The following is a 55,957-nucleotide window of genomic DNA, read 5'->3' as shown; positions in this document are numbered from 1 at the left end:
CGATCCGAACGTGGCGTTCATTCTCCTGATGGTCGGCATCTACGGTCTGATCTTCGAGTTCATGTCTCCCGGAGCCGTCGCTCCCGGAGTCGTCGGCGCGATCTGCCTGCTGATCGGCCTCTATGCGCTCAATTTGCTGCCGATCAACTATGCCGGCCTCGCCCTGATGCTGGTCGGACTCGTGCTTCTCACCGTCGAAGCCTTCAATCCAACGGTGGTGATCGGTCTCGGAGGGATCATCGCTTTCGTGCTGGGTGCGCTGATGCTGTTCAGGGTCGAGGCGCCCGGCTACCAGCTGTCGTGGTGGGTGATCGGCATCACTACAGCTGTGTTCGTCGGCTTCGCTCTGGTCGTGCTTGGTTCGCTTCGGCGGGCCGCCAAGGCTCCCGAACGGGTCGGCGCGCAGGCCATGCGAGGCTTGTCCGCCGAAATTCTCGACTGGAACGGGAACGAGGGTCATGTGTTCGCCCATGGTGAACGCTGGCAGGCGCGCGGCGCCGACGCGTTCGAGCCCGGAGAGACGGTCGAAGTTACCAGCGTCGTCGACCTGACGCTGCTGATACGGCGCGCACCGGCGAGGACCGGTGAGGGAGGTACATCATGATGCTGGAATATCTGACCTATGCGGCGCTCGCGCTGCTAGTCGTCATATTTCTGTCCCAGGCCATTCGAATCCTGCGCGAATACGAGCGCGGTGTCGTCTTTACGCTCGGCCGCTTTACCGGTGTGAAGGGCCCTGGCCTCATCATCCTCATTCCGATCGTGCAGCAACTCGTCAAGGTCGACCTCCGGGTGATGGTGCAGGTCGTGCCGCCGCAGGACGTGATTTCGCGGGACAACGTGTCCGTCAAGGTCAACGCCGTTCTGTACTTCCGCATCGTCGACCCCGAGCGCGCCATCATCAAGGTCGGCGATTACATGGCGGCCACCAGCCAGCTCGCCCAGACCACGTTGCGTTCGGTGCTCGGCAAGCACGAGCTCGATGAGATGCTTGCCGAGCGCGACAGGTTGAACGCCGACATCCAGGAGATCCTCGACAAGCAGACTGACGTCTGGGGCATCAAGGTCACCGGCATAGAGATCAAGGACGTCGATATCAACGAAACCATGGTGCGTGCGATTGCCAAACAGGCCGAGGCCGAGCGCTTGCGGCGGGCCAAGGTGATCAATGCGATGGGCGAGCAGCAGGCCGCCGAAAAGCTCGTCGAAGCCGGCCGGATCCTCGCGCAGGAGCCTCAGGCCATGCAGCTGCGTTACTTCGCGGCTCTGCACGACATAGCCGGCGAACGATCGTCGACTGTCGTGTTTCCGCTGCCGACGGGCTTGCTCGACCATTTGATGCCGCGGCCTAACAACCCGTAGCCGTAAGCCGCGAAGATGACCCATCTTCGGCCCAAATGGGCGTGTCGAATGTTGATGCCTACTTAAACGGGAGCAACATTCGATGACCAAGCACGCCGTCAGCCCACCAAGCCGCCGCCAACGTCGGACATTCATGCTTGCCGTTCCGCTGGTCGCCTTCGCACTTTGTTCGTGGCCGATCGGCGGAGCGGCGCATGCCGCAGAGCCCGGTAAGGACACCCTTGCCGCCAATCTGCCCCGCATTCTCGTGCTGGCGACGGGCGGCACCATCGCGGGCCAGGCCGACCCGCGCGCGACCGGTGCGTACAAATCCGGCCAGATCACGGGCGAGCAGCTGATGCAGTCAGTGCCGGGCCTGGACAAGCTGGCGAAGCTGAACGCCGAGCAGATTTCGTCGATCGGATCCCAGGACATGAACGACAAGGTCTGGTTTGCGCTGGCCCGCCGCATCCAGGAGGCCTTCGACAAGAATGAAGCCGACGGCGTCGTCATCACCCATGGCACCGATACGCTGGAGGAGACCGCGTTCTTTCTCGACAACGTGGTGCGCGGCGACAAGCCCGTGGTGATCGTCGGCTCGATGCGGCCGGCCACGGCGGTGAGCGCGGACGGCCCCGGCAATCTCTACGAGGCGGTGCAGGTGGCCGCCGATCCGCGCTCGCGCGGGCGGGGCGTCATGGCCGTGCTGAACGACAAGATTCAGGGCGCCCGCTCGGTCACCAAGACCAACACCACGAGCATCGAGACGTTCAATACGTCCAATGACGGGCCGATCGGTTATGTCGACACCGCCGGCGGCATCCGCTTCATGACCCAGGCTGCCGGCTTCAAGCGCGCGACCTATCAGCTGCCGGCAGGCGAGCAATTGCCGCGCGTCGCGATCGTCTACTCGCACGCCAATATGGATGCCGTTCCGATCGAGGACGCCATCTCGCACGGCGCCAAGGGCATCGTGCTCGCCGGCGTCGGCGACGGCAATACGTCCAAGCCCGCCCTCGAAGCGCTCGAAGCGGCGGCGAAGAAGGGCATCATCGTGGTGCGCTCCACGCGGGTTCGATCCGGCTTCGTGACGCGAAACGTCGAGGTCGACGACGACAAGAACGGATTCGTCGTGTCCGAGGACCTCAATCCCCAGAAGGCGCGCGTTCTTACCCAATTGCTGATCGCGAGCGGTGTGACGGCGCCGGCTGAGCTGCAGCGGGCGTTCACGGCAACGTGGTAGCGGCTGGCTCGTATCTTGTAGGGTGGGTTAGCTTAGCGGGTTGCGCAAAGCGCAAATCGCTAGGCGTAACCCACCAACTTCGTTCTGCATTTGCTGAAGCATGGTGGTTACGCCAGCGGACTGCGCTTCGCGCAGCCGCCAGCTAACCCACCCTACAGACCCAACGGCCCAAACGAAAAGGCGCTCCTTTCGGAGCGCCTTTTGCTTGTCGTATTCTGTTCGAGCCGATCAGCCCGAATAGTACATGTCGAACTCGATCGGATGCGGGGTCATCTCGAAGCGCTCGACTTCGGTCATCTTCAGCTCGATATAGGCGTCGATGAAATCGTCGTCGAACACGCCGCCGGCCTTGAGGAAGGCGCGGTCCTTGTCGAGATTCTCGAGGGCTTCACGCAAGCTGCCGCACACCGTCGGGATCTGCTTCAGCTCTTCCTTCGGCAAGTCGTAGAGATCCTTGTCCATCGCCGGGCCCGGATCGATCTTGTTCTTGATGCCGTCGAGACCGGCCATCAGCATCGCAGCGAAGCCGAGATAGGGGTTGGCGAGCGGATCGGGAAAGCGCACCTCGACACGCTTGGCCTTCGGCGAAGCGGTGTAGGGGATGCGGCAGGAGGCCGAGCGGTTGCGCGCGGAGTAGGCGAGCAGCACGGGGGCCTCATAGCCCGGGACCAGGCGCTTGTAGGAGTTGGTCGAGGGATTGGTGAAGGCGTTGATCGCCTTGGCGTGCTTGATGATGCCGCCGATGTAGTGGAGGCAGGTCTCCGACAGGTCGGCGTATTTGTTGCCGGCGAACACCGGCTTGCCTTCCTTCCAGATCGACTGGTGCACGTGCATGCCCGAACCGTTGTCGCCGTAGACCGGCTTCGGCATGAAGGTGGCGGTCTTGCCGTAGATGTGCGCAACCTGGTGGATGCAGTACTTGTAGATCTGGAGGTGGTCGGCCATCAGCGTCAGCGTGTCGAACTTCATGCCGAGCTCGTGCTGGGCGGAGGCGACCTCGTGGTGATGCTTCTCGACCTTGACGCCCATCTTGGCCATGGCCCCGAGCATCTCCGAGCGCATGTCCTGCACGGAGTCCTGCGGCGGAACCGGGAAGTAGCCGCCCTTGGTGCGGACGCGGTGGCCGAGATTGCCGCCTTCATATTCGGTGTCGGAGTTGGTCGGCAGCTCCGAGGAGTCGAGGCGGAAACCGGTGTTGTAGGGGGTCGAGGAGAAGCGCACGTCGTCGAACACGAAGAACTCGGCCTCAGGTCCGACGAAGACGGTGTCGCCCACGCCCATCGACTTCACCATCGCCTCGGCCTTCTTGGCGATGCCGCGGGGGTCGCGGTTGTAGGGCTCGCCGGTGGTCGGCTCGAGCACGTCGCAGGTGATGACCATCGTGGTCTCGGCGAAGAACGGATCGATCGTCGCAGTCACCGGATCGGGCATCAGGCACATATCGGACTCGTTGATCGCCTTCCAGCCGGCGATCGAGGAGCCGTCGAACATCGTCCCTTCGGCGAAAATGTCCTCATCGATCATGCTGACGTCGAACGTCACATGTTGCCACTTGCCGCGCGGATCGGTGAAGCGCAGGTCGACGTACTTGACGTCGTTGTCCTTGATCGATTTCAGGACGTCTTTGGCGGTCTTCATGCATACCCCTTTTGGCTCTGCGGGTCGGTTTCCAGATGAGCAAGATTATTCTCGCTTGGGCGAGTTTGGCGCGACCGCACAAACGAAATCAGGCCGCCGAAGCAGCCTTATTTCCTGTCAGAGTGTCGCAAAACGCGGGATAGCACCCGGCTCAGATAGCGTCCAGCCCGGATTCGCCGGTTCGGATGCGGATCGCCTCTTCGACGTTGGAGACGAAGATCTTGCCGTCCCCGATGCGCCCGGTCTGCGCGGCGCGGCGGATCGCCTCGATGGCGCGCTCGACCAGATCGTCGCCGATCACGATCTCGATCTTCACCTTGGGCAGGAAGTCGACGATGTATTCTGCGCCGCGGTAGAGTTCGGCGTGACCCTTCTGCCGGCCAAAGCCCTTGGCCTCGGTGACGGTGATGCCCTGAAGGCCGACTTCCTGAAGCGCTTCCTTCACCTCGTCGAGCTTGAATGGCTTGATGATGGCTTCGATTTTCTTCACTGCGCGCCTCCCGGCCTCTCGATCAAATAGCAACGTCTTCGTCAGGATGCGCTTTGTCACGCACGATCTTGTCTTCGCTATGCCGGGATGCCTGACCAGCCCGGCAACGACGGCCGGCCACACCCTGATGAATGCCAGTGAGCACGACAAACCGAAGCGGCTTCCTCGAAAGCAGGGTCTATGCCAAGTTGCAAATGCCCTGATTATTGGAGCGTTATCAGCCTTTTAACGAGCACAATCTGATAGGTGGCGCCGACCGGCCCAAAATACCGAAGACTACGAAATAGGCAAACGGTTCAATATGTGTGCAGATCATTGTTCCGTGGGATGGGTCGGCACGGAACGTGCCCGTTGAACGGGCGTTTGGACCAGGGAAGTGGCATGGAAGTTCTGACCAACGCTGAAATGCAGCGCGCCGATCAGCTCAGTATCGCGGCAGGCACGCCCGGCTTCAAGCTGATGCTCAGCGCCGGCCAGGCGGTCGCCGAGGCGGCCAATGCGCTGGTCGAGGAGGGGCCGATCCTGATCGTCGCCGGCCCGGGCAACAATGGCGGCGACGGTTTTGTCGCAGCCGCCGAGCTCGCCGCCCAGGGCCGCGAGGTCTCGGTGATTCTGATGTGCGAGCGCGACCAGCTCCAGGGTGACGCCGCTTCCGCCGCACGCGGCTGGAAGCACCCGGTGCTCCCGTTCAATCCGCAGGCGATCGGAAGGCCGGCGCTGATCATCGATGCCCTGTTCGGCGCGGGCCTCAGCCGTCCCGTCGACGCCGAGGCGCGCGCCATGATCGAGGCGATCAACGCCAACGGCGCCTTGGTGCTGGCCGTCGACCTGCCGAGCGGCATCAACGGAACCAGCGCCGCCGTGATGGGCGCGGCCGTGAATGCCACCGAGACCGTGACCTTCTTCCGCAAGAAGCCGGCGCATCTGTTGCTGCCCGGCCGCATGCATTGCGGCCGCGTGCGCGTCGCCGACATCGGCATCGACGCGAGCGTACTGGACGAGATCGCCCCGCAGCTCTTCGAGAACGATCCGGATTTCTGGGGCGCCGCCTTTCCCGTGCCGCGCATCGACGGCCACAAATTCGCGCGAGGCCATGTGCTGGCCGTCTCCGGTGACGCGGCCGCGACCGGCGCTGCGCGGCTCGCCGCGCGCGGGGCGCTGCGGGCCGGCGCGGGCCTCGTGACGCTGGCGACCCCGCGCGATGCGCTCGCGATCAATGCGGGCGCGCTGACTGCGGTGATGGTTCGCCCGGTCGACACCGCAATCGAGTTCGGCGAGATCCTCGGCGACAAGCGCTATAACACCTGCATGATCGGCCCCGGCGCGGGCATTGGCGAGCGCACCTGCGATCTCGTTCATACCGCGCTGACGGCGCAGCGGCATCTGGTGCTGGACGCGGACGCGCTGACGAGCTTTGCCGCAAAGCCCGAGCGGCTGTTCGAATCGATCAAGTCCTCGCAGGACAATGCGGTGGTGCTGACCCCGCACGAGGGCGAGTTTCCGCGGCTGTTCTCGGATCTCAGCAACAAGCATCCCGGCCGGTCCAAGCTCGAGCGCGTGCGCGCCGCCGCCGAGCGCTGCGGCGCTGTCGTGCTGCTGAAGGGACCGGACACGACGGTCGCGGCCCCTGACGGCCGCGCCACCATCGCCGCCAACGCGCCGCCCTGGCTCGCTACCGCCGGTGCCGGCGACGTGCTCTCGGGCATCATCGCTGGCCTCCTGGCGCAAGGCGTGCCGGCCTTTGAGGCCGCCAGCATCGGCGTCTGGATGCACGGCGAGGCAGGAAGCGAAGCGGGGCCGGGGCTGATCGCGGAAGACCTCACCGAGACGCTGCCGGCCGTGCACCGGCGCGTCTATGATGCGCTCGGGGTGGAGTACTAGTGCTGCGGCAGTCGCGCTCGTGGACATGGATGCGGCCGCCCAGGTCCATCGGATTGCGTTCGACCAGGCGATGCCGTGGCTCGCCGGGTTGCACAGGCCGGACGAGGACCGCTGGTTCTACCGCGAGCGTGTTTTTCCGACCTGCCGCGTGTGGGGACGCTTCGACGACGCAGTGCTCAGCGGGATCATTGCGTTCCGTAAGGGCTGGATCGAGCAGCTCTACGTGCTTCCGGTTGCCCAAGGCCGTGGTGTCGGTACCGAACTCCTCGACGTTGCCAAAGAGGCCTGCGATCGCCTCGAGCTCTGGACCTCCCAGCGCAACGCGCCGGCGCGGCGCTTCTATGAGGCGCGGGACTTCGCGCTAGTCGAGCAGACCGAAGGAGCGCGGAACGAGGAACGGGAGCCCGACGCTCGGTACCTCTGGACGCGCAGGCTTGACCCACGATAATAGTAGTTTATAAACTACAGTGGTCGAGCTCAAGCAGACTGAGACGTTTCGGAAGTGGCGATCGCGTCTGCGGGATGAGCGAGCCAGAGCGTTGATTGCGTCGCGACTGGATCGGTTGGCTCAAGGGCAGGCAGGCGATGTCGGGCCGGTGGGCGGCGACAAGAGCACGCAGGCCAAAGACATTTCGGCGGCCAAGGCCTTGCCGAGATCTGGAGCGAATGAGTTGGGCGAGAAGCTGACGACTTACGATCCGGCCGAAGAGCTTCAGTCCGACGAAGCCATTGCCGTGTTCATGGAAGAGGCGTTCAAGACTGAGGACGCCGCCTACATCGCGCACGCGCTTGGCGTCGTTGCCCGTGCCAAGGGGATGACGCAGATCGCCAAGGAGACCGGTCTTTCTCGCGAGCAGCTTTATCGCTCGTTCAGCACCAACGGCAATCCGACGCTCAAAACGACGATCGCGGTGATGAAGGCCCTCGGAATCGAACTGACGGCCAAACCGCACGCTTAGCCGGAGCGCTCACTCCACCGCGTACCAGCGCACCAGCCGCGGGGCCGCCCAGTCAGTCAGAACCGATTCGATCAGCCATCGTCCGGGTGAGGTTGCGGCGAATGCGATGCGCTGGGTCTGGCCGGGCTCGATCGCGAGCGTATCAAGCCAGTAGGGCTTCCAGCCGTCGTCGAGCTTGTCGAGCAGGCGGAAATGGTGGCCGTGCAGGTGGAACACGGTCGTGATGGGGGCTGGGTTCTTCAGGGCCAGCACGATCGTGCGGCCGGCCTTGGCGCGGAAGGTCGGGGCGGAGGCGGTGGAGAAATTTGCCGGCCGGGTCCAGCCGGCGTCGGCTGCGCCGAGCGCGACATCGAACCGCAGGGCGCCTCTCAGATCGAGCTGATCGGGCAGGTCATTGGAAGGGAGCGGCTGTGGCGGCACTGGCGGCGCGCGCCGCTCCAGCCTGCCTATGACCGAGAGGCTGCCGACCTGGCGGGCCTCCTTACCGTCATGCAGCAGGAATGGGGCCGACGTGGCCGCGTCTACAAAGACATCGGCCCGCGCGCCCGGGGCCAGCACCAGCGCCCCGCTGCGCGCCGAAAACGGCTCGGCCGGTTGTCCGTCCAGGGCCATCACGCGGACTTCGTGGCTTTCCAATTTGATCGCCAGAACAGTACGTTGGGAGCCATTGATAAAGCGCAGCCGCAGCCGCTCATTGGCCGCGGCTGAGAGTTCGAATGAAGTCTGTCCGTTGATCGTATAGAGCGGCGTCGTGTCCTTGGGATCGCGCCCCGGGGGAAGCGCGGTCCCATCCGGCCGCACGCGCCATTCCTCGATCAGCAAAACCTCGTCACGATCGACAGCGACCCGATCTGTCTCCTCGGCGATGATCGGAAGCGGGCGCGCGGGTTGCTTCAGGCCGTCCTCGAAGAGGCGGAAGTCGGCCAGCAGGGTTCCTGCATTAGATATTGAAATAATTGATGTTTCAGTCGCGTCCGGGGCCGTCGGCGCGCGCCCCCGGAGCGGGTCGGAAGTGGCCGGGCCGGTCAGGCCGTACCAGACTGGTGCAAGCGGCACAGGCAGCTCGTTCCGGAACACCACCTCGCAGCGGTTGCCGCGCTTGAGACGGACGTTTCCCAAGTGGCTTACGGCGGCCAGCTCCCAGATTGGTGTCCGCGGCTGACCCGGCTTCAAGGCCAACGTGGCCGGTCGTGCCTGGAGCGCGAGCTGGGCGGTCACGAGCGGGCCTGCGCCACCGCCGAGCAGCCCGGCCGCCGAGGCGCCAAGTCCAGTCAAAAGTCCGGCCAAAACCTCACGTCGGCTCGGGTCAAAAATCCGCGTTGTCATGGCCGATCCGGACCACGCCGCGCTGGATAAGTCCAGCCGTCGTGCCTACTTGAAGCTTGCCTCCAACCGGCCATTTTTTTGCTGCGAACAGTCAGGCACATGCTATAAGCCCGGCCGCCCGCGGCATCGCGGCCGGTCTTGATGCAAATTCACGCGGGCGTGGCGGAACTGGTAGACGCGCTGGATTTAGGTTCCAGTGACGAAAGTTGTGGGGGTTCGAGTCCCTCCGCCCGCACCAAGCGCTTTCAGCGTTTGCACGGATTACGAGACCCGCTTCCGCGCGGATGTTGTCCGCTTGGAGCCGGTCCAATGAACCACCGGCGTTGAGGCGTTTGCCTCGCGTCGGATCGATTAATGACAGCGTCCCGACGCATGCGCGCCGGGACCGAACGAGAAGAAGATTGGACGCCATGCAGGTCACAGAGACCCTCTCGGAAGGTTTGAAGCACGAGTTCAAGATCAGCGTCCCTGCGTCAGATCTCGACGCCAAGGCCGATGCCAAGCTCGTCGATCTCAAGGACAAGGTCCGTCTCAACGGCTTCCGTCCCGGCAAGGTGCCGGTCGGTCACCTGAAGAAGGTCTATGGCCGCTCGGTGATGGCCGAGACCATCGACCAGACCATCCGCGACACCAACACGCAGCTGTTCTCCGAGCGCGGCTTCCGCCTCGCGACCGAGCCGAAGATCACCATGCCGACCGAGCAGGCCGAGGTCGAGGAGCTGCTGAGCGGCAAGACCGATCTGACCTACACGGTCGCGATCGAGGTGGTGCCGGCCATTGCGCTCGCCGACTTCAAGACCTTCGAGGTCGAGAAGCCCGTCGTCGACGTCACCGAATCCGACGTCGACGAGGCGATCAAGCGCATCGCCGATTCCAACCGCACCTTTGCCGCCAAAGGCGAGGGCGCCAAGGCCGCCTCCGGCGATCGTGTCACCATCAACTTCAAGGGCACCATCAACGGCGAAGCCTTCGAGGGCGGCACCGGCGAGGGCATCCAGGTCCTGATCGGGTCCAACACCTTCATCCCGGGCTTCGAGGAGCAGCTGACGGGCATCGGCGCCAACGAGTCGCGCACGCTGAAAGTGTCGTTCCCGAAGAACTACATGAACGACAAGCTTGCCGGCCAGCCGGCCGAGTTCGAGACCACCGCGACCTTGATCGAGGCGCCGCAGGATCTCGCGATCGACGACGAGTTCGCCAAGACGCTCGGCCTCGAATCGCTCGACAAGCTCAAGGAAGCCGCGCGCGAGCGGCTGGCCGCCGAATTCGCGACCGCGACGCGTCAGCGCGTCAAGCGCGCGCTGCTTGATCGCCTCGACGAAGCGCATCGCTTCGATGCGCCGCCCTCGCTGGTCGACGAGGAGTTCAATCTGATGTGGAACTCGGTCAAGGCCGAGATGGCTTCGGCCGGCAAGACCTTTGCCGACGAGAACACCACTGAAGACGCCGCCAAGGAAGAGTACCGCAAGATCGCCGACCGCCGCGTGCGCCTCGGCCTCGTGCTCTCCGAGATCGGCGAGAAGAACAAGATCACCGTGACCGACGACGAGGTCGGCCGCGCCGTGATCGAGCGGGCGCGCCAGATGCCCGGCCGTGAGAAGGAAGTGTGGGACTATTACCGCAACAACGCCCAGGCGCTGGCCCAGCTTCGTGCACCGATCTATGAGGACAAGGTCGTCGACTTCATCCTCGAACTCGCCAAGGTGACCGAGAAGAAGGTCTCGCGCGAGGAGCTCTACAAGGATGACGAGGCGGAAAAGAGCGCTGCCTGAAGGCGTTGAGAAAGCCTTCCATTAAGGATGATCAGCGAAGGGGCTCAGCTAGCCAGATGGCCGGCTGGGCCTCTTTGCGCGAATCAGCTTCAACTGCCCGACGGGTTAAGCCTTAATGCGCTCCGCACTTGTCAGGCGCGAATTGGGCTATATCTGTCGGTACACCCTGTACTCAATGTTCTACCTCTGCCAAGTTCCTGCATCACAGGACGTCCATCCGCCTTCCGGCAAATCCAGCCAAACTGGCGATGTCCGTCTCCGAAACCCTAGGTGACTCATGCGCGATCCGGTTGAAACCTACATGAACCTCGTGCCCATGGTGGTCGAGCAGACCAACCGTGGCGAGCGCGCCTACGACATTTTCTCGCGCCTGTTGAAGGAGCGCATCATCTTCGTGACCGGTCCGGTCGAGGACGGCATGTCGACGCTGATCGTCGCGCAGCTGTTGTTCCTTGAGGCGGAAAATCCGAAGAAGGAAATCTCGATGTACATCAACTCGCCGGGCGGCGTGGTGACGTCGGGCCTTGCCATCTACGACACCATGCAGTTTATCCGTCCGCCGGTCTCGACGCTGTGCACGGGGCAGGCGGCCTCGATGGGCTCGCTGCTGCTTGCCGCCGGCGAGAAGGACATGCGCTTCTCGCTGCCGAACGCGCGCATCATGGTGCACCAGCCCTCCGGCGGCTTCCAGGGCCAAGCCACCGACATCATGCTGCACGCTCAGGAAATCCTGAACCTGAAGAAGCGGCTCAACGAGATCTACGTGAAGCACACCGGCCAGACCTACAAGTCGATCGAGGACGCGCTGGAACGCGACAAGTTCCTGACTGCGAACGACGCCAAGGAGTTCGGTCTGGTCGACAAGGTCATTGACAAGCGCGCCGAGGAGCCGACGCCGGCGAAAACGCCATTGTAGCACTACCGGGGCGTTACGGCGATCCCTCGGGATCGCCGCGTAGCGTCAGGGCGGTGTTCACGTTAAGGGCGCGTGCGCGCGCCGCACAACGCGGTTTTGCGCCCTGCGACAGGCGGAAAGTTCCGCTTTCGTGCTTGTTTTTCGTGGCAATCCAGCAACGCCGGGGTGATTTCGATCACTTCGCTCGTGCCAAGACCGGAAATCACGGTATTGTCACGGGTAGCCGGCGAGCCCCGATTAGCGAATTCTTGATAGTCGGGTGACAGCATGGTTGGCTACGATTGATCGGCTATGATCGCGGAGAATCGAGCGACCGTGATTCGCACGGGATGTAACGCGTAGGGTCTTTTTTGGTACGGAATTTGCTCTACTTAAGCTTCATGCCGGCCATCGTGTCGGAGTGGAGCGATCGAGCGGAACGGGATCGAACCGCGGACGGAGACATGAATGAGTAAGGTCGGCACGAGCGACTCCAAGAACACGCTATATTGCTCGTTCTGCGGCAAGAGCCAGCACGAAGTCCGCAAACTGATCGCGGGTCCCACGGTCTTCATCTGCGACGAGTGCGTTGAGCTCTGCATGGACATCATCCGCGAGGAGAACAAATCCTCGCTGGTTAAGTCGCGCGACGGCATTCCGACGCCGAAGGAAATCTGCAAGGTGCTGGACGACTACGTGATCGGCCAGAGCCATGCGAAGAAGGTCCTGTCGGTCGCGGTGCACAACCACTACAAGCGCCTCAACCACCAGACCAAGCACAACGACGTCGAGCTCGCGAAGTCGAACATCCTGCTGATCGGTCCGACCGGTTCGGGCAAGACGCTGCTCGCGCAGACGCTCGCCCGCATCCTGGACGTGCCGTTCACGATGGCCGACGCGACGACGCTGACCGAAGCCGGCTATGTCGGCGAGGACGTCGAGAATATCATCCTGAAGCTGCTTCAGGCCGCCGACTACAATGTCGAGCGCGCCCAGCGCGGCATCGTCTACATCGACGAAATCGACAAGATCAGCCGCAAGTCCGACAATCCGTCGATCACACGCGACGTGTCGGGTGAGGGCGTGCAGCAGGCGCTGCTCAAGATCATGGAAGGCACGGTGGCTTCGGTCCCGCCGCAGGGCGGCCGCAAGCATCCGCAGCAGGAGTTCCTGCAGGTGGATACCACCAACATCCTGTTCATCTGCGGCGGCGCCTTCGCCGGCCTCGAGAAGATCATCTCGGCGCGCGGACGGTCGACCTCGATCGGCTTCGGTGCCCAGGTGCTCGCGCCGGAGGACCGCCGTACCGGCGAGATCTTCCGTCACGTCGAGCCTGAGGACCTCCTGAAGTACGGCCTCATTCCCGAGTTCGTCGGTCGTCTGCCGGTCGTGGCGACGCTCGAGGACCTGGACGAGACGTCGCTGAAGAAGATCCTCACCGAGCCGAAGAACGCGCTGGTGAAACAGTACCAGCGGTTGTTCGAGATGGAGAACATCGAGCTGACCTTCGCTGACGAGGCGCTTGGCGCGGTCGCCCGCAAGGCGATCGAGCGCAAGACCGGCGCGCGCGGCCTGCGCTCGATCCTCGAGGCGATCCTGCTCGAGACCATGTTCGACTTGCCGGGCCTGGAAGGTGTGGAAGAGGTCGTGATTTCGCGAGAAGTCGTGGAAGGCACGGCGCGTCCGCTCTACATCTACGCCGATCGGTCCGATCGCGCCGTCGAGAATGCCAGCGCCTGATTTTTTCGGCGCTGGAACGCTCCAATTGTCTGATCAAGGAGGGCTGCGGAAATGTATCTCCGCAGCCGGTGTTGCGTCGCTTACCTGCGTGCGTAAGCGCCTGATGGCGCGCGTTTTTCGATGACTTGACACCCCCCGGGTCGATAGCCACCTAATGTCGGCGGGCGAGCGAAAATTCTCTTCAAGATTCGCCTCAGTTCCGATCCGGCAAGCCGGTCCAACTCGCAAAAGGACCGACCGGTTCTGCGGATCACCTCGGCACCTCGTGGCGGTTGCGCATGCAGCGGGCTGCGTGCGAGGGGGCAAAGCAAAAGGAAAAGGCCATGACTAATCCCAAACCCCGGCCAACCATCGTTCATGGCGCAACGCACGCTTATCCCGTGCTGCCGCTGCGCGATATCGTCGTCTTCCCGCACATGATCGTGCCGCTCTTCGTCGGCCGCGAGAAATCGATCCGCGCGCTCGAAGAGGTGATGAAGAACGATGCGCTGATCATGCTGGCGACGCAGAAGAACGCGTCCGACGATGATCCGGCGCCCGATGCGATTTACGAGACCGGCACGCTTGCCAGCGTGCTCCAGCTCCTGAAGCTTCCCGACGGCACCGTGAAGGTGCTGGTCGAAGGGCTCGAGCGTGCGCGCGTGCAGAAATACACCGATCGCGCCGACTATTACGAAGCGACCGCCGTCGCGCTCGCCGACACCGACGCGAAGTCGGTCGAGGCCGAGGCGCTGGCGCGCTCGGTCGTGTCCGACTTCGAGAGCTATGTGAAGCTCAACAAGAAGATCTCGGCCGAGGTCGTCGGCGTCGTGCAGGCGATCACTGATTTCGCCAAGCTCGCCGACACGGTCGCCTCGCATCTCGCGGTCAAGATCGCGGACCGCCAGGGTATCCTGGAAACGCTGTCCGTCACCACGCGCCTGGAGAAGGTGCTGGGCCTGATGGAGAGCGAGATCTCGGTGCTCCAGGTCGAGAAGCGCATCCGCTCGCGCGTCAAGCGCCAGATGGAGAAGACCCAGCGCGAGTATTATCTCAACGAGCAGATGAAGGCGATCCAGAAGGAGCTCGGCGACGACGATGGTCGCGACGAGCTCGCCGATCTCGAAGAGAAGATCTCCAAAACCAAGCTCTCCAAGGAAGCGCGCGAGAAGGCGCAGCACGAATTGAAGAAGCTGCGCCAGATGTCGCCGATGTCCGCGGAAGCGACCGTCGTGCGCAACTATCTGGATTGGCTGCTGTCGATCCCGTGGAACAAGAAGTCCAAGGTCAAGAAGGACCTGGAAGCGGCGCAAGCCATCCTGGACTCTGATCATTACGGGCTCGAGAAGGTCAAGGAACGTATCGTCGAGTATCTCGCGGTGCAGTCGCGCGCCAACAAGCTGACGGGTCCGATCCTGTGCCTCGTCGGGCCTCCCGGCGTCGGCAAGACCTCGCTCGGCAAGTCGATCGCGAAGGCGACGGGGCGCGAATTCGTGCGCGTCTCGCTCGGCGGCGTGCGCGACGAGGCCGAGATCCGCGGTCACCGCCGCACCTATATCGGCTCGATGCCCGGCAAGATCATCCAGTCGATGCGCAAGGCGAAGTCGTCCAATCCGCTGTTCCTCTTGGACGAGATCGACAAGATGGGCGCCGATTTCCGCGGCGATCCGTCCTCGGCGCTGCTCGAGGTTCTCGATCCCGAGCAGAACGCGACCTTCAACGACCACTATCTCGAGGTCGACTACGATCTGTCCAACGTGATGTTCATCACGACCGCGAATACGCTCAATATTCCGGGGCCGTTGATGGACCGCATGGAGATCATCCGGATCGCGGGCTACACCGAGAACGAGAAGGTCGAGATCTCGCGCAAGCATCTGATCCCGAACGCGGTGTCCAAGCACGGCCTGGACTCCAAGGAGTTCTCGATCGACGACGACGCGCTGCTGCTTTTGATCCGCCGCTACACTCGCGAAGCGGGCGTGCGCAATCTGGAGCGTGAGCTCTCCACACTCGCCCGCAAGGCGGTGAAGGAGCTGATGATCTCCAAGAAGAAGTCGGTCAAGGTTACCGAGAAGACTCTGGAAGAGCTGCTCGGCGTTCCGAAATACCGCTTCGGCGAGATCGAGAGCGAGCCGCAGGTCGGCATCGTCACCGGCCTTGCCTGGACCGATGTCGGCGGCGAGCTGCTGACCATCGAAGGCGTCATGATGCCCGGCAAGGGCAAGATGACGGTCACGGGCAATCTCCGCGACGTCATGAAGGAGTCGATCTCGGCGGCGGCGTCCTACGTCCGCTCGCGTGCGATCAACTACGGCGTCGAGCCGCCGCTGTTCGACAAGCGCGACATCCACGTGCACGTGCCGGAGGGCGCGACGCCGAAGGACGGTCCGTCCGCTGGCGTCGCCATGGCCACCGCGATCATCTCGGTCATGACCGGCATTCCGGTCCGCCACGATGTCGCGATGACCGGCGAGATCACGCTACGCGGCCGCGTGCTGCCGATCGGTGGTCTGAAGGAGAAGCTGCTGGCAGCTGCCCGCGGCGGCATCAAGACGGTGCTGATCCCCGAGGACAACGCCAAGGATCTCACGGAGATTTCCGATGCGATCAAGGGCGGCATGGAGATCATCCCGGTCTCGCGCCTCGACGACGTCGTCGCCAAGGCGCTGGTGAAGAAGCCGGTGCCGATCGTCTGGGAAGAAGACACCAAGGTGACGGTGAAGCCGGATGGGGATGAGGCCGCCGGCGGCCTGACCGCTCACTAAGGCTCAGCGAAAGATGATAAGACGGCGCCCTCGGGCGCCGTTTTTGTTTTTGAAGGGACGAGGGCGATGCAGATCGATGGGCAATGCCATTGCGGGAAGATCACCTTCGAGGCCGACATCGACCCCGAGGAGGTCTCGGTCTGCCACTGCACCGACTGCCAGACGCTGACCGGCTCGCCGTTCCGGGTGACGGCCGTCTGTTCCGGAGCGGACGTCCGCCTGACCGGCGGCACGCCAAAGATCTACGGCAAGCGGGGCGAGAACGGCCGCATGCGCTTCCAGCATTTCTGCGCCGATTGTGGTTCCCCGCTGTTCACGAGCGGCGAGGGCGATGACGCCGACGATTGGGGCATCCGCTGGGGCAGCATCCGCCAGCGCAACGCTCTTAGGCCGGTCCGGCAGATCTGGTGCCAGTCGGCGGTGGTCTGGATCGATGCGGTGCCGCTGCTGCCGGGAAGGCCGAAGGATTGAGGTTGGCTTGCCGAGCCGTAGTTCGCGTCTGAGGGCCCGCCTTCGCCCGATGGGCTTCGGCGCGGCAGCCTTCGCTCACTTCGCGCTCATGACCTGCTGTGCTGGCCTGCCGAGCCGTAGCTCGCGAAGCGAGCGAAAGGCTGGTGGGCGGTCACGGATTCGAACCGCGGACCCTCTCGGTGTAAACGAGATGCTCTAACCAGCTGAGCTAACCGCCCAAGTGCGCCTTCAAGTGCGCCTCTTTAGCGCCCCGGCGGGTGCCGAAGCAAGAGCCGAGCGCGCCGCGAACTGGCTCCAATTTGCGGCCTGGTCCGGGTTTTCATGCTGGACAGGAGCAGCCCTGCAGCAGGCCCGCCGCAGGGCAACCCTCTTTCGTAGCGCGGATCTCGTCGTCCGGCCGAGGAGGCGGCGATCGTGCTCGCGGCCGCCGGGCGGCGTCTCAACTCCCGTCCGATATCAGGCGGTCTTGGTGAACATCGTCAGGACTCCGTCGGCGATGTTGATCGCGACGACTTGGGACGAGCTCAAGCCCTTGGCCTTGAGCACGGAGGCTGCCTCCGGTGTAGCGTCGATGGACTGCCGAAGCGACTGGATGTCTTTATCGCTTGTCTGCGCCACGAGTTCATCGACTTTCGCGCGCACCGCCGGCTGCAATTCCTTGACGTCCACGACCTGTATGCTCCGGATCACCGTGCTCGACTGAGTGGACGGCTGTTCCGCGCCGGGTTGCGACGATGCGCCCTGTGCCTGCACCAGAGTAGGTGTTCCGAGCGAGAGAGCTGCAACGATGACGGATGCCGTGAAGCTGCGCATGGTCTTGCCTTTCCAGTTTGAGGAACGGCGACGCTATCGAGGAAATCTGGTTGGCATCTGATTCCGATGTGGCCGTTCGGTGAAACCAATGCGGCCGCAATGCGCACAGAGGGTCCGCGGTTCGAATCCGTGACCGCCCACCAGTCTGCGCTCGCAGGTCGAGCGAGGCAGCGTCGTTCTCGTTGGGGCTAGCTTCAAGTTAAGCAGTACTGCTGGACGGTTACACCGCTGTCAGTTGCAAACTTCGACGTCGCCAGGTCCACTGCCGTAGCCACGTACCCCGGCTCTATTTGCCTCGAGCCTGCAGCCCGATCGAATTGGACGGCAACCGGCTGCATTGCAAATTATCTGTCCTGACGATTTGGCTTGCGGAGATGGTGGCGCAGCCTCCGTTTGTTTCCGCTCGCTATCCCGCCCTTTCGAATTATCGCGCGTCGCTATCGGCTTCTTCTCCTGCACCTTCTCGCACTCGTTCTCGTCATTGACGGGATAGCCCGCGCGGCAGGCGCTCTTCACGCAGGCGTCGCCGTCGGCCTTGAAGCCGTGATCGCAAACCAGCGGGCAGACGCGGCCCGGCTTGGCCTTGATCGCGTCCAGCGGTCGCCGCCGTCGCCCCGACTTCGTCGCAGCCGAGCCTGTCGCCGCAGGAAATGACGAAGCTGGTGCAGTCAGAACTCCGCCGCGTCTTCGGCGGACGGCGACTGGAACGCTTCGTCACAGCGCTCGCTGACGCTGTTCAACAAGTACGCCGGCACGAAGCTCGACGCCAGCTGGCGAGCTTCGATGCGCATTGCAGTCCCAAATCGCAATGTGATCAGAATAGTCGGAGCATGCCACCAAGGCAAAGCCTCCTATGTGACCAATGTCACAGGAGCCTCCGTCGAGGTGGGCCATATCAAGCCGCTAGCGACAACGGAGGGTTGGCCGATGCGTACTCTGCTGGATCTCATCTATCGAGATTGCTGCCGCGCCTGCCTGCGCGAAAGCCGACGCTATCGGACTGGCAAGGACGCTATCGGATTGGCAAGTCCTGGGGCATGACGTCGCCGGCGTTGGCAGCGGCGGAGGATTTGACTGCCGCGGGCTGCCATTGGCGAAGCCAGGCGAGCGGGTGGGTCAGGAAGGCCGTCAGCGGCTTGATCGTGGGGCGCTCGACAAGTGCGTAGACCAGCCAGGCTATGCCGATAAGGAAGCCCGGCAGCACGACGGCGCGAATGAGCAGGGCCGGCTTCGAGACAAGACCAATCTGGGCCCATTGCAGGATCATGGTCCCGATGTCCTGATGCAGCAGGTAGAGCGGATAGCTGATGACCCCGATGAATGCCAAGGGAACAGCTAGCGCGCGGAGCGATCGTAGCAGGATATGGTCATACCGCGCGGCAAGATAGGCCGCGGCGGTGCCGGACCACAGCAGCAGCGACCGGTACATCTCGATCGCCATCGAGGGCTGTTTGACGTTGAAATTCAGATGATAGAGTTCGAGCGAGAACGCGACGACGATTCCCATGATCGCCTCCCTGCTGCGCCCCCTGACGAGGGCCGCCACGCTCATGCCGGCAATGAAGAACGGGAAGAAATCGTTGGACGTGGCATAGTCCGTGCTGGTGGTCAGGGTCCGGAAGATGGTCACCACGCAGAGCAATGCCAACAGGCGTTGCTTGAGCCCCAGCCCCATCATCATGAAGCAGAAGAGGTAGAACTGAAACTCGATCTGCAATGACCAATAGGCGCCGTCGGGCAGATGATAGTCGACGTGAAGGACGTTGAGCGTCGGAAGAGCGATGAGCGTATAGGCGTAGTCGAACCAGCTCACCCCACGGCCCGCTTCGACCAGCTCGGGCATGAGATTCTTGAACAGCGTCGTCAGCAGGCCACAAACAATCAACGCCGGCAGCAGGCGGCCGAGCCTCTTGGCATAGAAGTGCCACGCCGATTGCGACGTCTCAGCGCTGAACGCGATGCAATAGCCGCTGATGATGAAGAACAGCAGGACACCGAACGTGCCCCGGCTGAAAGCCTGACCCGGGACGAAATGATAGAGCAGCACCCAGATGATCGAGATGGCGCGCAGGCAATCGATGCCGACTGATCGTTCCGACTTCAAGGGGTGTTCTCCTGTTCCCTGAGTTAGCGCAGGGCCGCTTGGCTGTGTCAACTTGGCTTGGCACATCAGCCTCGGCCGCCGCGTTGAAATCGGCCTTGCAGCAGGGAAGGACATGTGGATAAGCGTCTTGGGCCGGGCGCGGACGTTCGGCACTGTCGCGGAGAGGGTGATGGAACAGTCAAGCGGACACGAGCTCAACGCCGACCAGATCGCCTATTGGAACGGCCCAAGCGGACAGCGCTGGGCTGATCGTCATGCGGCGCAGGAGACGCTGCTCGGGCCAATCGCGGACGTGCTGATCGATCGCGCCAAGCCGAAGCCGGGCGAGCGCGTGATCGACGTCGGCTGCGGCTCGGGTGCAACGACGGTCGCGTTCGCGAAGGCGGTGGCGCCTGGTGGCTTTGCGCTCGGCCTCGACGTGTCCGATCCAATGCTGTCGCAGGCGCGCGCGTTGGCGCCGAAGGGGCTGCCGCTCGATTTCGTGCTGGCGGATGCGACCGTTCATCCGTTCGAGCCGGCGAGCTTTGATCTGCTCGCCTCGCGCTTTGGCGTGATGTTCTTCGCCGATCCCATCGCGTCCTTCACCAATCTCCGCCGTGCGCTGAAGCCGTCCGGGCGGCTTGCCTTCGCCTGCTGGCGCGAGCCGAAGGAAAATCCGTGGATGATGGCGCCGCTGATGGCGGTCTACAAGCACGTGCCGAAAATGCCGCCGGTCGGACCGGAGGAGCCGGGCCCGTTCGCCTTTGCCTCAGAAGAGCGCGTGATGCGCATCCTGAAGGGTGCCGGCTTCGTGGACGCGGCGATGCAGCCGCATAATCTTGCGATGGACATCGCGATCGGCGGTGGCCTCGATGCCGCCGTCGACGGTGCGCTCCAGATCGGCCCCGCCAGCCGCGCGCTGCAAGGGCATCCGCCGGAGACCTATGACGCAGCCAAGGCTTCGATCCGCGACATGCTCGCCCCGTTCCTGAAGGGGCAGTCGGTGACGTTGCAGGGCGCGATCTGGATCGTGACGGCGAAGGCGACGTAGACGCGCTGCTTCCCCATCGTCATTGCGAGCGCAGCGAAGCAATCCAGGCTGTCTCAGCAGAGACAGTCTGGATTGCTTCGTCGCAAGTGCTCCTCGCAATGACGGTGTGGATGGCCTGTGAATTCTACACCACATCATCCGGCGCAAGCGCGCAGCCATTGTCGGGATGCGTCTCGACCTGAAGCGTGGTGTGGCCGATGCGGAATGAGGTCTTGAGCAGCTGCGCGGTCTCCATCAGGAATGCGTCGCCGGCCCCAGTGGGCATCACGAGATGGCAGGTGAGCGCCGTCTCGGTGGTCGAGATCGGCCAGACGTGGAGATCGTGGATCCCGGAGACACCCGGTCGCGCCAGCAGGAATGTCCTGATCGCGGCAAGGTCGGTGCCCTTGGGTGCGGCTGCCATCGACATGTCGATGGAGCCGCGCAACAGGCTGGTCGTGCTCCAGAGGATGGTGGCGCAGATGACGAGGCTGGTTAAGGGATCGAGCCAGAGCCAACCGGTCCAGATGATCAGCGCCGCCGAGACCACCACGCCGAGCGAGACCGCGGCATCGGCGGCCATGTGCAAGTACGCGCCTTCGATGTTGATGTCGTCCTTGCGCCCGCGCGCGAACAGCATGGCGGTGAAGCCGTTGATGAGGATGCCGATGCCGGCCACCACCATCACCGTGACGCCGGCGACCGGCTCCGGCGCGCGCAGGCGCAAAATCGCCTCCCAACCAATGGCACCGGTTGCGACCAGCAGGAACACCGCATTCGCCAGCGCGGCAAGAATCGTGGAGGCGCGCAGGCCGTAGGTGAAGCGGCCGCTCGGCGCGCGCCTTGTCGCGATCGACGCGCCCCAGGCCACGACCAGGCCGAGCACGTCGGACAGGTTATGGCCGGCATCGGCGAGCAAGGCAGTGGAGTTGCCGATATAGCCATAGACCGCCTCGGCCACCACCAGCGCGGTGTTGAGCGAAATGCCGATCGCGAACGCCTTGCCAAAGCTGGCGGGCGCATGGACATGCGCGTGCCCGTGGCTGTGGCCATGAGCATGGCCGTGGTCGTGACCATGATCATGCGAATGGCCGCCATGATCATGGTGGTGATGTCCGTGATGGTCGTGGCCGGCCACCTCTAGCGCTCCGCTGACGCTGTCAAATCAGGCGCCATTGTAGGCGTTTCGGCGCCTGCGTCACGGCTGAACAGCACGTAGAGCGCCGGCAGCACCAAAAGCGTCAGCACGGTCGAGGAGATGATGCCGCCGATCACCACGGTTGCGAGCGGCCGCTGCACCTCGGCGCCGGCGCCGGTTGCAAGCGCCATCGGCACGAAGCCGAGGGAGGCGACGAGGGCCGTCATCAGCACCGGCCGCAGCCGCGTCAGGGCGCCCTCGCGGACGGCATCGACGACAGACCGTCCCTCGCGGCGCAACCGCTCGATGAACGCGATGATCACGAGCCCATTGAGCACGGCCACGCCCGACAGCGCGATGAAGCCGACGCCGGCGCTGATGGATAAAGGAATGTCGCGCAGCAGCAGTGCCGCAACGCCGCCCGTCAGCGCCAGCGGCACGCCGGAGAACACCAGCGCCGCATCGGCCGCCGATCCCATGCCCATGAACAGCAGCAGGAAAACCAGGAGCAGCGCCACCGGCACCACGATCGTCAACCGCTTGGTCGCGGAGACCAGCTGCTCGAACTGTCCACCCCAACCGATGAAGTAGCCCGGCGGCAGCTTGACCTTCTCGGCTACGGCCGCCTCGGCCTCGGCCACGAAGGAGCCGAGGTCGCGCGCGCGGACATTGGCGGTGACGACGATGCGCCGCTTGCCATTTTCGCGGCTGATCTGGTTGGGACCGGGCGTCGCATCGACGGTGGCGACCGACGACAGCGGCACATAACGCATCTGGGTGAGCGGGGAGGCGGCCAGCGCGGTCCGAATGGCCGTGCCGGAGCCGGCCTCCTCACCGGGCGGCAGCGGGATCGGGATCGCCCGGATCGCTTCGAGATTGCCACGCAGATGCTCCGGCAGGCGCACGACGATGTCGAAGCGGCGGTCGCCCTCGAACAGCTTGCCGGCCGACTTGCCGCCCACCGCGATCTCGACGATGCCCTGCACCTCACCGACGCTGAGGCCGTAGCGGGCGAGCGCCTGGCGGTCGAGCCGGACGGTGAGGATCGGCAGGCCTGCGACCTGTTCGATCTTGACGTCGCTGGCGCCGCGGATGCCGCGGATCGCGGCCTCCACCTGTTTGGCCGCGCCTTGCAGGATGTCGAGGTCATCGCCGAAGATCTTGACGCCGACGTCGCTGCGCACGCCGGAGATCAGCTCGTTGACCCGGAACTGGATCGGCTGGGAGATTTCATAGGCGCTGCCGGGAATGTCGTCCGCGGCATGGTCGATGGCCTCGATTACCTCCGATTTCGGCTTGTTTGGGTCGGGCCATTCGGCGCGCGGCTTCAGCATGATATAGCCATCGGTCTGCGCGGGCGACATCGGGTCGGTTGCGATCTCCGCGGTGCCGATGCGGGTGAAGAACTCCTTCACTTCAGGGATCTGCTTGATGCGTTTCTCCAGCGCCTTCTGAAGCTCAAGCGACTGCGTGAGACTGGTGCCGGGAATCCGGATCGAGGCCAGCGCGACGTCGCCTTCGTCGAGGCTCGGAATGAACTCGCCGCCCATGCGCGCGGCGGCGATACCGCTGGCGACCACGATGACGACGGCCATGATTGCGACGGCGAGCCGGTTGTCGATGGCAAATCGGAGCAGGGGAAGATAGGCGCGTTTCGCTGCCCGCATGAACAGGTTTTCGTGCTCCGACACCTTGCCGGTGACGAAGATCGCAATGGCAGCCGGCACGAAGGTTACTGAGAACAGCACGGCAGCGCCCAGCGCCATCAGCACGGTCAGCGCCATCGGCGTGAACATCTTGCCTTCGACGCCGGTCAGCGTCAGCACGGGCAGGTAGACCACCGCGATGATCAGCGTTCCGAACAGGCTCGGCTTGATGACGTCGCGCGAGCCGCGCAGAATCGCACGCAGGCGCTCGGACGTCGTCAACAGCCCGCCTTTGTCGCGCTGGGCCGCGGCCAGCATGCGCAGGCAATTCTCGACGATGATCACGGCGCCATCGACGATGATGCCAAAGTCGATTGCGCCGAGACTCATCAGGTTCGCGCTGACCTTGGTCTCGACCATGCCGGTGATGGTCATGGCCATGGACAGCGGAATGACGCAGGCGGTGACGAGGGCGGCACGGATGTTGCCGAGAATCAGGAACAGCACGGCCACCACCAGCGCCGCGCCTTCCAGCAGGTTATTCCGGACGGTGCGGATGGTGGCTTCGACCAGATCGGTGCGGTCGTAGACGGTCCGCGTCATGACGCCTTCGGGCAGCGACTTGGCGATGTCCTCGAGACGGGCCGCGACGCGGCGCGCCACGGTCCGGCTGTTCTCGCCGATCAGCAGCATCGCGGTGCCGAGCACGGTTTCCTCGCCGTTCCACGTCGCGGCGCCCGTGCGCAGATCGCGGCCTTCGGTCACGGTCGCGACGTCCCTGATCCTGACCGGATTGCCGCCGCGCGAGCCAATGATGATGTCCTGGATCTCGTTGACGTTGCCGACCTGGCCTGGGGAGCGAACCAGATACTGCTCGCCGTTGCGCTCGATATAGCCGGCGCCGACATTGGCGTTGTTGGCGGCAAGCGCGGTCATGACGTCGCGAAAGCCGAGCCGGTAGGCCATCAGCTTGCCGGGGTCCGGCAGCACGTGGAATTGGCGCTCGAAGCCGCCGATGGTGTTGACTTCGATCACCCCCGGCACGTTGCGAAGCTGCGGCCGGATGATCCAGTCCTGCACGGTGCGTAGATCGGTCAGCGAATAGTCGTGGCCGCCTTGCGTCTTGGCGCCCGCCTTGGCCTCGACGGTGTACATGAAGATTTCGCCGAGCCCGGTGGAGACCGGGCCCATTGCGACCTCGACGCCGGCCGGAAGCTGGTCCTTCACCTGCTGGATGCGTTCGCCGACGAGCTGGCGGGCGAAGTAGATGTCGGTGCCGTCCTTGAAAACGACCGTCACCTGGCTGAGGCCGTAGCGCGACAGCGAGCGGGTGTAGTCGAGCTTCGGCAGGCCGCCCATCGCGGTCTCGACCGGGAAGGTGATGCGCTGCTCGGTCTCGAGCGGCGAATAGCCGGGCGCACGGGTGTTGATCTGGACCTGAACGTTGGTGATGTCTGGCACGGCGTCGATCGGCAGGCGTTGGAAATTCCAGCCGCCGAAGGCGAGGGCGCCAAGCGCGAGCAGCAGGACCAGCCAGCGCTGATGCAGTGAGGCGGCGATGAGACGCTCAATCATGCTTGGCGTCTCCCTTGCCCATCTCCGCCTTGACCACAAAACTGCTCTCGGCGACGTAATGCTCGCCGGCCGCAAGGCCCGCCTTGATCTCGACATGGCGCGGATCGGAATCCCCAAGCTCCACGGGGCGCGCCTCGATCTTGTCGCCGTCCTCGCGGACGAACACGATCGTCTTGTTCTCCAGCGTCTGGATCGCGCTGCGGCGCACGGCAACCGCGACATTGCGCGCGGCAAGGATCAGCCGCGCCGTGACGAACAAGCCGGGACGCAGGCGTCCGTCCGGATTTGGCAGCACCACGCGGGCCAGCGCGGTCTGGGTCTCGCTACTGCCGATCGGCGCCATGTAGGAGATCGTGCCCTTGATCTCGCCGCGGCCATCGTCGAGATCGATCAGAACCTCGTCGTTGAGGTGGACGCGCCGCAGGTCCTGCCGGTAGATCGACAGATCGACCCAGATGGTGGAGAGGTCGGCGACGACGAAGGCCGGCTTCTGCTCGGAAGCGTATTCGCCGAGCGAGATCTGCCGCTCGATGATGGTGCCGGCGATCGGCGCCTTCAGCTCGTAGACGGTAAGGCTCTGGTTGCTCTCGATCGCGGCGAGCAGATCGTCCTTGGCGACCTTGTCGCCGATGCGCTTCAGGATCGATTTGGCGATGCCCGGAAAGCGCGGCGTCACCTGCACCACGGCTTCCTGGTTGGCGCGCAGGATGCCATTGAAGGCGAGCGTGTCGGTCAGCGTCGCGCTCGCGGCCTCCGCCAGCACCACGCCGGCCGCCGCCAGCTTCACATCGGAGATGCGGATGCGGTCGGCGCCATGCTCGTCCTGCTCGACATGGTCGTTCGGCTTCTCCGGCTTCTTGTCCGCGGCATGCTCGGCGGGCGGGACCCTGGCCGGCGCCAGCAGGGCATAGCCACAAGCGCCGAGAGCGGCGGCAACGACAGCGACGACAATGGTGGAGGACGTCTTCATCGTGCGCTCTCTCGCGCCAGCGTGAACGGATTGCCGACCAGGCCTTCGATGGTCGCCACCCCCGCATGAAAGTTCTGCAGCGCCTCCTGCTCACGCAGCCGCGCCTGGGTGACGCTTGCCTGGGCGTCGAGCACTTCGAGCAGGGTGAAGCGGCCTTGGCCGTAGCCTTGCGCGATCGCCTCGGACGCTTCGACGGCCTTCGGAATCGCGGTCTCGCGCAGGACTGCGAGTTCGCGCAGCGAGCCTTGCAGCGAGTCATAGGCCCGGCCGGCGATCACGATCAGCGCGTTGCGGTTGGCCTCGCGCTCGGCTTTGGTCTTGGCGAGGCTTTCCTGTGCCGAGAGGATGTTGCCCTGGTTCTGGTCGAACACGGGAATTGGCACCGAGAGCGTGAGGCGCACAGCATCGTCATTGGTTTCGTTGTAATGGCGCCAGCCAGCCGCGATCCGCACGTCGGGGTAGGGCTTGAGCCGTGCCAGCAACAGCTCGGCATTGCGCTGAGCATAGACCGCGGTCCAGCGCACCAGCTGCGGATTGGCATCGATCGCGGCGACGACCGATTGGAACGTCGGCGGGCGTCCCGTGATATCGAGCCGGCCGGAGACCTCGCCGAATTTCGCGGCGGGATCTCCCATCAGCACCGCCAGCTCGCGCCGGGCGCTGGCCAGCGTCGCCTTGAAGCGCTCGCGGTCCGCCTTCACCAGGGCGGAGGCGACTTCGGCGCGACCGGTCTCGGCCGGGGAGGAGGCGCCGGCCTCGACGCGGCGGCGGAGAAGCGGCGTCAGGCGGTCGATCGCGGCGATCTGTTCGTCCAGGATCTGGATGCGCCGCTGCGCGCCGAGCACGCTGAGGAAAGCGATCGCTGTCTCCGACAGCACCTCGAGCCTGACGGCCTTGCGCTGAATGGCGGCGACCTCGATGCCGGCTGCGCCCGCGGCAATCCGCGCCTCCCGTTTGCCGAACAGCTCGAAGGCCTGGCTGATCTGGAGCGTGGTCTCGGCCGATCGCGTGCCGCGATATCTGCCGGAGCCGAATGAATCGTCCTGTTCATAGGTCAGTTCCGGATTGAGCAGCGCGCCCGCCTGGATGCGCTGGCCCGTGGCGATGCCGACGTCGCGCTCCGCCGCCGTCAGGCGCGGACTCGCGGCCAGCGCGCGCGACAGCGCGCTCCGCATCGTCAAAGTCTGGGCGTGAGACGGTGCAAGCGCCAATCCGACAAGCAGACACGCCGCCGCGCACGCGAGGCGCGCGGCCATTCCCCTGCAAAACATGAAACCGACCTGTGAAGGATGAACCTAATGGGCGCGGGGGCCCGACCAATCCATTCAGGCAATAGGTTTGGGAGGCGGGGAGTCGGTATCGGGAATAATTCCGGCGAGCTGGGGTGCGCGTTGCGGGCGCGATGCAGACACGAGCGCGACCGATGTGGCGGATAGCGCCGGCTGCGCCATCGTCACCGAGAAGCAGCCATGACAATGATGGCCGCCGATCGCCTTGTGGTCGCCGTGGCCTGTGGAGCCATCGAGGATCGAAGCGATTTCCGAGCCGCCGGACGGGCTGGTCACATCGATGTCATGAGTGCCGTGGAGCGCGCCCGACAGCAGGTACATGACCGCAACAAACACAGCCATGAGCCCGCGCCAATTGCGCGTGTGTCTGAGTCTGAAGGGCCGGCGGTTCAAGACCACGAATTCACTCTTGCTGACAGTCAGGCTGGCCTAGCACGGCGACGGGAACAGTGTCGACCCGCAACAATGTTACGTGTGGGAACTTGATGTCGCGGGGGCCGGCCCTACCGTGATTGTCCGGCGCGTGCAACCGCTCTATCTTGTGAGCATGGCTGATGCATGCTGCTCACCGCCGCCGCTCAATCTCGATCGTCATCGCGACAACAAAGCGTATCGTCGCGTGCTATGGGCGGTGCTCGCCGTCAATGCCGTCATGTTCCTCGCCGAGATCGGCGCGGGCCTTGCTGCCGGATCGGCGTCGCTCCAGGCTGACGCGCTCGATTTTCTCGGAGACGCCGCGAACTACGCCATCAGCCTTCTGGTGGTCGGCATGACGCTGCGCTATCGCGCTACCGCGGCCCTGGCGAAGGGGCTGACGATGGGCGCCCTTGGCCTTTGGGTCGTCGGCACGGTCGTCTGGCACGCAGCCCATGGCACGCTGCCGAGCGCTTTCACCATGGGGGCGGTTGGTCTCGCGGCGCTTGCCGCGAACGTCGCCTCCTTCGGGCTGTTGTGGGCCCATCGCAAGGGCGACTCCAACATGCGCTCGGCCTGGATATGCACCCGCAATGACGTGCTCGGAAACATCGCCGTGCTGTTGGCCGCCCTCGGCGTGTTCGGGACCGGCACGGGCTGGCCCGATATCATCGTGGCCGCAATCATGGCCGGCCTCGCGCTTCAGGGAGCGGTTGTCGTGGTACGGCACTCCCGAATGGAGCTGAAGGTTGCTCCGGCCTAGAACGCGATGCCGCACGTCGTGCCGCCGGATAGCAACGTCTGATAGGCTCCTCGGGTTCGTTATTTCTCGTGTTGGTGGCGGTGCATCGATGCGCCACCCGTGTAGCCGCGCAACGCGGCGTATTTATCCAATTGAGACTTTTCGAGAACGGCCCGCGTGAGCAGATGGTACTTGAGATGCGCGTCTCGGAGCTCGCCCTGAATGACCGAGATTGCGGCCGTTGCCGCTCTGAGGCTTTCGGGGGTTACGCTTCCGCTGGCGAATTGCTGGTCTAACTCGGCTTCCTTGTTGATCAGCCGGGTGCCGAGAGGGATCGCTTCGGACTTCATGGCGGCAAACATCTCCTGCACCTTGCCCCGCTGCTCGGAGGTCAACCCCAATCGGTCCCCAAGCTCAAGAACGTGGGAAGGTCCCGGATAGCCGTTGATCTCGGCAGCGAGCGCCAATCCCATACCGAGCCCCGCGCGCAGGTCTGCGATCTCCTGATCCGAGAGCGCTTTTATCTGGCGGAGCTGCATCCCTGCATAAGGCGTCTGCGCCCACAGGGATGCCGAGACAAGGAAAATGACTGTCGCAGCGATGAACTTCATGGGGATGTCCTTCCAATGTTAGACAGTCTGTAGTGTGTAATTCGTGGTCGAGACCAGCCAAGACCTCAGCAGTGATCTTCTATCGTTTTGGAGATTTCGTTCGGGGCGGCGAAAATCACGTCCGCCCGGTCACCCATCATGCCGGCCGACACGATAGCGGGCGCGCCGCTCTGCGGTCCGTCTTCGCTGGAATCCGTTTTCAGACGCAGATTGCGCTCCCAGAAGGGGCGCGTCTTGCCGTCGGCCGTTGTCACCCGGTAGGTGTCCCGACAGTGGGTCATGCCGGTGACGCGCTGCGCGGGATTCAGATTCTTCAGATTGGGGGCGCGGCCGCCACCCATCATCGCTCCCATCATGCCGCCCCCATTCATGCGGTTTTCGGCCGTTCGCTCTGGCGCGGCCCCCGGCCTAGTGGCCTCCTTAAGGAATGCCAACAGATCCGCGCGAACGCGTGAGTCATCGATCCCCTCGAACGGCATCTCGTTGTGCGGCACCATGCGCGCAGGATCGGTCAACCAGGCGTCCAGCGAGCGGTCGTCCCAGATGATTCCCGAAGCTTTCAGCGCGTCGGAGTAGCGGTCGAAACTCGGCAAGCTGGCGGCCTTCCTCCCCCAGAGATTTGCAAGACTTGGCCCCGTCATGTTGCGGTCGGGCTCGAGCGAGTGACATGCCGCGCAGACGCGAAAATTGCGTTCGCCCCGAGCCACGCTGTCCTGCTGCGCGCCGGCCGGCGAGGAGACGAGGACGGCCGCAAATGCCACGAAGAGAAGGCGATCCATGCTCAATCTCCCCGATTTGAGAAGAAGAGATACTTGACCAGCGCTGCCGCCCCCAGCGCGAGCACGACAACGACCAGAACCGCGATCAGCTCCATGCCGCCCATCATTCCCGACATCATGTCCTGCATCATGGCTCACCTCATTCGGCTGGCTCCTGGATTCGCGACTTTGCAACGATCGCTTTCGATTTTCCCGGAGGTTGTGGCTTGCCCGCAGAAGGCAAATGGAAGCCCTTCACGATGCCGAAGATCGCGGGGATCACGATCAGCGTCAGCAACGTCGAGGAGATCATGCCTCCGATCATGGGCACGGCGATGCGCTGCATGATCTCCGAGCCGGTGCCGGTGCTCCACATGATCGGCAGCAGGCCGGCCATGATCGCGACCACCGTCATCATCTTCGGGCGGACGCGCTCGACGGCGCCCTCCATGATGGCAGCATAGAGATCCTCGCGGGTCAGCGGGCGGCCCACGAGCACGCAGCGCGCCTTGGTCTCGGCGAGCGCGTGGTTGAGATAGATCAGCATCACGACGCCGGTTTCGGCTGCCACGCCCGCCAGTGCGATGAACCCGACGGCGACCGCGACCGACAGGTTGAAGCCGAGCCACCACATCAGCCAGAGGCCGCCGACCAGGGCGAAGGGCAGCGAGAGCATGACGATCATGGTCTCAGTGACCGAGCGGAAGTTGAGATAGAGCAGGAGGAAGATGATCAGCAGCGTCACCGGCACCACGATCTTGAGCCGCGCGGTGGCGCGTTCGAGATATTCGTACTGCCCGCTCCAGACCAGATAGTAGCCGGGCGGGAATTCGATGCTTGCCTGCACGGCGTGCTGGGCATCGGCGACGTAGCCGCCGAGGTCGCGGTCGCGAATGTCGACATAGATGTAGGTGGCAAGCTGGCCGTTTTCGGTTCGGATCGAGGTCGGCCCGCGTGCCGGCGTCACGCTTGCGACCTCACCGAGAGGGACGGCGCCGCCTGATGGCATAGGCACCAGGATGTCGCTGCTGATCGCCTTCGGATTGTCGCGCAAGTCGCGCGGGTAGCGCATATTGACGGTGAAGCGCTGACGTCCCTCCACAGTCGTCGTCACGGTCTGGCCGCCGAGTGCGGTCGCGATCGTGTCCTGCACGTCCTGTACCATGATGCCATAGCGCGACAGTGCCTCGCGGTTCGGCGTGATCTCGAGGTAGTAACCACCGAGGCCGCGCTCGGCATAGGCCGAGGAGGTGCCTGGGACCGCCTTGAGCACCTGCTCGACCTGCTTTGCAAGCTTGTCGATTCCGGCGAGATCGGTGCCGATGACCTTGACGCCGACGGGCGTTCGGATGCCGGTCGAGAGCATGTCGATACGAGCCTTGATCGGCATGGTCCAGGCGTTGGAGACGCCAGGAAATTGCAATGCCTTGTCCATCTCGGCGATCAGGCTGTCGACGGTCACGCCGGCGCGCCACTCAGTCGTCGGCTTCAGATTGACGATGGTCTCGAACATCTCCGACGGTGCAGGGTCAGTTGCAGTCGCCGCACGGCCGGCCTTGCCGTAGACCGAGGCAACCTCCGGGAAGGAGCGGATGATGCGATCCTGGGTCTGCATCAGCTCGGCGGCCTTGGTCACGGAAATGCCGGGCAGCGTCGTCGGCATGTAGAGCAGGGTGCCTTCGTTGAGGTTGGGCATGAACTCGGTGCCGAGCCGCCCGGCCGGCCAGACCGAGGCGGCGAGCACGCCGAGCGCGAGCAGGATCACCGGGATCTTGGCGCGCAGCACGCCAGAGATCACCGGGCGGTAGATCCAGATCAGGAAGCGGTTGATCGGATTCTTGTGCTCCGGAATGATCTTGCCGCGGACGAAGATCACCATCAGCGCCGGGACCAATGTCACCGACAGCAGTGCTGCCGCCGCCATCGCAAAGGTCTTGGTGAAGGCGAGCGGGCTGAACAGCCGTCCTTCCTGAGACTCCAGCGTGAAGATCGGCATGAACGACACGGTGATGATGAGGAGGCTGAAGAACAGGGCAGGGCCGACTTCCGCGGCGGCCTCGATCAGGATCTTGACCCGCGATCGGCCGGGATCGGCGCGTTCGAGATGCTTGTGGGCGTTCTCGATCATGACGATGGCGGCGTCGATCATGGCGCCGATTGCGATCGCAATGCCGCCGAGACTCATGATGTTGGAGCCGATCCCGAGCAGCTTCATGGCGCCAAAGGCCATGAGAACGCCCACGGGAAGCATCAGGATCGCGACCAGCGCGCTGCGGACATGCAACAGGAACACGATGCAGACGAGGGCGACGACGATGCTCTCCTCGACCAGCGTATGCTTCAGCGTATCGATCGCCGCGTAGATCAGGTTCGAGCGGTCATAGACCGGAACGATCTCGACCGATTTCGGCAGGCTTGTCGCGATCTCCCTGAAGCGCTTCTTGACGTTCTCGATCACGTCGAGCGCGTTCACGCCAAAACGTTGGAGCACGATGCCGCTCGCGACCTCGCCCTCGCCATTGAGCTCGGCGATGCCGCGCCGCTCGTCGGGACCGAGCTCGATGCGGGCGACGTCGCGCAGCTTGACCGGAGTGCCGTCGCTGGTCTTCAGCACGATGTTGCCGAGATCCTCGATGCTCCTGAGATAGCCCTTGCCGCGGATGACATATTCGAACTCGGACAGCTCGACGGTGCGGCCGCCGACATCGGCATTGCTGGCGCGGATCGCCTCGCGCATCTTCTGCATGGTGATGCCGAGGTCGCGCATGCGCTGCGGGTCGAGGATGACATTGTACTGCTTGACGAAGCCGCCGACGCCGGCAACCTCCGCAACGCCTTCGGCCTTGGCCAGGGCGAATTTCAGGTTCCAGTCCTGGATCGTCCTGGTCTCCGCGAGATTCAGCTCCTTCGACATGATGGCGTATTGGTAGACCCAGCCGACGCCGGTGGCGTCCGGGCCGATCGTCGGCGTCACGCCGGCCGGCAGCCTTGATGCCGCGCCGTTGAGGGATTCGAGCACGCGCGAGCGCGCCCAGTAGATGTTGGTGCCATCCTCGAAGATGACGTAGACGAAGGAGACGCCGAAGAAGGAGAACCCGCGCACCACCTTCGATTTCGGCACCGTCAGCATCGCCGTGGTGAGGGGATAGGTGACCTGGTCCTCGATCACCTGCGGCGCCTGTCCCTGATATTCGGTGTAGACGATGACCTGGGTGTCGGAGAGATCAGGAATGGCGTCGAGCGGTAGATGGACGAGGGCGTAGAGGCCCGCGGCGGCGGCAAAGCCGGTGCCGAACAGCACCAGCAGCAGGTTGCGTGCTGACCATGCGATGAGGCGCGCGATCATGGCTTGGCTCCCATCGCCTTGTCGCCGCCTTGCACCGTGCCGGTCTCGGCAAAACCTTTCAGCGCGGCCTTCAGATTGCTCTCGGCGTCGATCAGGAAGTTGGCGGAGGTGACGACGGCGTCGCCCTCGGCAAGGCCGTCGCGGATTTCGACATAGCCGTCGCCGCGCCGTCCGGGCTTGACCTCGCGCGGCTCGAAACGCCCCTGGCCCTTGTCGACCAGCACGGCCTGCCGGCTGCCGGTGTCCAGCAGCGCGCTCTCGGCGACGCTGAGCACCGCCGCCGGCGTGCCAGTGTCGATCTCGACGTCGACATACATGTCGGGAAGCAAAGCGAGGTCGGCATTCGCCAGCTCAATTCGCACCCGCGCCGTGCGCGTTTCCTTGTTCACCTGCGGATAGATCACGCTGATCAGGCCCTTGAAGTCGCGGCCGGGATAGCTGCGGGCCCGCACCGTCACGGGCTGGCCGACAGCGACATTGCCGAGATCGCGCTCGGCCACATCCACCGTCGCCCAGACCTGCGAGATGTCGGCGATGCGGAACAACACGTCGCCGGGCTGGGCGCGCATGCCCTCGATGGCGTTGCGCTGGAGCACGATGCCGTCGCGCGGCGACGACCACTGAATGGCGATTGGCAGGGTGTGGTTCTTCTCCATTTCGGCGATGACAGGTTCGGGGACGTCGAGATTGATCAGGCGCTGCCGGGAGCCGCGGCCATAGGGCTCGATGCCCGCCGTCGTCTTCGAGGTGATCGTCGCGAGATATTCGGCGGCCGCCGACGAGACGGCGGGGCTGTAGATCTCCATCAGCGGATGGCCCCTGGTTACGCGGCTGCCGGTGGTGACGTCGGCGACCTTCTGCACAAAACTGTCGGTGCGCATCGCGACCACCGAGACCCGGCGTTCATCGAGCTGGATGGTGCCAGGCGCGCGCACCAGCGTTCTGATCCGGCGCAGCTCGGCCGGTTCGGATTTGACGCCGCTGCGCTGGATCTTGCCGGGCGACAGTTTCACCGACCCATCGTCGCTGTCCTCGCCTTCGTAGACGGGGATGTAATCCATCCCCATCGAGTCCTTCTTCGGCACGGGCGAGGTGTCCGGCAGGCCCATCGGGTTGCGGTAATACTTGATCTTGCGATCGCCCTTGGCGTCGGTTGCCATGACGGCGGGCGCTTCGTCAGCTTCCTCGAAGCTGATGTCCTCGCTCGCCCGCACGGCGCGATAGTCGCGGCCGTCGGCGGTCTTCTTCGGGGTGAGGGAGTAGAACGGCCGGCCGTCCGGATCCCGGAAATAGATCGGTGCGCCCGCGTCAGCCGCATGCGCGGCGAAAGTCAGCGAGCTTGAATCCGACTGAGGCTGCATGGCGCGGCCGCCAATCAGCGCGACACCTGCCGCCGCGAAAATCGCAGCGGCAGTGCCTGCAATGGCGAGGCGGGTCATTTCTCGGCCGTGACGACGAGCTTGTTTTCGACCGTGCCGGTCTCACCCTGCACCTTGGCGCCGAGCGAGAGTTGCCAGCGTCCGGCCATGCTGAAATTGGCCTTGAAACGATAGGTCCCGGGTTCGGTGCCCGGCATCGGCGTGACCTTGGTGACCATCTCCTGCATGCCGTCAGGCGCCATGTCGAGCCGGCTGGCGAAGATCACCGCATCGGGTATCGCCTTGCCGCTGGTCTTGTCGACCAGCCGCACGGTCACGATGCGATCGGCCCCGGTCTTGATGGTCGGTTGAGCCAGCTGGAATTCGTAGTTCTTGATTTCGGCGTGCGCGCTCCCCGTGAACGCAGCGCCGATCAGCGCGGCGATGGCGGCGCGCGCGAGCTTGGTGGTCGTCATAATTTATAGTTCCTCGATGGGTCTGATGGAGCCGCCGGAGCTGCTCGCGGCAAGCCGACATGCAGCCAAGCGGCAGGCAATGGCGCGCACGCCGATGTCGGCGCGCACGATCATCAGGCGCGTCAGCGCCGATCAGGCCCGGGTTCGAGGAGGATGGTCGGGAGGTTTTGCCGCGAGGCCGTCGCGCAGGCGGTCATTGCCCGGCGCGAGCGCGCTCTTCTGCGGCTGCCGCTCGATCACAGTGCTCGCTCCCGAAGGAGTGGAGAGCGACAGGCCCAGCATGCACACCGCGACGAGCGGACAGGAATCGCAGGTCTTGCTCTTGGTCTGATCCGGGCAGCAGGGCATGTCTTCGGACATGCCTTGCGTGTCGTCCGACATCGCCGTCATGCTGCTTCCTGCACCCGATACCGCCATGGCAGATGCCGGCGTCGCCAGCGGTGCGAGCAGGAGCCCGACCGCCACGAGCAGCATCACGACAGCCTTGGCGAACCTATTCAGGTGCATGCCTCATTGTCGCATGGCACGACGGAACCTGTAAACCGGCCCGACATCACGATTTGGCCAGAGGCGGACGCGGCGGCATCTTGCGCGTGGGGTAATATAATTCGCGTTAAGCAAATTCTGAATTTTTGGAGGAGCGTGCGATCAGGCACTGCGCTCGGGGCGTTGCGACAACAACGCTTCAGCTGCCGCATCTTGAAGGAGCCAATCTTCTTTGGCTTCGATCGTGACCGCGACTCGGCGGCTCGCCTCCATTGCCCGCTCCAGCCACTTGATGGCCTCGTCGATCCATTCGTCATGGTGCGCTGGATCGGCGATGGCCTTTTCCCGAAATGCGTCTGCCTGCTTCAGGCAAGCGGTTCTGCGGTCCACGCGGCTCTCCCGAGTTTTCCGCCCCGACCGCATCTTTGATGCATCGCGTAATGGACGTCGTTAACATAGGACATGTGACGCGCCGCAAAAACGGAAGGCATCGCGAATGTTTGTTCCCGCCGACGATGCCGGCCTTCGGCATCGCGGGCGCGGCAACTGCGGTCATTACGAACGCGGGAGGGCTCGACCTTCATACATGAACGTCATCGGCTTTGGTCCCCGCATATAGCCGACATTGAGATCTTGGACGGCGAAGCCGTTGGTGCGGATCAGGTCTGCGATGGCGCGGTTGAGATGGCAGCCGCCCGCGATGACCTTCCAGGGCGGGGTCAAACGATCCTGCCACCATTGCACGCTGGGCTCGGGCGCGCGGCCATGCTCGACGAACAGAAGCTGTCCGCCCGGCTTCAGGATACGTCGAGCCTCCGAGAGCGCGCGATTGACGTTGGGGATGCTGCACATCGTCCACGTCGTCACGACGGTGTCCACGCTCGAACTCTCCAGCGGAATGGCTTCCGCGGAGCCTTCGATCAGATCGAGCCGGCTCGCATGCTGCCGACCGGCGTTGCGCGCGACCTCCAGCAGCTTGGGTGATGGATCAATGCCGATGATTTGCGTCACGCTCGGCCCGTAGAATCCGAGATTGAGCCCCGGACCAATGCCGAGCTCAAGGACGCGCCCCGTTGCGGCGGATGCGACCCGGGTACGATAAGGCACGAGCTGGGCCTGGCGCATGGCGAGCTGCGTCAGCCAAGGCAAGATCCTGTCCTGATAGAAGCTCATGCGACTCCTCGGACATCGTATCTGTCTCGCGGGGCCGTGCTGGCCCCGCGTCCTGTCGCGGTGGCCTTACGCCCGCTCTTCCCAGATCATCGCCAGATGCACGATGGTCTGCACTGCCTTTTCCATGTCCTGCCGGCTGACCCATTCCAGCCGCGAATGAAACGCGTGCTCGCCGGCGAAGATGTTGGGGCAGGGCAGTCCCATGAAGGACAGGCGCGAGCCGTCGGTGCCGCCGCGGATCGCGGTGCGCATCGGGCGCAGGCCGGCGCGGCGGATTGCCTCGATGGCGTATTCGAGCACGTGCGGGTGACGGTCGATCACCTGCTTCATGTTGCGGTACTGCTCGCGCACCTCGAACGTGTAGGTCGAGCGCGGATAATCCTTCATCACGTCCTTGACGATGGTCTCGAGCAGGACCTCCTTCTCCTTCAGCCCTTCCTCGGTGAAGTCGCGGACGATGAAGGAGAGCGTCGCCTGTTCCAGCGCGCCCTCGATGCCGACCGGGTGCAGAAAGCCCTGCTTGCCCGAGGTCGTCTCCGGCGAGCAACCTTCCTTGGGCAGGCGCTCGACGATGGCGGCTGCGATCTTGATCGCGTGCTCCATCTTCCCCTTGGCATAGCCGGGATGGGCGCTGACGCCGTTGATGGTGATGGTGGCCCCATCGGCCGAGAACGTCTCGTCCTCGACGCAGCCGGCGCTCTCGCCGTCCATGGTGTAAGCGAAATCGGCGCCGAGCTTCTTCAAATCGACATTGTCGACGCCGCGGCCGATCTCTTCATCCGGCGTGAACAGGATCTTGATGGTGCCGTGCTTCACATCGGGATTGTTGATGAAGAAATGCGCGGCATCCATGATCTCGGCGACGCCGGCCTTGTTGTCGGCCCCCAGCAGCGTGGTGCCGTCGGTCGTGATGATGTCGTTGCCGATCTGGCTCTTCAGCGCAGGGTGCTCGGCGAATCGGATCACCTGGCTGGTGTCGCCAGGCAGCACGATGTCGCCGCCGCGATAGTTCGTCACCACCTGCGGCTTGACGTCCTTGCCGGTGACGTCAGGCGAGGTGTCCATGTGCGAGCAGAAGCAGATCACCGGCACCTTCTTAGGTGTATTGGCCGGGATCGTTCCATAGACATAGCCGTAGTCGTCGAGATGCGCATCCTCAACGCCCATGGCCTTCAGCTCGGCGGCGAGCACGCGGCCGAGATCCTTCTGCTTCTCGGTCGAGGGCGAGGCCGGGGAGTCCGGATCGGACTGGGTGTCGATGGTGACGTAGCGCAGGAAGCGCTCGGTCACGGTATGCGAAAAGGTGAGGGAGGACATTTCTGGTCAAACCGCCGGGTCAGATGAGCAAGGCGATATACCAGAAAAGCGGGCCGCGTTGCGGCCGGAACGAGGCCGGATCAGGCTTAACGAAACGTAATTGCTAGATCGCCTCTTTCAGTTCCTTGACCGGGCGGAATGCGACCTTCCAGCTGGCCTTGATGTGGATCGGCTCGCCGGTGGCGGGATTGCGGCCGGTTCGGGCGGCGCGCTTGCGGACCTGCAGGATGCCGAGACCGACGATCCGGACGCGGTCGCCCTTCTTCAGGTGCTTGGTGATCAGGTCGACCATGTCGGTCAGGACGGCTTCGGCGCGCTTTTTCGAGAGGTCCTGGCTCTCCGCGATGTCAGCGGCGAGGTGCTTGAGTGTGATGGTGGCGGGAGCGGCTGCTTTCTTCGCCATGTCTGCCTCCTCGATTCTGGCCGGAGTCCTCTAGGAAGATGGTCTGGGAACTCCGGAGGTTCCGCGAGGCGTAGACGATTCGGGAATGGACTGACTACGCGTCTGCGCGGCCCCTTAAGTATTGTCTGCATGCAATGCGGGCGTTGCGGCTAACGACGCAACGTCCTTGACTTCACCAAGTCCGGCCTTTAAGTCCCCCCTCGTTCCGCAGACATTTGCGTGTCACGCGGGAGTAGCTCAGTTGGTTAGAGCGCCGGCCTGTCACGCCGGAGGTCGCGGGTTCGAGCCCCGTCTCTCGCGCCATTTCATGGCGGAATACACCCCTCGATCTCATAAAATCAATGGTTTGGCGGCTTGTCTTTACCTGTCGCTGGACATCAAAAAGGCCGCCCGAGGGCGGCCGTTTGGCATCAAATCGGACCTTTCGTCTCAGCGAATCTCCGACGTGCCCGCGCTGGTCACCACCACTGGCTTGCCGGCCTTCATCACGTGGGTGGACTGGGCGGTCTGGGCGTAATCGGCATGGGTGCGGGCCGCGATCCCGAAGCCGGCCACCGCAATGCCGGCCACCAGCGCCACCACCACGATCTTGAGGTGGGTCGCACGATCAGCAGAGTGAATTGAGTGGTTCATCTGAGCCTCCCGACGGGCTTTGCCGCCGTCTATGGGCTCTTCTTCTAGGCACTCTCTGTTTCCGGATGGTTTCGCCGGTTCCGCAAAATGGTTTCATCTCGCCATCAGGCAGGTTTCTGCGGGCGGGCCGGGGAGGGCCGATCTCAAGCGGCGGCCCGGCCGATATCAGCGGGACGCCGTGGTGGTGAGCGCGGCCGAGAGCAGGAGTAGCGCACAACGTCCGCGCCATAGCTGCCCTTGAGCGCGTCGTTGAACACGTCGACTGTCAGTGGGCGCATCCGAATGCCTCTTGGACGGATCAAGTCGGGGAGGTCGCCGTGACCCGGGCTTGGCACGCCCCGGCTTTCTTGGCAGAGGTGGAATATCATGAGCGAGACGGAGAGCAGAGGCGGGTCGACGTCGTCCGAAACGGACGAGAGCGCGCCGGCGGCGCCGGTCACCGCGATGCTGTCGTCGCGGCTGATGGTGCTCGCCAACCTGCTCAAGCGCGGCGCCATCCTGCGCTACAAGCGTCTCACAGGACTGAACTCGGTCGAGTTCGGTCTTGTCGCCTCGCTTGGGCGGCGGCCGCCCATGAGCGTGGCGCGGCTCGCCGAGGCCGTCGGCCAGGACAAGGGACAGATCAGCCGTGCGCTGGCAAACCTGTTGTCGCGCAAGCTGATCGCGAAAACGGCAAACCCGAAGGACAGCCGCGAGGTGCTGATCTCGCTGACTGCGACGGGCCTCGCCGCGCATGATGCGATCGTCGATGGCGCGCAGGAACGCAATCGGCGCCTGCTGCAACATTTGAGCGAAGCCGAGTTCCACACGCTGCTGCGGCAGGTCGATCAGCTCACGGCGATCGCCGCCGAGATGCTCGAGAGCGAGAAGAATTCGCGCTGATGTCTCGGCAATCTCTGGAAATGTTGGAGTGCTTCTAAGAATTCTTCTAAGAAGTTTTCAATTAGGCAATTCGCGCGCCCTCACATAAGCGTCGCCGCAGCGCATGTCGCCGCGGGGACTGGCGGCATGACGCATCAAAACATGCAGCTTGGGGTGGCGCGTTGAACAGTCTTGGAATGCTGCGGTCGGCCGTGTTGGCGACCGCATCCGCTTGGGTCTTGATGCCGCAGGCATCGCTCGCACAATCGTCCGCGCAGGGTGGCGCGCAGAACATTCCGTCGGTGACGGTCACGGCGCCGGAAGCGCGCCGCCGCACTGCTGCGACCCCTCAGCGTCGTGCGCCGCGGTCGTCGGAGCAGACCGCCAACAGGAACAAGCCGCAGCCGCAGCGCAATGTCGGCTTCGTCGAGACGCCGCGCGGTCCGGTGAACGGCTACGTCGCCGGCCGCAGCTCGTCCGGCACCAAGACCGACACGCCGATCATGGAGACGCCGCAGTCGGTGTCGGTGATCGGTGCCGAGCAGATCCGCGACCAGAAGCCGAACAAGCTCGACGAGGTGCTGCGCTACACCGCCGGCGTGCGCGCCGGAACGTTTGGCACAGATACCCGCAACGACTGGTGGCTGATCCGCGGCTTCAAGTCCGAGGACATCGGACTGTTCCTCGACGGCATGCAGCTGTTCTACACGTCCTATGCGAGCTGGAAGCTGCAGACGCCCAACATGGAGCGCGTCGAGGTGCTGCGCGGTCCGTCGGCGGTGCTGTACGGTGGATCGAGCCCGAGCGGCATCGTCAACGTCATCAGCAAGATGCCGCCGGTCGAGCCGATCCGTTACGTCGAGACCGGGGTCAACAATTTCGGCAATGCCTATGTCGGCTTCGATTTTGGCGGACCGGTCGCGACGAGCCCCGAAAACGGCAAGCTGTTCGCACGCGTGGTTGGCCAGGTCCAGAACGGCCCCACGCAGGTCAACTTCACGCCCGACAACAACTACTTCATCGCACCGTCAGTCACCTGGAAGCCGGATGCCGACACGACCTTGACACTGCTGGCCTCGGCCTCGAAGCAGGACACCCGCGGCATCAACTTCCTGCCTTACCTGGGCACGGTGACCAGCGCATCGTTCGGCAAGATCCCCACCAGCTTCTTCGTCGGCGATCCCAGCGTCGACAAGTTCACGCGCGAGCAGGAGATGCTCGGCTACCAGTTCGAGCGCAATCTCACCGACGACCTGACGTTCCGTCAGAACGCCCGCTTTGCACATGTCGACATCACCTACCGCGGCTATGTCGGCAACGGTTGGGCCGACATCAACACGGCCACTCTCAATCGGTACAATTGGTATGCGAAGAACACGGCCAATCAGGCCAATCTCGACAACCAGCTTGAGTACCGCTTCGACACCGGCCCGGTCAGGCATACGATGCTGTTCGGGGTCGACCTGAGGGGCTACCAGATCGACGACTATCAGGCCTTCGGGTTCGGCGTGCCCGCGATCAACGTCTTCAATCCCGTCTATGGATCGGCCGAGGTTCCATTACCGAGCGCTCCGTTCCGGAACTTCGTGATCACGCAGAAGCAGGCCGGCACTTATCTTCAGGACCAGATGAAGCTCGGCAACTTCACGCTGGTGCTGAGTGGCCGCAATGACTGGGTCGAGACGACGCAGGAAGCGCGCGACACCGGCGCTCTGGTCGCCAGCCGCGACGACAGCAGGTTCAGCGGCCGCGCCGGGCTGATCTACAATTTCGACAATGGCATCGCGCCCTACGTCTCCTATTCGACGAGCTACAATCCGATCATCGGCCTCAACGCCCAGAACCAGCTGTTTCTGCCGGAGACCGGCAAGCAGGCCGAAATCGGCGTGAAGGTCGCGCCAAAAGGCTTCGACGGCTATTTCACGGTCTCGGCTTTCGATCTGGTCCGGCAGAATGTCGCGACGACATTGCCGGGTAGCGTACCCGTGTTGCAAAACCAGACCGGCGAGGTGACCTCGCGCGGCATCGAGCTCGAAGCGGTGGCCAATGCCACAAGGGAGCTGAAGCTGATCGGCTCCTTCACGGCCTATCATCTCTTCAACAGCAAGGATCTCGATCCGGCGCTGGTCGGCAAGACGCCGACCAACACGCCTGAGCTTCTGGTCTCGGGCTGGGCCGACTACACCTTCAAGGACGGACCGCTGGCAGGATTTGGTTTCGGCGGCGGCGTGCGCTACGTCGGCTCCTCCTGGGCCGATGCGGCCAACACTCTCGAGGTTCCCGCAGTGGTGCTCGGCGATCTCGCGGTTCACTACGAATGGCAAAACTGGCGGACGGCGCTCAACGTGATCAACGTGACCGACAAGATGTACGTCGCGAGCTGCGCGTCGGCCACGTCCTGCTTCTACGGCGACCGCCGGCGCGTGACCGCCAGCGTGTCCTACAAATGGTAAGCGCAGGCGAGGAGAGGCTGTCGTGAAGGCGCGCACGGTCAGGCTCTGGTCCGTGGTTCACACCTGGACCAGCCTGATCTCGACCGTGTTCCTGCTGCTGCTCTGCCTCACCGGCCTGCCGCTGGTGTTCCACCACGAGATCGATGAGCTCCTGGGCTATGCCCCCCAGCCCGAAGCTCATGCGGGCGCGGCGCGCGCGACGCCGCAAGCCGTCGCCGACGCCGCGCTCGCCGCCGATCCCGGCCGGGTGATGCAATATATCTCCTGGGACAAGGACGAGCCCGGGTTCGTGATGGCCTTCACCAACAGCGCCCCTGACGGCGTTCCCGACAATGCGACGGTACGAGCGTTCGACGCCGTCTCGGCCAAGCTGCTCGGGCCTGTCGGGGTCGGGCCGATGCTGATCGTGCTCAAGCTGCACACCGACATGTTCGCCGGCCAGGCCGGAAAACTGTTCCTCGGTGCGATGGGGTTCTTGTTCGCCGTCGCCATCGTCTCGGGCGTGGTGCTGTATTGGCCGTTCACCCGCCGCCTGCGCTTTGCCACCATCCGCGATCGCGCCTCCCGTCGCGTGCGCTGGCTCGACTGGCACAACCTGATCGGCGTGGTGACGGTGGCCTGGGCGCTGGTGGTCGGGCTGACCGGCGTCGTCAACACCTGGGCCGAGCTGATGCTGAACCAGTGGAAGGCGACCGAGCTCGCCAGCATGGTCGCACCCTATGCCGGCAAGCCGCCGCCAGCGCATCTGGCCTCACTCGATGATGTCGTCGCGCGCGCGAAGCGGGCGGCTCCCGGCATGGAGATCGCCTTCATCGCGTTTCCGGGCACGCCGTTCACGTCCTCGCATCATTTCGCCGCCTTCATGCGGGGCGATACGGCCCTGACGGCGCGGCTGCTCAAGCCTGTCCTGCTGGACGGCGAAAGCGGGGAGGTCGCCGACGGCCGGGCGCTGCCGCTCTATCTGCAGGCGCTCTTGATCTCGCAGCCGCTGCATTTCGGCGACTACGGCGGCATGCCGCTCAAGGTGATCTGGGCCGCGCTCGACGTGCTCACGATCGTCGTGATCGGCAGCGGCCTCTATCTCTGGCTGGCGCGGCGGCGGAAGCGGTCCTCCGCCCGCGCCGACGCATTCGCCAGACGAGTTCCGGTCCCGTCGTGATGCATGGCTCGCCCGACCGCTCGCGGCTGTGGATACGTGTCTTTGCTGCACCTATCCTGCTGGCGGCCGCCACCATCACCGGCTTGCTGGCCGCGTTGCTTTGGGGCGAGGCCGGCCAATATGTCGCCTGGGTGACGGTCGGAGCGCCTGTCCTGGTTGTAGTCTGGACTTTGCTGCGCCCCAGCCTAGATAAAGTGCGCCTTCCCAACCGAGGACGTCACGGCCGAGCGCGCGCGGACTGATCGGGATCGCCCTTGCTGGGGCAGCTGTTCTGCTCCATACCAGCGCGGGGTGATTCCGGGATTTCCACCGTTCTGGGAGCGGCAAAGGGCCTGAAAAGAGCGTGTCTTGCGCCCATTGGTGCACTGCGCTAAGGCTCAGAATAATTCCAAATCGGACGAATCCGTGGCTGTCCCGAGGCTGCGGGAAAAAGGGCTCGTCGATGAGCGGCATTCTAGAGAACTATCTTCCACTCGTTGTCTTTATAGGGGTCGCGGGCCTCATCGGCCTCGTGCTGCTGATCGCGCCCTTCATCGTGGCGTTCCAGCAGCCGGACCCGGAAAAACTGTCGGCATATGAGTGCGGTTTCAACGCCTTCGACGACGCCCGCATGAAGTTCGACGTCCGCTTCTACCTGGTCGCCATCCTCTTCATCATCTTCGACCTCGAGGTGGCGTTCCTGTTTCCGTGGGCGGTGGCGTTCGGCAAGCTTGGCGCGACCGGCTTCTGGTCCATGGTGGTGTTCCTCGCCGTGCTGACGGTCGGGTTCGCCTATGAATGGAAAAAAGGGGCACTGGAATGGGATTGAACCCTCCTACTCAGTCCTTGGCTCCGGTCGTCGCGCCGGCCCCCAAGGGCATCCTGGATCCGTCAACCGGCAAGCCGGTCGGGGCCAATGATCCGTTCTTCCTCGAGGTCAAGCACGAGCTGTCCGACAAGGGCTTCTTCGTCGCGGCCACCGATGATCTCATCACCTGGGCGCGCACCGGCTCGCTGATGTGGATGACCTTTGGTCTCGCCTGCTGCGCGGTCGAGATGATGCAGGTCTCGATGCCGCGTTACGACGTCGAGCGCTTCGGCTTCGCGCCGCGTGCCTCGCCGCGCCAGTCCGACGTCATGATCGTCGCGGGCACCCTGACCAACAAGATGGCACCGGCGCTGCGCAAGGTCTACGACCAAATGCCCGAGCCGCGCTACGTCATCTCGATGGGCTCCTGCGCCAATGGCGGGGGCTACTATCACTATTCCTACTCGGTCGTGCGCGGCTGCGACCGCATCGTGCCGATCGACATCTATGTGCCGGGCTGCCCGCCTACGGCGGAAGCGCTGCTCTACGGCGTGCTGCTGCTGCAGAAGAAGATCCGCCGCACCGGCACCATCGAACGCTAAGGTTTTACGTCATGGACGACGCCAAGCTCGACGCCCTGGGGCAGACGATCGTTAGCGCGCTTCCGGGCGCCGCTACCGGTCATTCGGTGGCCTTCAACCAGCTCACGGTGGACGTCGAGGCCGCCAAGATCGTCGAGGTGGTCAAGTACCTGCGCGACGATCCGAACTGCCGCTTCGTCAACATCACCGACATCACGGCGGTGGACTATCCGGATCGCGAGAAGCGTTTCGACGTGATCTATCACTTCCTGTCCCCGACGCTGAACACACGGATCCGGCTCAAGGCCCAGGCCGACGAGACCACGCAGGTGCCGTCGCTGATCGACGAATTCCCTGGCGCCGACTGGTTCGAGCGCGAGGCCTACGACCTCTACGGCGTGTTCTTCGTCGGCCATCCCGACATGCGCCGCATCCTCACCGATTACGGTTTCGAGGGCCATCCGCTGCGCAAGGATTTCCCGCTGACCGGTTTCGTCGAGGTTCGCTACGACGACCAGGAGAAGCGGGTGGTGTACGAGCCTGTCAGGCTCAACCAGGAGTTCCGCAAGTTCGATTTCCTCTCGCCATGGGAAGGAGCGGACTATCCGTTGCCGGGGGATGAAAAAGCGGGGCCGAAGAGCTGATCATGAACGAGCAACCGCAGAATCTCCGTAACTTCACCATCAATTTCGGCCCGCAGCATCCGGCGGCGCACGGCGTGTTGCGGCTGGTGCTGGAGCTCGACGGCGAAGTCGTCGAGCGCGTCGATCCGCATATCGGCCTGCTTCACCGCGGCACCGAAAAGCTGATCGAGCAGAAGACCTATCTCCAGGCGATTCCCTATTTCGACCGGCTCGACTACGTCGCGCCGATGAACCAGGAGCATGCCTTCTGCTTAGCTGCCGAAAAGCTGCTCGGCATCGAGGTGCCGCGCCGCGGCCAGCTCATCCGCGTGCTCTATTGCGAGATCGGCCGCATCCTGTCGCATCTGCTCAACGTCACCACGCAGGCGATGGACGTCGGCGCGCTGACCCCGCCGCTGTGGGGTTTCGAAGAGCGCGAGAAGCTGATGGTGTTCTACGAGCGCGCTTCGGGCAGCCGTATGCATGCGGCCTTCTTCCGCGTCGGCGGCGTGCATCAGGACCTGCCGCAGAAGCTGGTCGACGACATCGAGGCTTGGTGCGACCCGTTCCTGAAGGTGGTCGACGACCTCGACCGTCTGCTCACCGCCAACCGCATCTTCAAGCAGCGCAACGTCGACATCGGCGTCGTGTCGCTCAAGGAGGCCTGGCAGTGGGGTTTCTCGGGCGTGATGGTGCGCGGCTCGGGCGCGGCCTGGGACCTGCGCAAGTCGCAGCCCTATGAATGCTATGCCGAGATGGATTTCGACATCCCGATCGGCAAGAACGGCGACTGCTACGACCGCTATCTGATCCGCATGGAAGAGATGCGCCAGTCCGTGCGCATCATGAAGCAGTGCATCCAGAAGCTGAACGCGCCCGAGGGCAAGGGCCCGGTCGTCGTCGCCGACAACAAGGTCGCGCCGCCGCGCCGTGGCGAGATGAAGCGCTCGATGGAAGCGCTGATCCACCACTTCAAGCTCTACACCGAGGGCGTCCACGTGCCGGCCGGCGAAGTCTACGCCGCGGTCGAGGCGCCCAAGGGCGAGTTCGGCGTCTATCTCGTCTCCGACGGCACCAACAAGCCCTACAAGTGCAAGATCCGCGCGCCGGGCTTTGCCCATCTCCAGGCCATGGACCACGTCTGCCGCGGCCATCTGCTCGCCGACGTCTCGGCGATCCTCGGCTCGCTCGACATCGTGTTCGGAGAGGTCGATCGGTGATGGCGCAGGCGCCAATCCAGTTTGACCGTGCCTCGGGGGCCCTTGAAGGGGCCAACCTGTGGGAGCGGACGGCTGCCTTGGCGCTGGTGACGGGATCGAAGATCTCCTCGCACTTCTCGCATATGGGCTACATCGCCTGCGCCAATTTGCTGGCGAAGACGCTGCCCAAGCGCAACATCGCGATCAGGCTCAATCCCGACGCCGTGTTCGAGTTCCCCTACGGCGACGGCTATTGGAGCAAGCTGCTCAACCGCTCCTACAATTACGAAGACGAGCTCGAGCTGCTGTTTTCCGACTCCGTCGACGTCGACTACACGCTGCTCGATTGCGGCGCCAATTACGGCTACTGGTCGGTGCTGGTGTCGAGCAGGCCGTTCGGTTCGCACAAGGCGATTGCGATCGAGCCGTCGGGCCAGAACTATCCGAAGCTCGCCAACAATGCCCGCATCAACGAGGGCCGCTTCGAGACGATGAAATGCGCGATCGGTGCATCGCGCGGCACCGCGCGCTTGTCCGGCACCAAGCATGAAGCCTTCAGCATCGCCGGCGATCCCTCAGTGGGCGGCGAGGAGGTGCCTGTCATCGCGCTCGACAACCTGATCGACGACGGCAAGGTTGCCTCCAGCGGCAAGTATCTGATCAAGCTCGACGTCGAGGGCGTCGAGATCGAGGCGATCAAGGGCGGAGCGCGGCTGCTCCAGGCCGATAGCGTCATCATGTGCGAGGAGCACGGCAGCGACCGCTCCCATGCGGTGTCGCGCTACATCCTCGAACAGACCCCGCTGAAGCTGATCGTATTCGATCCGCGCAGCAACCGGATGGAGACCGTGACCGAGCTGTCGATCCTCGACCGCATCAAGGTCTCGACCCATGTCGGCTACAACGTTTTTGGCACCGCAAGCGCATTCTGGCAGGACAGGATCGATGCCCTGAATGCCAAGAATCTGAATGCCAAGTCTGCGCGCCGCATGCAGTGAGAGATTGAAGAGATGTCCGTTCGCCGATTAGCACCGAAGGAAGTCCAGCCCGCGAGCTTTGCGTTCACGGAGGAGAACCTCGCATTCGCGCGGCAGCAGATCGCGAAATATCCGGCCGGACGCCAGGCCTCCGCTGTCATCGCCATCCTCTGGCGCGCGCAGGAGCAGAACGAGGGTTGGGTGTCGGAAGCTGCGATCCGCGTCATCGCCGACATGCTCGATATGCCCTATATCCGCGTGCTGGAAGTTGCGACCTTCTACACGATGTTCCAGCTCGCCCCCGTCGGCAAGAAGGCCCACGTCCAGGTCTGCGGCACCACGCCGTGCCGCCTGCGCGGCGCCGAGGATCTGATCCACGTCTGCGAGCACCGCATCCATCACGAACCCTTCCATCTCTCCAAGGACGGCAATTTCAGCTGGGAGGAGGTGGAGTGCCTGGGCGCCTGCGTGAACGCGCCGATGGTGCTGATCGGCAAGGACACCTATGAGGACCTGACCAAGGAGAGCTTTGGCAAGGTGCTCGACGGTTTTGCATCGGGCAATCCGCCCAAGCCCGGCCCGCAGAACGGCCGCCAGTTCTCGGCGCCGATTACGGGGCCGACCACGCTGAAGGAGATCACCTGATGCGTGATCTCTCGTCACCTTCAGTGCAGGGGAGCGGTGCCATGAAGAAGTGGGGCTTCATCGCGATGCACGCCGCGGTGGCGGCCACGTTCATTTTCCTGCTGCAGCGTTTCAGCCTGAACGCGTCGCTGGAAACCAGTCTGCTCTGGGCGCTGACCTTTGCCGTCTGCGCCGCCGGACTTGCCTACAGGCAGTCCAATCGTTGATCGGAAAGCACTGATATGCTCGAGGACAAGGACCGCATCTTCAAGAACCTCTACGGCCTTCACGATTGGGGGCTCGAGGGTGCGCGGCGCCGCGGCGCCTGGGATGGCACCAAGGCCATCATCGATAAGGGCCGCGACTGGATCATCAACGAGATGAAGGCGTCGGGCCTGCGCGGCCGCGGCGGCGCAGGCTTCCCGACCGGCCTGAAATGGTCGTTCATGCCGAAGGAATCGACCGACGGCCGGCCGAGCTACCTCGTCGTCAATGCCGACGAATCCGAGCCCGGCACCTGCAAGGACCGCGAGATCATGCGGCACGATCCGCATCTCCTGGTCGAGGGCTGCCTGATCGCGAGCTTCGCGATGAACGCGCATGCCTGCTACATCTACGTCCGCGGTGAATTCATCCGCGAGCGCGAGCGCCTTCAGGCCGCGATCGACCAGGCCTATGAGGCCAAGCTGATCGGCAAGGACAACGTCAACGGCTGGCCGTTCGACCTTTACGTCGCCCACGGCGCCGGCGCCTATATCTGCGGCGAAGAGACCGCGCTGCTCGAAAGCCTCGAAGGCAAGAAGGGCCAGCCGCGGCTGAAGCCGCCATTCCCGGCCAATGTCGGCCTGTTCGGCTGCCCGACCACCGTCAACAACGTCGAGTCCATCGCGGTTGCGCCGGACATCCTGCGCCGTGGCGCGGCGTGGTTCGCCGGCATCGGCCGTCCGAACAATGTCGGCACCAAACTCTTCTGCATCTCCGGCCATGTCGAGCGGCCCTGCAACGTCGAAGAGGCCATGGGCATCCCGTTCCGTGAACTGATCGACAAGCATTGCGGTGGCATCCGCGGCGGCTGGGACAACCTCAAGGCGGTGATCCCGGGCGGCTCCTCCGTGCGCATGGTGCCGGCCGAGCAGATCATCGACACGCCGATGGATTTCGACGGCTTGAGCAAGCTGCGCTCGGGCCTCGGCACCGCGGCCGTCATCGTGATGGACAAGTCGACCGACCTGATCCGTGCGATCGCCCGCATCTCCTATTTCTACAAGCATGAGAGCTGCGGACAGTGCACGCCGTGCCGCGAGGGCACGGGGTGGATGTGGCGCGTGCTCACCCGCATGGCCGAAGGCCGCGCCCACAAGCGCGAGATCGACATGCTGCTTGAAGTGACGAAACAGGTCGAAGGCCACACCATCTGCGCGCTCGGCGATGCGGCGGCCTGGCCGATCCAGGGCCTGATCGCGCATTTCCGTCACGAGATCGAAGCGCGCATCGACCAGTATTCGCACAGGGCCGACATCGACGATATCGGCGTCCGCGATCCCGTGAACATGGTCGCGGCGGAGTAGGATAAATGACCAAGCTCATCATCGACGGCAAAGAGATCGATGTGCCCGCCGAGTACACGCTGCTCCAGGCGTGCGAGGCCGCGGGCGCCGAAATTCCGCGCTTCTGCTATCACGAGCGGCTGTCGATCGCCGGCAATTGCCGGATGTGCCTCGTCGAAGTGAAGGGCGGCCCGAAGCCTGTCGCAAGCTGCGCCTGGGGCGTGCGCGACTGCCGTCCGGGCCCCAAGGGCGAGCCGCCGGAGATCTCCACGCGTTCGCCGATGGTGAAGAAGGCGCGCGAAGGCGTGATGGAATTCCTTCTCATCAACCATCCGCTGGACTGCCCGATCTGCGACCAGGGTGGCGAGTGCGACCTGCAGGACCAGGCGATGGGCTACGGTGTCGACACCAGCCGCTTCGCCGAGAACAAGCGCGCGGTCGAGGACAAATATCTCGGCGCGCTGGTCAAGACCTCGATGAACCGCTGCATCCAGTGCACGCGCTGCGTCCGCTTCTCGGCGGAAGTCGCCGGCGCGCCCGAGATGGGCGCAACCGGCCGCGGCGAGGACATGGAGATCACGACCTATCTCGAGCACGCGCTGACCTCGGAATTGCAGGGCAACCTCGTCGATATCTGCCCGGTCGGCGCGCTGACCTCGAAGCCTTATGCGTTTGCGGCGCGCCCCTGGGAGCTCGGCAAGACCCAGTCGATCGACGTGATGGATGGCCTGGGATCGGCGATCCGCGTCGACACGCGCGGCCGTGAGGTGATGCGTGTGTTGCCGCGCATCAATGAGGCCGTGAACGAGGAATGGATCTCCGACAAGACCCGCCACATCGTCGACGGCCTGCGCACCCAGCGCCTCGACCGGCCCTATATCCGTGAAGCCGGCAAGCTGCGTGCGGCGAGCTGGCCCGAGGCCTTCGCCGCGATCGCTGCCAAGGCGGCGCGCACCGACGGCAAGCGCATCGGTGCGATCGCCGGCGACCTCGCCGGTGTCGAGGAGATGTTCGCGCTGAAGGACCTGCTCGCCAAATACGGCTCGGGCAATCTGGCGGTGCAGGGCGGCGACGCCTTCGACCCCGCGCTCGGCCGCGGCTCCTACATCTTCAACCCAACGCTCGTAGGCGTGGAGCAGGCCGACGCGCTGCTCATCATTGGCGCCAATCCGCGCAAAGAGGCGGCCGTGTTCAACGCCCGCATCCGCAAGCGCTGGCGCGCCGGCGGCTTCAAGATCGGTGTGATCGGCGCCAAGGTCGACCTGACCTACGATTATGACCATCTCGGTGCGGGCACCGAGACGCTCGGCGAGCTCGCGGCGGGCAAGCACTCCTTCATGGAGGTGCTGAAGAACGCCAAGCACCCGATCATCCTGGTCGGCGCGGGCGCGGCCTCGCGTCACGACGGTGCCGCCATCCTTGCCGCCAGTGCCAAGCTCGCGCTCGATGTCGGTGCGGTGAAGGACGGTTGGAACGGTTTTGGCGTGCTGCACGAGACCGCCTCGCGCGTCGGCGCGCTCGACATCGGCTTCTCCGCCAGCGCGGGTGGGCTGAACGCGGCCCAGATGACGACGTTCGGAACGCTGGACCTGTTGTTCCTGTTAGGGGCCGATGAGATCAAGGCGCCGGATGGCACCTTCGTCGTCTATATCGGTACCCATGGTGACCGCGGCGCGCACCGCGCCGACGTGATCCTGCCGGCGGCCGCCTACACCGAGAAGTCCGCAATCTACGTCAATACCGAAGGCCGCGTGCAGATGACCGGCCGTGCCGCGTTCCCGCCGGGTGAAGCCCGCGAGGACTGGGCGATCATCCGCGCGCTGTCGGAAGCGCTCGGTAAGAAGCTCGGCTATGACTCGCTTGCTGCCCTGCGTCAGGCGATCTTCAAGGCCGTGCCGCATCTGATCCGTCTCGACCAGATCGAGGCCGGCGCCGCCGACCAGATCAAGAAGCTGGCGGGGAAGGGCGGCTCGCCGGAGAAGGCGCCGTTCAAGCCTCTGGTCGAGGACTTCTACCTGACCAACCCAATCGCGCGTGCGTCCGCCGTGATGGCGGAATGCTCGCGCCTCGCCTCCGGGCACATGCTGACCGCAGCGGAGTGAGCGTGATCTGATGGAATTCTTCGAAAGCGCATTCTGGACCGGATTCCTCTGGCCGCTGATCATCATGGTCGCGGAGAGCGTTCTGGTGCTCGTCGTCCTCTTGGTCGCGATCGCCTACATCCTGCTCGCCGACCGCAAGATCTGGGCGGCGGTGCAGATTCGGCGCGGCCCGAACGTGGTCGGCCCTTGGGGCCTGCTGCAGTCCTTCGCGGACTTGCTCAAGTTCGTGCTGAAGGAGCCGATCATCCCGGCCGGCGCCAACAAGGGCGTGTTCCTGCTGGCGCCGCTGGTGTCCTGCGTGCTCGCGCTCGCCGCCTGGGCGGTGATCCCGACCAATCTCGGCTGGGTGATCTCCGACATCAATGTCGGCATCCTCTTCATCTTCGCGATCTCGTCGCTGTCGATCTACGGCATCATCATGGCCGGCTGGTCGTCGAACTCGAAATACCCGTTCCTGGCCGCGTTGCGCTCGGCGGCGCAGATGGTGTCCTACGAAGTCTCGATCGGCTTCGTCATCATCACGGTGCTGCTCTGCGCCGGCACGCTGAACCTCACGGCCGTGGTCGAGGCCCAGCATGCGCGCGGTCTTGCCAGCCTGATCGGGCTGCCGCAGCTCACCATCCTGAACTGGTACGTCTGGCCGCTGTTCCCGATGTTCGTGGTGTTCTACGTCTCGGCACTGGCGGAAACCAACCGTCCGCCGTTCGATCTCGTGGAAGCCGAATCCGAACTCGTCGCCGGCTTCATGGTCGAATACGGCTCGACGCCGTACCTCTTGTTCATGCTCGGCGAGTATGTCGCGATCGTCACGATGTGCGCGTTGGCGACGATCCTGTTCCTCGGAGGCTGGCTGCCGCCGGTCGATCTGCCGCCCTTCAACTGGGTGCCGGGGATCATCTGGTTCTCGCTGAAGCTGTTCTTCATGTTCTTCCTGTTCGCGATGGCCAAGGCGATCGTGCCGCGCTACCGCTACGACCAACTGATGCGCCTCGGCTGGAAGGTGTTCCTGCCGCTGTCGCTGGTGATGGTGGTCGTGGTGGCGGGCGTGCTGCATTTCGCCGGCATCGCGCCGAAGTGAGGGCCGTCATGGGTATCAACGTCAACGCCACTGCACGCTCGCTTCTGCTGTCGGAATTCGTCTCGGCGTTCTTCCTCGCCATGCGCTATTTCTTCCAGCCGAAGCCGACCATCAACTATCCGTTCGAGAAGAACCCGATCTCGCCGCGGTTCCGCGGCGAGCACGCGCTGCGCCGCTATCCGAACGGCGAAGAGCGCTGCATCGCCTGCAAGCTGTGCGAAGCCATCTGCCCGGCGCAGGCCATCACCATCGAGGCCGGCCCGCGCCGCAACGACGGCACCCGCCGCACGGTGCGCTATGACATCGACATGGTGAAGTGCATCTACTGCGGCCTCTGCCAGGAGGCCTGTCCGGTTGACGCCATTGTCGAAGGCCCGAACTTCGAGTTCGCGACCGAGACCCGCGAGGAACTCTATTATGACAAGGCCAAGCTGCTCGCCAACGGCGACCGCTGGGAACGCGAGATCGCGAAAGCGATCGAGCTCGACGCGCCGTACCGGTGAGGTGAGGGCATGATCCTTCCCGCGCTGTTCTTCTATCTCTTCGCCGGCGTCTGCGTCGCTTCGGCCGTGATGGTGATTGTCTCGCGCAATCCCGTGCACTCCGTGCTGTACCTGATCCTGGCCTTCGTCAACGCCTCCGGCCTGTTCGTGCTGATGGGCGCCGAATTCCTGGCGATGATACTGATCGTCGTCTATGTCGGCGCGGTCGCGGTGCTGTTCCTGTTCGTGATCATGATGCTCGACGTCGACTTCCTCGAGCTGCGCGAGGGCTTCATCGAGTACCTGCCGGTTGGGCTGGTGATCGGCGGCATCTTCATGTTCGAGCTGCTGCTCACCGTCGGCTTCTGGGTCATCAACCCCGGCGTCTCCAAGACCATCACGGCGGCGATCCCGGCCAATGTCAGCAACACCGAAGCACTCGGCCTCGTGCTCTATACGAAGTACATCCACTACTTCCAGCTCGCGGGCATGGTGCTGTTGGTCGCCATGATCGGCGCCATCGTGCTGACGCTGCGCCACAAGGCGAGCGTGAAGCGGCAGGACATCAACGTGCAGAACGCGCGCACGCCGGAAATGGCGATGGCGATGCGCAAGGTGGCGTCAGGGCAGGGGCTCTCGGATGCCGATGCGGCGGAGTGGGTGAAATGACGATCGGGCTCGGACACTATCTGGCGGTCGGCGCGATCCTGTTCACGCTCGGGATCCTCGGCATCTTCCTGAACCGCAAGAACATCATCGTCATCCTGATGTCGATCGAGCTGATCCTGCTCTCGGTCAACATCAACCTCGTGGCGTTCTCGACCTTCCTCGGCGACATCGTCGGCCAGGTCTTCGCTCTCTTGGTGCTGACGGTCGCCGCCGCCGAAGCCGCGATCGGTCTCGCCATCCTGGTGGTCTATTTCCGCAACCGCGGCTCGATCGCGGTTGAGGACGTCAATCTGATGAAGGGCTGAGCTCAGTCATGGTTCAGGCAATTGTCTTTCTGCCTCTGCTGGGCGCTATTCTCGCCGGCCTGATCTCGCTGGTCGGCGCGCATGCCCGCAATCCCTCAGGCGACACGGTCGAGCATCACGACGAGGCGCACGGTAATGGTGCGAATAACGGTCATGTCTCCGCTGCCTCCATCAAGGAGGAGGGGAGCGTCATTCATGAGACCCATGACGAGCCGGGCGACCACGAGCCGCCAGCGGCTGGTTCTCGCGCGGCCGAGCTGATCACGACGGGACTGCTGTTCGTGTCGGCGGCGCTGTCCTGGTTCACGCTGGTTGACGTCGGCTTCATGCATCACGACGCGCGGATCCAGCTGCTGCCCTGGATCTTCTCCGGCGACCTCCAGGTCTGGTGGACGCTGCGCGTGGACACGCTCACGGCCGTGATGCTGGTGGTGGTGACGACGGTTTCCTCGCTCGTGCACCTCTACTCCATCGGCTACATGGATCAGGACCCGAACCGGCCGCGCTTCTTCGGCTATCTCTCGCTGTTCACCTTCGCGATGCTGATGCTGGTCACCGCGGACAACCTCGTGCAGCTGTTCTTCGGCTGGGAAGGCGTGGGTCTCGCCAGCTACCTCCTGATCGGCTTCTGGTACCAGAGGCCGTCGGCGAATGCGGCGGCGATCAAGGCCTTCGTGGTCAACCGCGTCGGCGATTTTGGCTTCGCGCTCGGCATCTTCGCGATCTTCATGCTGGCCGGCTCGACCGATTTCGAGACCATCTTCCATGCCGCACCTGGCCTCACCGGCAAGACCATCAACTTCCTCGGCTGGCACGCCGACGCGCTGACCCTGACCTGTCTCCTCCTGTTCATGGGCGCGATGGGCAAGTCGGCGCAGTTCCTGCTGCACACCTGGTTGCCGGACGCGATGGAAGGCCCGACCCCGGTCTCCGCGCTGATCCACGCCGCGACCATGGTCACCGCCGGCGTGTTCATGGTGGCGCGGCTGTCGCCGCTGTTCGAACTCGCCCCTAACGCGCAGGCCGTCGTGATGTTCTTTGGCGCGACCACGGCGTTCTTCGCGGCGACCATCGGCCTCGTCCAGAACGACATCAAGCGCATCGTCGCCTATTCGACCTGTTCGCAGCTCGGCTACATGTTCGTGGCAATGGGGGCAGGGGCCTATTCGGTCGGCATGTTCCACCTGTTCACGCACGCCTTCTTCAAGGCGCTGCTGTTCTTGGGCTCCGGCTCGGTGATCTACGCGATGCACCACGAGCAGGACATCCGCCATATGGGCGGCCTCTGGCGCAAGATCCCTTATACCTACGCGGTGATGGTGGTCGGCACGCTGGCCCTGACCGGCTTCCCGCTCACCGCCGGCTACTTCTCCAAGGACGCGATCATCGAGTCCGCCTACGCCGCGCACAATCCGTTCGCGGTCTACGGCTTCCTGATGACGGTCATCGCCGCCGGCCTGACCTCGTTCTACTCCTGGCGCCTGATCTTCAAGACCTTCCACGGCGAGCCGCATGACGAGCATCACTACGAGGCCGCACACGAGGCCCCGATCTGGATGCTGATCCCGATCGGCGTGCTCGCGGTCGGCTCGTTCGTCGCGGGCCTTCCGTTCAAGGAGCTGTTCGCCGGTCACGGCATCGAGGAGTTCTTCCGCGAATCCGTGAAGATGAACCCGCACATCATCGAGGAGATGCACCACATCCCCGAGACCATCGCCTTCCTGCCGACGGTGATGATGGTGCTGG

General features: G+C 64.1%; 52 protein-coding genes, 3 tRNA genes and 2 pseudogenes (2 of these 57 running past the window's edge). 33 read left to right on the top strand and 24 right to left on the bottom strand.

Translation table 11 applies throughout. From position 1 onward, the window contains the following. From LRP30_RS22440 to LRP30_RS22430, 3 genes are all read left to right on the top strand, one after another. A protein-coding gene (locus LRP30_RS22440) for a nodulation protein NfeD (RefSeq protein WP_249761812.1) crosses the window boundary here: on the top strand, positions 1-604 show its end. The gene continues 779 nt to the left of window position 1, outside the view; 604 of the gene's 1,383 nt are visible here — the last part of the coding sequence; its start codon lies beyond the left edge, outside the window; it ends in the stop codon at positions 602-604. After that, a complete protein-coding gene (locus LRP30_RS22435; protein WP_128933410.1) occupies positions 601-1,362 on the top strand; it encodes a slipin family protein in 762 nt (253 codons plus the stop codon). Before LRP30_RS22440 ends, LRP30_RS22435 begins: the two co-directional genes overlap by 4 nt. Positions 1,363-1,444: 82 nt before the next feature. After that, a complete protein-coding gene (locus tag LRP30_RS22430; RefSeq protein WP_128941802.1) occupies positions 1,445-2,584 on the top strand; it encodes an asparaginase in 1,140 nt (379 codons plus the stop codon). 228 nt (positions 2,585-2,812) lie between these two features. Here LRP30_RS22430 and glnA read toward each other — a convergent pair whose 3' ends face one another. Together glnA and LRP30_RS22420 are read right to left on the bottom strand one after the other, a co-directional pair. Beyond that, the gene (glnA, locus tag LRP30_RS22425) at positions 2,813-4,222 is read right to left on the bottom strand and encodes a type I glutamate--ammonia ligase (RefSeq protein WP_128933412.1); all 1,410 of its coding nucleotides are present in this window, start codon (positions 4,220-4,222) and stop codon (positions 2,813-2,815) included. A gap of 151 nt (positions 4,223-4,373) precedes the next feature. Next, positions 4,374-4,712, bottom strand: coding sequence for a P-II family nitrogen regulator (locus LRP30_RS22420; protein WP_091893396.1), 339 nt, complete (start codon positions 4,710-4,712; stop codon positions 4,374-4,376). Between the two features lie 381 nt (positions 4,713-5,093). On the opposite strand from LRP30_RS22420, the gene LRP30_RS22415 reads away from it, so the two are divergent. The 3 genes from LRP30_RS22415 to LRP30_RS22405 all read left to right on the top strand — a co-directional run bounded on the left by LRP30_RS22415 (position 5,094) and on the right by LRP30_RS22405 (position 7,552). Further along, on the top strand, positions 5,094-6,593 hold the full coding sequence (locus tag LRP30_RS22415; RefSeq protein ID WP_249756360.1) for an NAD(P)H-hydrate dehydratase: 1,500 nt from the start codon (positions 5,094-5,096) through the stop codon (positions 6,591-6,593). Between the two features lie 25 nt (positions 6,594-6,618). After that, the gene (locus tag LRP30_RS22410) at positions 6,619-7,041 is read left to right on the top strand and encodes a GNAT family N-acetyltransferase (protein ID WP_249761811.1); all 423 of its coding nucleotides are present in this window, start codon (positions 6,619-6,621) and stop codon (positions 7,039-7,041) included. 223 nt (positions 7,042-7,264) lie between these two features. Continuing rightward, complete coding sequence (locus tag LRP30_RS22405; RefSeq protein ID WP_128956535.1) at positions 7,265-7,552, top strand: addiction module antidote protein; 288 nt, start codon at positions 7,265-7,267, stop codon at positions 7,550-7,552. A 9-nt stretch (positions 7,553-7,561) separates the two neighbouring features. Here LRP30_RS22405 and LRP30_RS22400 read toward each other — a convergent pair whose 3' ends face one another. Continuing rightward, the gene (locus LRP30_RS22400; RefSeq protein ID WP_249756359.1) at positions 7,562-8,878 is read right to left on the bottom strand and encodes a multicopper oxidase domain-containing protein; all 1,317 of its coding nucleotides are present in this window, start codon (positions 8,876-8,878) and stop codon (positions 7,562-7,564) included. Positions 8,879-9,031: 153 nt separating this feature from the next. On the opposite strand from LRP30_RS22400, the gene LRP30_RS22395 reads away from it, so the two are divergent. The 6 genes from LRP30_RS22395 (at position 9,032) to LRP30_RS22370 (ending at position 16,503) form a co-directional block, all read left to right on the top strand. Then, positions 9,032-9,116, top strand: a tRNA-Leu gene (locus tag LRP30_RS22395). A gap of 172 nt (positions 9,117-9,288) precedes the next feature. Next, entirely contained in the window at positions 9,289-10,650 is a 1,362-nt protein-coding gene (gene tig, locus LRP30_RS22390; RefSeq protein WP_128933416.1) for a trigger factor, read from the top strand. A 277-nt stretch (positions 10,651-10,927) separates the two neighbouring features. Continuing rightward, positions 10,928-11,566 (top strand): ATP-dependent Clp protease proteolytic subunit, encoded by a 639-nt coding sequence (locus tag LRP30_RS22385; protein WP_128941796.1) that lies wholly within the window; start codon positions 10,928-10,930, stop codon positions 11,564-11,566. Between the two features lie 447 nt (positions 11,567-12,013). After that, on the top strand, positions 12,014-13,285 hold the full coding sequence (gene clpX / locus LRP30_RS22380) for an ATP-dependent Clp protease ATP-binding subunit ClpX (protein WP_008547851.1): 1,272 nt from the start codon (positions 12,014-12,016) through the stop codon (positions 13,283-13,285). A gap of 323 nt (positions 13,286-13,608) precedes the next feature. Further along, on the top strand, positions 13,609-16,032 hold the full coding sequence (lon, locus tag LRP30_RS22375; RefSeq protein WP_128933419.1) for an endopeptidase La: 2,424 nt from the start codon (positions 13,609-13,611) through the stop codon (positions 16,030-16,032). A 66-nt stretch (positions 16,033-16,098) separates the two neighbouring features. Continuing rightward, a complete protein-coding gene (locus LRP30_RS22370) occupies positions 16,099-16,503 on the top strand; it encodes a GFA family protein (protein ID WP_128956526.1) in 405 nt (134 codons plus the stop codon). Between the two features lie 141 nt (positions 16,504-16,644). Here the strand turns inward: LRP30_RS22370 and LRP30_RS22365 are convergent. From LRP30_RS22365 to LRP30_RS22355, 3 genes and pseudogenes are all read right to left on the bottom strand, one after another. Further along, positions 16,645-16,721: transfer RNA gene (locus LRP30_RS22365), tRNA-Val, on the bottom strand. A 238-nt stretch (positions 16,722-16,959) separates the two neighbouring features. Then, on the bottom strand, positions 16,960-17,316 hold the full coding sequence (locus tag LRP30_RS22360; protein WP_249756358.1) for a hypothetical protein: 357 nt from the start codon (positions 17,314-17,316) through the stop codon (positions 16,960-16,962). 231 nt (positions 17,317-17,547) lie between these two features. Further along, a pseudogene (locus tag LRP30_RS22355) lies at positions 17,548-17,913 on the bottom strand (caspase family protein); the annotation flags it as partial. Between the two features lie 2 nt (positions 17,914-17,915). Between LRP30_RS22355 and LRP30_RS22350 the strand changes: the two are divergent. Next, positions 17,916-18,104: pseudogene (locus LRP30_RS22350) on the top strand (caspase family protein); the annotation flags it as partial. A gap of 224 nt (positions 18,105-18,328) precedes the next feature. Here the strand turns inward: LRP30_RS22350 and LRP30_RS22345 are convergent. After that, the gene (locus tag LRP30_RS22345; RefSeq protein ID WP_249756357.1) at positions 18,329-19,420 is read right to left on the bottom strand and encodes an acyltransferase; all 1,092 of its coding nucleotides are present in this window, start codon (positions 19,418-19,420) and stop codon (positions 18,329-18,331) included. 169 nt (positions 19,421-19,589) lie between these two features. Between LRP30_RS22345 and LRP30_RS22340 the strand changes: the two genes are divergently transcribed. Further along, positions 19,590-20,450 carry a methyltransferase domain-containing protein gene (locus tag LRP30_RS22340; protein ID WP_249756356.1) on the top strand — a complete coding sequence of 287 codons (861 nt, stop codon included), beginning with the start codon at positions 19,590-19,592 and terminating at the stop codon, positions 20,448-20,450. Positions 20,451-20,574: 124 nt separating this feature from the next. On the opposite strand, the gene LRP30_RS22335 is transcribed toward LRP30_RS22340, so the two are convergent. Genes LRP30_RS22335 through LRP30_RS22315 form a run of 5 tightly spaced genes read right to left on the bottom strand, consistent with a single transcriptional unit; the run spans position 20,575 to position 27,389 of the window. Next, positions 20,575-21,567, bottom strand: a complete 993-nt coding sequence (locus LRP30_RS22335) for a cation diffusion facilitator family transporter (RefSeq protein ID WP_249756355.1) — start codon at positions 21,565-21,567, stop codon at positions 20,575-20,577. Between the two features lie 2 nt (positions 21,568-21,569). Further along, positions 21,570-24,788: a CusA/CzcA family heavy metal efflux RND transporter gene (locus tag LRP30_RS22330; RefSeq protein WP_249756354.1), complete on the bottom strand. Its 3,219-nt coding sequence runs from the start codon at positions 24,786-24,788 to the stop codon at positions 21,570-21,572. Beyond that, positions 24,781-25,758, bottom strand: coding sequence for a divalent metal ion exporter adaptor subunit IhpB (ihpB, locus tag LRP30_RS22325; protein WP_249756353.1), 978 nt, complete (start codon positions 25,756-25,758; stop codon positions 24,781-24,783). The genes LRP30_RS22330 and ihpB overlap by 8 nt, the downstream gene beginning before the upstream one ends. After that, entirely contained in the window at positions 25,755-27,029 is a 1,275-nt protein-coding gene (ihpA, locus tag LRP30_RS22320) for a divalent metal ion exporter subunit IhpA (RefSeq protein WP_249756352.1), read from the bottom strand. Before ihpA ends, ihpB begins: the two co-directional genes overlap by 4 nt. Positions 27,030-27,083: 54 nt before the next feature. Beyond that, complete coding sequence (locus LRP30_RS22315; RefSeq protein ID WP_249756351.1) at positions 27,084-27,389, bottom strand: hypothetical protein; 306 nt, start codon at positions 27,387-27,389, stop codon at positions 27,084-27,086. Positions 27,390-27,594: 205 nt separating this feature from the next. Here LRP30_RS22315 and LRP30_RS22310 point away from each other — a divergent pair, with 205 nt between their 5' ends. Next, complete coding sequence (locus LRP30_RS22310; RefSeq protein WP_249756350.1) at positions 27,595-28,224, top strand: cation transporter; 630 nt, start codon at positions 27,595-27,597, stop codon at positions 28,222-28,224. A gap of 59 nt (positions 28,225-28,283) precedes the next feature. Here LRP30_RS22310 and LRP30_RS22305 read toward each other — a convergent pair whose 3' ends face one another. The 11 genes from LRP30_RS22305 to LRP30_RS22260 all read right to left on the bottom strand — a co-directional run bounded on the left by LRP30_RS22305 (position 28,284) and on the right by LRP30_RS22260 (position 38,131). Further along, positions 28,284-28,814 carry a hypothetical protein gene (locus tag LRP30_RS22305; protein WP_249756349.1) on the bottom strand — a complete coding sequence of 177 codons (531 nt, stop codon included), beginning with the start codon at positions 28,812-28,814 and terminating at the stop codon, positions 28,284-28,286. Positions 28,815-28,879: 65 nt separating this feature from the next. Next, positions 28,880-29,593: a c-type cytochrome gene (locus LRP30_RS22300; protein ID WP_249756348.1), complete on the bottom strand. Its 714-nt coding sequence runs from the start codon at positions 29,591-29,593 to the stop codon at positions 28,880-28,882. A 2-nt stretch (positions 29,594-29,595) separates the two neighbouring features. Continuing rightward, on the bottom strand, positions 29,596-29,724 hold the full coding sequence (locus LRP30_RS44990) for a hypothetical protein (protein WP_256477617.1): 129 nt from the start codon (positions 29,722-29,724) through the stop codon (positions 29,596-29,598). Positions 29,725-29,732: 8 nt separating this feature from the next. Beyond that, positions 29,733-32,918, bottom strand: coding sequence for an efflux RND transporter permease subunit (locus LRP30_RS22295; protein ID WP_249756347.1), 3,186 nt, complete (start codon positions 32,916-32,918; stop codon positions 29,733-29,735). Next, positions 32,915-34,357, bottom strand: coding sequence for an efflux RND transporter periplasmic adaptor subunit (locus tag LRP30_RS22290; RefSeq protein ID WP_249756346.1), 1,443 nt, complete (start codon positions 34,355-34,357; stop codon positions 32,915-32,917). The genes LRP30_RS22295 and LRP30_RS22290 overlap by 4 nt, the downstream gene beginning before the upstream one ends. Further along, positions 34,354-34,752 carry a FixH family protein gene (locus LRP30_RS22285; protein WP_249756345.1) on the bottom strand — a complete coding sequence of 133 codons (399 nt, stop codon included), beginning with the start codon at positions 34,750-34,752 and terminating at the stop codon, positions 34,354-34,356. Before LRP30_RS22285 ends, LRP30_RS22290 begins: the two co-directional genes overlap by 4 nt. 132 nt (positions 34,753-34,884) lie before the next feature. After that, the gene (locus tag LRP30_RS22280) at positions 34,885-35,259 is read right to left on the bottom strand and encodes a hypothetical protein (protein ID WP_128933434.1); all 375 of its coding nucleotides are present in this window, start codon (positions 35,257-35,259) and stop codon (positions 34,885-34,887) included. Between the two features lie 141 nt (positions 35,260-35,400). Continuing rightward, a complete protein-coding gene (locus LRP30_RS22275; RefSeq protein WP_128933435.1) occupies positions 35,401-35,628 on the bottom strand; it encodes a hypothetical protein in 228 nt (75 codons plus the stop codon). 165 nt (positions 35,629-35,793) lie between these two features. After that, entirely contained in the window at positions 35,794-36,411 is a 618-nt protein-coding gene (locus tag LRP30_RS22270) for a class I SAM-dependent methyltransferase (protein WP_091886025.1), read from the bottom strand. 66 nt (positions 36,412-36,477) lie between these two features. After that, complete coding sequence (gene pepT / locus LRP30_RS22265) at positions 36,478-37,728, bottom strand: peptidase T (protein ID WP_128941779.1); 1,251 nt, start codon at positions 37,726-37,728, stop codon at positions 36,478-36,480. 103 nt (positions 37,729-37,831) lie between these two features. Continuing rightward, positions 37,832-38,131 carry an HU family DNA-binding protein gene (locus LRP30_RS22260; protein WP_128933437.1) on the bottom strand — a complete coding sequence of 100 codons (300 nt, stop codon included), beginning with the start codon at positions 38,129-38,131 and terminating at the stop codon, positions 37,832-37,834. 226 nt (positions 38,132-38,357) lie between these two features. Here LRP30_RS22260 and LRP30_RS22255 point away from each other — a divergent pair. Beyond that, positions 38,358-38,434: transfer RNA gene (locus LRP30_RS22255), tRNA-Asp, on the top strand. Between the two features lie 126 nt (positions 38,435-38,560). On the opposite strand, the gene LRP30_RS22250 is transcribed toward LRP30_RS22255, so the two are convergent. Then, on the bottom strand, positions 38,561-38,764 hold the full coding sequence (locus LRP30_RS22250; RefSeq protein ID WP_128933438.1) for a hypothetical protein: 204 nt from the start codon (positions 38,762-38,764) through the stop codon (positions 38,561-38,563). A 366-nt stretch (positions 38,765-39,130) separates the two neighbouring features. On the opposite strand from LRP30_RS22250, the gene LRP30_RS22245 reads away from it, so the two are divergent. From LRP30_RS22245 to nuoL, 17 genes are all read left to right on the top strand, one after another. After that, positions 39,131-39,646, top strand: a complete 516-nt coding sequence (locus LRP30_RS22245) for a MarR family transcriptional regulator (protein WP_128933439.1) — start codon at positions 39,131-39,133, stop codon at positions 39,644-39,646. A gap of 176 nt (positions 39,647-39,822) precedes the next feature. Continuing rightward, complete coding sequence (locus tag LRP30_RS22240; RefSeq protein ID WP_249756344.1) at positions 39,823-42,078, top strand: TonB-dependent siderophore receptor; 2,256 nt, start codon at positions 39,823-39,825, stop codon at positions 42,076-42,078. Between the two features lie 22 nt (positions 42,079-42,100). After that, on the top strand, positions 42,101-43,237 hold the full coding sequence (locus tag LRP30_RS22235; protein WP_249761679.1) for a PepSY-associated TM helix domain-containing protein: 1,137 nt from the start codon (positions 42,101-42,103) through the stop codon (positions 43,235-43,237). A 442-nt stretch (positions 43,238-43,679) separates the two neighbouring features. Continuing rightward, entirely contained in the window at positions 43,680-44,045 is a 366-nt protein-coding gene (locus LRP30_RS22230; RefSeq protein WP_091886001.1) for an NADH-quinone oxidoreductase subunit A, read from the top strand. Then, the gene (locus LRP30_RS22225; protein ID WP_164935041.1) at positions 44,036-44,626 is read left to right on the top strand and encodes an NADH-quinone oxidoreductase subunit B; all 591 of its coding nucleotides are present in this window, start codon (positions 44,036-44,038) and stop codon (positions 44,624-44,626) included. The genes LRP30_RS22230 and LRP30_RS22225 overlap by 10 nt, the downstream gene beginning before the upstream one ends. Before the next feature lie 11 nt (positions 44,627-44,637). Then, entirely contained in the window at positions 44,638-45,249 is a 612-nt protein-coding gene (locus LRP30_RS22220) for an NADH-quinone oxidoreductase subunit C (RefSeq protein ID WP_091885996.1), read from the top strand. A 2-nt stretch (positions 45,250-45,251) separates the two neighbouring features. Next, positions 45,252-46,448 carry an NADH-quinone oxidoreductase subunit D gene (locus LRP30_RS22215; protein ID WP_128946169.1) on the top strand — a complete coding sequence of 399 codons (1,197 nt, stop codon included), beginning with the start codon at positions 45,252-45,254 and terminating at the stop codon, positions 46,446-46,448. Then, complete coding sequence (locus LRP30_RS22210; protein ID WP_164935040.1) at positions 46,448-47,425, top strand: FkbM family methyltransferase; 978 nt, start codon at positions 46,448-46,450, stop codon at positions 47,423-47,425. The genes LRP30_RS22215 and LRP30_RS22210 overlap by 1 nt, the downstream gene beginning before the upstream one ends. A 12-nt stretch (positions 47,426-47,437) precedes the next feature. Then, positions 47,438-48,049 (top strand): NADH-quinone oxidoreductase subunit NuoE, encoded by a 612-nt coding sequence (gene nuoE / locus LRP30_RS22205; RefSeq protein WP_091885987.1) that lies wholly within the window; start codon positions 47,438-47,440, stop codon positions 48,047-48,049. After that, positions 48,049-48,255, top strand: a complete 207-nt coding sequence (locus tag LRP30_RS22200) for a hypothetical protein (protein WP_128933445.1) — start codon at positions 48,049-48,051, stop codon at positions 48,253-48,255. The genes nuoE and LRP30_RS22200 overlap by 1 nt, the downstream gene beginning before the upstream one ends. A 15-nt stretch (positions 48,256-48,270) precedes the next feature. Then, entirely contained in the window at positions 48,271-49,596 is a 1,326-nt protein-coding gene (nuoF, locus tag LRP30_RS22195; protein ID WP_249761678.1) for an NADH-quinone oxidoreductase subunit NuoF, read from the top strand. Positions 49,597-49,601: 5 nt separating this feature from the next. After that, complete coding sequence (nuoG, locus tag LRP30_RS22190) at positions 49,602-51,677, top strand: NADH-quinone oxidoreductase subunit NuoG (protein WP_128933447.1); 2,076 nt, start codon at positions 49,602-49,604, stop codon at positions 51,675-51,677. A gap of 10 nt (positions 51,678-51,687) precedes the next feature. After that, entirely contained in the window at positions 51,688-52,755 is a 1,068-nt protein-coding gene (nuoH, locus tag LRP30_RS22185; protein WP_128946168.1) for an NADH-quinone oxidoreductase subunit NuoH, read from the top strand. A 14-nt stretch (positions 52,756-52,769) separates the two neighbouring features. Further along, positions 52,770-53,258 (top strand): NADH-quinone oxidoreductase subunit NuoI, encoded by a 489-nt coding sequence (gene nuoI / locus LRP30_RS22180; protein WP_091886091.1) that lies wholly within the window; start codon positions 52,770-52,772, stop codon positions 53,256-53,258. 9 nt (positions 53,259-53,267) lie between these two features. Next, complete coding sequence (locus tag LRP30_RS22175) at positions 53,268-53,906, top strand: NADH-quinone oxidoreductase subunit J (protein WP_128933448.1); 639 nt, start codon at positions 53,268-53,270, stop codon at positions 53,904-53,906. Then, entirely contained in the window at positions 53,903-54,211 is a 309-nt protein-coding gene (nuoK, locus tag LRP30_RS22170) for an NADH-quinone oxidoreductase subunit NuoK (RefSeq protein ID WP_008547737.1), read from the top strand. The genes LRP30_RS22175 and nuoK overlap by 4 nt, the downstream gene beginning before the upstream one ends. A gap of 8 nt (positions 54,212-54,219) precedes the next feature. After that, a protein-coding gene (gene nuoL, locus LRP30_RS22165) for an NADH-quinone oxidoreductase subunit L (protein ID WP_128933449.1) crosses the window boundary here: on the top strand, positions 54,220-55,957 show its 5' portion. 350 nt of this gene lie beyond the right edge of the window; the window shows 1,738 of its 2,088 coding nt (coding positions 1-1,738); its start codon is at positions 54,220-54,222; its stop codon lies beyond the right edge, outside the window.

Source organism: Bradyrhizobium sp. C-145 (assembly GCF_023375135.1).
GTDB lineage: Bacteria > Pseudomonadota > Alphaproteobacteria > Rhizobiales > Xanthobacteraceae > Bradyrhizobium > Bradyrhizobium zhanjiangense.
The sequence above is the reverse complement of the archived record's forward strand: the minus strand, read 5'-3'. Positions and strand labels throughout refer to the sequence as shown.

Excerpts from the sequence above, each read along its gene's own strand:
- LRP30_RS22435 (WP_128933410.1), top strand. The coding sequence starts at position 601 with ATGATGCTGGAATATCTGACCTATGCGGCGCTCGCGCTGCTAGTCGTC.
- LRP30_RS22430 (WP_128941802.1), top strand. The coding sequence starts at position 1,445 with ATGACCAAGCACGCCGTCAGCCCACCAAGCCGCCGCCAACGTCGGACA.
- glnA (WP_128933412.1), bottom strand. The coding sequence starts at position 4,222 with ATGAAGACCGCCAAAGACGTCCTGAAATCGATCAAGGACAACGACGTC.
- LRP30_RS22415 (WP_249756360.1), top strand. The coding sequence starts at position 5,094 with ATGGAAGTTCTGACCAACGCTGAAATGCAGCGCGCCGATCAGCTCAGT.
- LRP30_RS22410 (WP_249761811.1), top strand. The coding sequence starts at position 6,619 with ATGGATGCGGCCGCCCAGGTCCATCGGATTGCGTTCGACCAGGCGATG.
- LRP30_RS22400 (WP_249756359.1), bottom strand. The coding sequence starts at position 8,878 with ATGACAACGCGGATTTTTGACCCGAGCCGACGTGAGGTTTTGGCCGGA.
- tig (WP_128933416.1), top strand. The coding sequence starts at position 9,289 with ATGCAGGTCACAGAGACCCTCTCGGAAGGTTTGAAGCACGAGTTCAAG.
- LRP30_RS22385 (WP_128941796.1), top strand. The coding sequence starts at position 10,928 with ATGCGCGATCCGGTTGAAACCTACATGAACCTCGTGCCCATGGTGGTC.
- clpX (WP_008547851.1), top strand. The coding sequence starts at position 12,014 with ATGAGTAAGGTCGGCACGAGCGACTCCAAGAACACGCTATATTGCTCG.
- lon (WP_128933419.1), top strand. The coding sequence starts at position 13,609 with ATGACTAATCCCAAACCCCGGCCAACCATCGTTCATGGCGCAACGCAC.
- LRP30_RS22370 (WP_128956526.1), top strand. The coding sequence starts at position 16,099 with ATGCAGATCGATGGGCAATGCCATTGCGGGAAGATCACCTTCGAGGCC.
- LRP30_RS22360 (WP_249756358.1), bottom strand. The coding sequence starts at position 17,316 with ATGCGCAGCTTCACGGCATCCGTCATCGTTGCAGCTCTCTCGCTCGGA.
- LRP30_RS22340 (WP_249756356.1), top strand. The coding sequence starts at position 19,590 with ATGGAACAGTCAAGCGGACACGAGCTCAACGCCGACCAGATCGCCTAT.
- LRP30_RS22330 (WP_249756354.1), bottom strand. The coding sequence starts at position 24,788 with ATGATTGAGCGTCTCATCGCCGCCTCACTGCATCAGCGCTGGCTGGTC.
- ihpB (WP_249756353.1), bottom strand. The coding sequence starts at position 25,758 with ATGAAGACGTCCTCCACCATTGTCGTCGCTGTCGTTGCCGCCGCTCTC.
- ihpA (WP_249756352.1), bottom strand. The coding sequence starts at position 27,029 with ATGTTTTGCAGGGGAATGGCCGCGCGCCTCGCGTGCGCGGCGGCGTGT.
- LRP30_RS22315 (WP_249756351.1), bottom strand. The coding sequence starts at position 27,389 with ATGGCTGTGTTTGTTGCGGTCATGTACCTGCTGTCGGGCGCGCTCCAC.
- LRP30_RS22310 (WP_249756350.1), top strand. The coding sequence starts at position 27,595 with ATGGCTGATGCATGCTGCTCACCGCCGCCGCTCAATCTCGATCGTCAT.
- LRP30_RS22305 (WP_249756349.1), bottom strand. The coding sequence starts at position 28,814 with ATGAAGTTCATCGCTGCGACAGTCATTTTCCTTGTCTCGGCATCCCTG.
- LRP30_RS22300 (WP_249756348.1), bottom strand. The coding sequence starts at position 29,593 with ATGGATCGCCTTCTCTTCGTGGCATTTGCGGCCGTCCTCGTCTCCTCG.
- LRP30_RS44990 (WP_256477617.1), bottom strand. The coding sequence starts at position 29,724 with ATGATGCAGGACATGATGTCGGGAATGATGGGCGGCATGGAGCTGATC.
- LRP30_RS22295 (WP_249756347.1), bottom strand. The coding sequence starts at position 32,918 with ATGATCGCGCGCCTCATCGCATGGTCAGCACGCAACCTGCTGCTGGTG.
- LRP30_RS22290 (WP_249756346.1), bottom strand. The coding sequence starts at position 34,357 with ATGACCCGCCTCGCCATTGCAGGCACTGCCGCTGCGATTTTCGCGGCG.
- LRP30_RS22285 (WP_249756345.1), bottom strand. The coding sequence starts at position 34,752 with ATGACGACCACCAAGCTCGCGCGCGCCGCCATCGCCGCGCTGATCGGC.
- LRP30_RS22280 (WP_128933434.1), bottom strand. The coding sequence starts at position 35,259 with ATGCACCTGAATAGGTTCGCCAAGGCTGTCGTGATGCTGCTCGTGGCG.
- LRP30_RS22270 (WP_091886025.1), bottom strand. The coding sequence starts at position 36,411 with ATGAGCTTCTATCAGGACAGGATCTTGCCTTGGCTGACGCAGCTCGCC.
- pepT (WP_128941779.1), bottom strand. The coding sequence starts at position 37,728 with ATGTCCTCCCTCACCTTTTCGCATACCGTGACCGAGCGCTTCCTGCGC.
- LRP30_RS22260 (WP_128933437.1), bottom strand. The coding sequence starts at position 38,131 with ATGGCGAAGAAAGCAGCCGCTCCCGCCACCATCACACTCAAGCACCTC.
- LRP30_RS22250 (WP_128933438.1), bottom strand. The coding sequence starts at position 38,764 with ATGAACCACTCAATTCACTCTGCTGATCGTGCGACCCACCTCAAGATC.
- LRP30_RS22245 (WP_128933439.1), top strand. The coding sequence starts at position 39,131 with ATGAGCGAGACGGAGAGCAGAGGCGGGTCGACGTCGTCCGAAACGGAC.
- LRP30_RS22240 (WP_249756344.1), top strand. The coding sequence starts at position 39,823 with ATGCTGCGGTCGGCCGTGTTGGCGACCGCATCCGCTTGGGTCTTGATG.
- LRP30_RS22230 (WP_091886001.1), top strand. The coding sequence starts at position 43,680 with ATGAGCGGCATTCTAGAGAACTATCTTCCACTCGTTGTCTTTATAGGG.
- LRP30_RS22225 (WP_164935041.1), top strand. The coding sequence starts at position 44,036 with ATGGGATTGAACCCTCCTACTCAGTCCTTGGCTCCGGTCGTCGCGCCG.
- LRP30_RS22220 (WP_091885996.1), top strand. The coding sequence starts at position 44,638 with ATGGACGACGCCAAGCTCGACGCCCTGGGGCAGACGATCGTTAGCGCG.
- LRP30_RS22215 (WP_128946169.1), top strand. The coding sequence starts at position 45,252 with ATGAACGAGCAACCGCAGAATCTCCGTAACTTCACCATCAATTTCGGC.
- LRP30_RS22210 (WP_164935040.1), top strand. The coding sequence starts at position 46,448 with ATGGCGCAGGCGCCAATCCAGTTTGACCGTGCCTCGGGGGCCCTTGAA.
- nuoE (WP_091885987.1), top strand. The coding sequence starts at position 47,438 with ATGTCCGTTCGCCGATTAGCACCGAAGGAAGTCCAGCCCGCGAGCTTT.
- LRP30_RS22200 (WP_128933445.1), top strand. The coding sequence starts at position 48,049 with ATGCGTGATCTCTCGTCACCTTCAGTGCAGGGGAGCGGTGCCATGAAG.
- nuoF (WP_249761678.1), top strand. The coding sequence starts at position 48,271 with ATGCTCGAGGACAAGGACCGCATCTTCAAGAACCTCTACGGCCTTCAC.
- nuoG (WP_128933447.1), top strand. The coding sequence starts at position 49,602 with ATGACCAAGCTCATCATCGACGGCAAAGAGATCGATGTGCCCGCCGAG.
- nuoH (WP_128946168.1), top strand. The coding sequence starts at position 51,688 with ATGGAATTCTTCGAAAGCGCATTCTGGACCGGATTCCTCTGGCCGCTG.
- LRP30_RS22175 (WP_128933448.1), top strand. The coding sequence starts at position 53,268 with ATGATCCTTCCCGCGCTGTTCTTCTATCTCTTCGCCGGCGTCTGCGTC.
- nuoK (WP_008547737.1), top strand. The coding sequence starts at position 53,903 with ATGACGATCGGGCTCGGACACTATCTGGCGGTCGGCGCGATCCTGTTC.